Source organism: Pseudoduganella violaceinigra DSM 15887 (assembly GCF_000425385.1).
Classification (GTDB): Bacteria; Pseudomonadota; Gammaproteobacteria; order Burkholderiales; family Burkholderiaceae_D; genus Rugamonas; species Rugamonas violaceinigra.
Genome location: NZ_KE384357.1, coordinates 134,797 through 189,324, shown reverse-complemented (window position 1 = coordinate 189,324; position 54,528 = coordinate 134,797). Strand labels below are relative to the sequence as shown.

Below are 54,528 nucleotides of genomic sequence, written 5' to 3'. Positions count from 1 at the left end.
AATCGCCGGTGGCAGGTGTCGGTGTCGCACTGCAGGAAGAGGCGATTACGGCGCGCTTGGCGCAATCTCTGGCAATGGGCGCTGGCCGCCCAGTGCACTGGCGTGCTTATGGCCGTAATGGCGCAACGGTGCGTGATGCCTTGGCTGAGTTGCTGCCTCAGGTCCCGGCGGAGCCAGTCGACATCCTGCTGGTCGCTTTTGGCGTCAACGATTCGGTTGCTTTCCGCCGGGTTAGCGAGTGGCAGCGGGATATGCTGGCCCTGCTCGATCAGTTGCGCGAACGCTGCTCGCCCGCAGTGGTGCTGCTGTCGGGTGTACCGCCGATGCAGGCATTTCCGGCGCTGCCGCATCCTTTGCGCTGGGTGCTTGGAATGAAGGCGGCGGCGCTCGATCGCGGCTTGCAGGCACTGGCGCGCGAAGACGCGTTGTTGCGGCACGTCCCCCTTGTATTGGATACCCAGTCCGACAGTACGCTGGCTGCGGAAGACGGTTACCATCCCTCGGCCAAAGGCTGCAATGTATGGGCGCGCATGTTGGCCGAAGCCTATCTGGAACAAAGAACATGAAGCTAATACTGGTCGGGGCAACAGGCTTGGTCGGAAGTGAAGTGTTGAAACTTGCGCTGGCCGCGCCGGAAGTTGCGCAAGTAGTTGCGCCGGTACGCCGCCGCATACAGCCTCATCCTAAACTGGTGGCGCCGATTGTCGACTATGACCGTCTGCCGGCCCAGGAACCTTGGTGGCAAGCCGATGCCGTGATTTGTGCGCTGGGCACGACCATCAAGACGGCAGGTTCACAGGAAGCATTCCGTAAAGTGGATTTCAGCTATCCGATGGAGGTGGGACGCCTTGCGCGACAGCACGGCACACCAAGCTTTGTGCTGAATTCAGCGCTTGGCGCCGATGCCGGTTCAGGCATTTTCTATAACCGCGTCAAAGGGGAGGTCGAGCACGGCCTGCGTTCGCTGGGTTTTCCGACGCTGGTGATCGCGCGCCCAGGATTGATTGGTGGCGCGCGTGAAGAGTTCAGACTTGGCGAGAAAATCATGGTGCCGATCCTGTCCCTGCTCGGCCCGGTATTGCCGCGCGCATGGCGCATCAATCCGGCTGCGAACATTGCGCGCGCCATGCTCGGCGCGGCAATGCACCCGCTGCCGGGCGAACACATCATTACTTCGGACAGGATGGCCTGAGGCTTATTCTTCCAGCAGGCTGCGCAGCATCCACGCGGTCTTTTCGTGGACGTCCAGGCGCTGGGTCAGCAGGTCGATGGTCGGCTGGTCGTTGGCCTCGTCGACCACCGGCAGCAGCGAACGCGCGGTGCGGGCGGTGGCTTCCTGGGCGGTGACCAGGTGGCGCACCATCTCCATGGCTTTCGGCACGCCTGCCACTTCCTTGATTGAACTCAGCTTGCTGAATTCGGCGTAGGTGCCCGGCGCCGGATAGCCCAGTGCGCGGATGCGTTCGGCGATCAAGTCGAGTGCGGTCCATTGTTCGCTGTACTGCGTCATGAACATCTGGTGCAGGGAGTTGAACATCGGGCCCTTCACGTTCCAGTGGAAGTTGTGGGTCATCAGGTAGAGCGTGTAGCTGTCGGCCAGCAATCGCGACAGGCCATCGGCAATGCGTGCACGGCTGTCGTCGGAGAGGCCGATATCAATCTTTACTGCATCCATCTTGAGTTTCCTTTCGGTTGGTTACTAGTCCGATGATTATTTCATGATTCCCAATAAGCTGCTGTAATCGTCTGTCCATGGCCGCACGTCCGGCGCCGGCGGCAGTTCGTGGAGGGCGGCATAGGGCAATAATCGGTCGCGCTGGCCGACCAGCACCCAGGTCGCGGCGGTTACCCCGCGCGCGTAGTCCGACTTGCTCTCCGAAAGAAATGCTGCACGGTGGAAGTTGTCGGCCGCGCGTTTCACGACTGGTGCCATGTTCAGGTAGCGGTTGGAGATATGGATTGCCAGCACCCCATCCGGCTTTAGGTGGCGGAAGTAGATGTTGAAGGCTTCCGTGGTCAGCAAATGCACCGGTACCGAGTCGCCGGAGAAGGCGTCGACCGCCAGCAGGTCGAACTGCTGCGATGTTTCTTCATCCAGCACCAGGCGTGCATCGCCGAGCGCCACTGTTTTGTTGGCGGGGCAGTCGCGCAGGAAGCTGAATTGCCGGTCCGCGAATTCGCTGACCAGCGGGTTGATTTCGTAAAAGCGGTAGACGTCGCCGGGCCGGCAGTAGGCTGCCATGGTGCCGGCGCCGAGTCCAATCACGCCGACGCGCTGTGCTTCCCCGTGACGGCTGGCGGCGATGGCGATTCCTGCGCCGCCGTCGCTGCCGTAGTAAGTAGTTGGCCAGCGCCGCTTCTGTGGATCAAGGAACTGGCGGCCGTGCACGATGACGCCATGGGTCAGCTGTCGTGCCTGGCCGGCTCCTGGTTCGGTATCCTTCACCTTGACTGTGCCGTAGAAATTGCGGGCCTTGACTATCGGCGTGAAAGGCCAGAGCGCATTGGCGCCCCACAGTACGCCGACCAGGGTGGTAAAGAACACGGCGGCCTTGATACGAGCGCCGCGCTGTATCGGTTCCGCCGGGCGATGGTGGCAGGCGGCTCCGGCGATGCAGACGGCGGCAATGCAGGATAAGGTCAGTTCGTAATCGTCATTGAAGATGCGCGGCGCCAGCAGTCCGGTGAACATGCCTCCGATCGCGCCGCCGATGGCAATCACCAGGTAATAGGCTGTCAGTTGCGCAGGCGGAGGCTTAAGCCGGGCGAGCTCGCCATGGCAAGCCATGCAGTAAGTGAAGATACAGACGGAGAACAGCAAGGTTGGCCACACGATCCCACGCGGCATCAGGCTGGGGAAACTGGTGCAGGCAATAAGCAGCGGCGTCAGAATAGCCATCAGGGGAAGGAACAGCCAGCGCTTGTACCAGCGCGAGCTTTCGAAGCAGAGAATGAACGTCAGCAGGTAGATCACCAGCGGCAAGACCCAAAGCAGGGGAACGGGCGCAATGTTCGCGGTCAGGTGGCTGGTGGCCGCCATCAGGACGACGGTTGGCACGGCAGCCAGGGCACCCCACAACAGGCTTTCGTGCAAGCCGGGTTTGCCGGCCATCGCATCTTCGCGCAAGGTGTGGTGAGTTTGGCGGCGACCGCGTCCGCTCAGTGCCAGGGCGGCGCAAAACAGGGCGAAAAGTCCAAAACCCAGGGACCAGAAAGCGGACATTTCCTTCACCGTGAAGCGCGGCTCGAACAGCAAGGGGTAGCTCAACAAGCCCAACAGGGAGGCAAAATTGGAGAGCGCAAACAGGCGATAAGGCACGCTTCCCGGGCGTTCCTGTGCAAACCAGTGCTGGACCAGCGGCCCCGTAGTCGACAGCAGGAAGTAGGGTAGCCCTATGGTTGCCGCAAGCAAGCCTAATAGCTGGAGGGCTGGGTCGTCGCCCGCCGTGGGCTTCCAGCCGTTTCCCGGAATGATGGGAAGCGTCAATGCAGCGAGCAGCAACAGGCCGGCATGCAGCCAGGCTTGCCGGCGCGGCGGCAAATAGCGGGATGTCAGGTGGGAGTACAGGTAGCCCAGTAATAGGGTTAGCTGGAAAAACAGCATGCAGACAGTCCATGCCGCCGCCGATCCTCCGAACCAGGGCAGCACCATTTTGCCGATGATGGGCTGTACCTGGAATAGCAGGAAGGCGCTGAGGACGATCGTTCCGGCGTAAAGGATGAGCATGCAAAATCTTACCCCGCAATCTTGCCGGGGATTTGTTGCCGTCTCTGAAATCCAACAGCGATCAGCTGAAAAGGAGCCCCGCGGCCAGGGCCAGCATGACGGCGCCGGTTAGTCCTTCGATGCATTTCCAGGCCATGGGTTGCCCAAAGAAGCCTGCCAGCCGCGTGGCGCCGAAGCCCAGCGCGGTGAACCATAAAAGGGAGGCTGTCATGGCGCCTGCCGAAAAGCCCAGGCGCTGGCCATCCGGGTAGCTGCCGCCAACCGATCCAAGCAGCACAACGGTATCAAGGTAGACGTGCGGGTTGAGCAGGGACAGGGCGACTACGCTGGCCAGCGCCTGGCGTGCGTCCGGCGCCGCGGCTGCAGTGCCGGCGGCCAGGGACTTGGGCGTCAACATCGAACGCCAGCTGCGCAAGCCATACCACAGTAGGAAAGCTGCGCCGCCCCAGCGCGCCGCCGCCAGCAGCAAGGGTGAATCCTGGATCATCGCTCCGGCGCCCGCCACGCCCAGGGCGATCAGCACCACGTCGATTGCAATGCAGGCTGTCACCGTCAGCACCACATGCTGGCGCTTGATGCCCATCCGCAAAACGTGTGCATTTTGCGCGCCAATTGCCATGATCAGGCTGGCGCCAAGTCCTAAGCCATTTACGTAACTCTGCATTTTTTACTCCTGTTGTGGAGTCCAGATTCTGCCGCCGCTGGCCTTCCAAATGAAGCTTAATTAAGATGTTTCAGTATTCATTAATTTTGCTAAAGGAGTGGCGCGGATGATTCCAGATGCGCGACAGGGAGAGGCCCTGCTGGCGGTGATCGATTCCGGTAGTTTCGAACAGGCTGCAGCCATGCTGCATCTGACCCCGTCGGCGGTCTCGCAGCGGGTTAGCGGCCTGGAGTCGGCGGTGGGCGCGCCGCTGTTGATTCGCAGCCGGCCAGCCCGTTTGACCAGCGCCGGCCAGCGCCTGGTGCAATATCTACGCCGTAGCCGATTAATGGAGCAGGAATTCCTGGCCGATTTAAAGGCGGAGGAGGCGATGCCCCCGCGCATTCCGGTGGCCGTCAATAACGACACGCTTGGCACCTGGTTTTTGCCCGAGCTGAGCCAATTCCTGAACCGTGAAAACATCCTGCTGGAGATAATCCTCGACGACCAGGATCATACATATTCGCTGTTCGAAAAGGGTTTGGTGCTGGCGGGCGTTTCCAGTGAGCCGGAACCGATGCGCGGCTGCCGTTCACAGCATTTGGGCTTTATGCGCTACCGTTTATTGGCCCAGCCGGATTTTGTAAAACGCTGGTTCCCCGATGGATTCACGCGCGAAGCAGCCCGCAAGGCGCCGGTGATGTTTTTCGACCGTAAAGACTCGCTGCAAACGATATTCATCGAGCGCGAACTGGGGCTGCCGCTTGGCTCCTATCCGGTCCATTACGTTCCTTCCAGCGATCCATTTGTCGAATCGATCCGGCTCGGCATGGGATACGGAATGCTACCGCGCCAGCAATATAAATCCTTGCTCGATGCGGGGAAATTGGGGGATTTAGTACCGGGTAAATACCTGGATATTCAGCTGTATTGGCATTCATGGCGTATCCAGTCGCCAAAGCTGGAAATGCTCACTGAACAGGTGCTTGCCGCTGCAGGGCGGGCGCTGGATCGCTAAGCCGAAAGCTGGCGTAATCGCGCCAATTGTTGGCGCGAAGGGCGAAAAAAAGGCCCGCACTTGGCGGGCCCATGCATTAATACATGTAGAACATGCGCTGCAGTTCTTTGGTATTCGTGGTCTTGGTCATACCCAGCATCAGCAGGATGCGGGCTTTTTGCGGATTCAGCGTATCGGCCACCACAAAGTCCAATTCATCGTCATTCGCTTCACCATTGCGGGCCAGGATGCCGTTACCAACGCGGCTGGCGCGCACGATAACCGTGCCATTCTTGCGGGCGGCAATCAGATCCGGTTTTACTTTTGCGGCCAGGCTGCCATCGCCGGTGCCGGCGTGCACAATACCTTTGGCGCCGGCGGCGATAAAGGCATTCAGCGCCACAGGATTCATATTCGCATAGCCATAAACAATGTCGACTTGCGGCAGCACGCTCAGGTTCGAAATATCGAATTCGGTGTCGACGGTGTGTTTGCGGGTAGAGGTGTGATAGAAGTGGGCTTTGGGACCCTGGATATAACCCAGCATGCCCAATTCCGGAGTTTTAAAGGAATCCGGCGTCGAGGTATTGGTCTTGGTGACATCGCGCGCGCCATGGATTTGATCGCCCAAGGCCACCAGCACGCCTTTGCCAATTGCTTCCTGGCTGCCGGCAATTAATACCGCGTTATACAGGTTGATCGGGCCGTCTGCCGACAAAGCGGTGCCCGGACGCATGGCGCCGACCAGCACAACCGGCTTGCGCGACTTGACCACCAGGTTCAGGAAGTAGGCGGTCTCTTCCAGGGTGTCGGTGCCGTGGGTGATCACGATGCCATCCACGTTTGGCTGGGCCAGCAGGGTGTTGACGCGCTTGCCCAGGGTCAGCCAATGGTCGTTGGTCATGCTTTCGGAGGCGATCTGGAACACTTGCTCGCCAGTAACGGTAGCGATCTTGGACAGTTCCGGTACGGCATTGATCAATTGCTGCACGCCAACGGTAGCGGCGGTGTAGCCGACCGTGGTGGTGGAGCTGGCGCCAGTGCCCGCAATGGTGCCGCCTGTGGCCAGAATAGTTACGTTAGGAAGTTTCTGCGCATGCACGCTGAACGCCATCAGGAAGGCGAACAGGGTGAAAATGAACTGCGCGGGCTTGAAACGTTGCATGCGATCTCCTTTGGCTGATTTCGGGAATGTTGCGCATCTTACTAAATCTAAGGCAGTATTGTTATATCTTCTTGATAGCCGGGGGGATGGTGGAAACAGATGCACTCAGTATCGCTGTGCTCATGCAGCGCAAGCCTTTGAAGAGCAACTGGCAGCCATTCCAGTGGCTGCCGGCGGAGGTTGTGCTGTCTCCGTTGCCGGGCGGGCCGCCGCGCTGCCTGCGCGATGATCCCTCCGAGACCTTGTGGCTCTATCCGGGCCTTTCGACGCGCTTGTATTCCGATGAGGCGGAAGGCTATTTCCTGAACCTCGATTCCGGGGCCCCGTGCTGGTTCATCATGTGGCGGCTGGAGGACGACGTGGCGGTGCCCCAATGCGTGACTTTGTCCTACAACGAAGCCGCACGGCTGATGGATGGCGGCGAGCAGGTGGATACCTTGCTTTTGCCTTCTGAAATCGTGGAGCGGCTCGGCGCCTTCGTGGCGGAGTATTACCGCCCCGAACCGAAGGGCAAGCGCCGCCGGCCATCCTTTGAAGGCGGGGCCGCCGTGCAGCAGATGGCGCGCGAAGAGGGGACGGGGCGCCATGGCCGCTGAGACATTCTTCGCCCGCTGGTCGCGCGTCAAGGCCGAATCCCCGCCGGAGCCCGCGCAAGCGCTCCCTGTCGCGGCGTCGGCTGAAACAGAATCCGTGCCCGCTCCCACGCTGGAACAGGTCGAACAATTGACCAGCGATTCGGACTTCAAACCCTTCGTGGCGCGCGGCGTCGACGAGGCGATCCGCCGCGCGGCCTTGAAGAAGTTGTTTGCCGATCCGCATTTCAATGTGATGGACGGTCTCGATACCTACATCGACGACTACAACAAATTCGAACCCCTGACTCCCCTGATGGTGGCAGCCCTCAATCATGCCAAGAACCTGATCGCGCGCGAATTCGCAGCGGAAGAAGACGATGAGCCAAAAGACGAGGATCTGTAACTGCAATAACACCATGCCATTGGACGGCGCCGCCATTGGCAAGGCCTTGGGAGAGGGGCCGTTGCCGGTGGCGAGCCAGCTTTGCAGGCGCGAGGTCAACGAATACCTGCAAACGCTGGACGGGGCGGAGCGGATCGTCATCGGCTGTACGCAGGAAGAACCGCTCTTCCGCGAACTCGCGGAAATGAAAGCCGTCGTCGCGCCGTTGCGTTTTGTGAACCTGCGCGAAACCTCCGGCTGGAGCACAGAGGCCAGCCAAACCACGCCCAAGATGGCAGCCCTGCTGGCGGCCGCGCGCCTGCCCGATGCTGAACCGGTGCCGGAGGTTGAATACCAGTCTGAAGGCCGTGTTCTCCTGTTGGGACCTGCCCGGCGCGTACTGCCATGGGCGCGCAAGCTTGAACGGCAATTGCAAGTAAATGTCCTGCTCACAGATGGGAGCGATGCGGCGCTGGCGGGCCATTCCTGGCCCACGTTCAGTGGCGGGCAGCCGCATGTCCAGGGTTGGCTGGGCGCCTTTCAAGTCAGCTGGCAGCAGAAAAATCCCATCGACCTCGAACTGTGCACGCGCTGCAATGCTTGCGTGAAGGCTTGCCCGGAAGGGGCGATCAGCCTGGCATACCAGATAGACCTGGAGGCATGCCGCTCGCACCGCGATTGCGTCGCCGCTTGCGGTGCGGTGGCGGCAATCGATTTCGACCGCGTTGAAACTGAGCGCAGCGGTGAGTTTGACCTGGTGTTTGACTTGAGCGAGACACCTTTGCTTCGCATGCACCAGCTGCCGCAAGGGTACTTCGCCCCAAGCGGGGATGACGGGGCGGCGGCATGGGCTGCGCTGCAGATGCTGGAGCTGGTCGGCACGTTCAGCAAGCCGCGCTTTTTCCAGTACAAGGAAAGCATTTGCGCCCACAGCCGCAGCATGCAGCCGGGCTGCAATGCATGTATCGATATCTGCTCGGCCGAAGCTATTTCCTCTGCGGGCGACCATATCAAGGTGGCGCCCCAGCTTTGCGCCGGATGCGGCGCTTGCACCACCGTCTGCCCATCGGGTGCGCTGACCTATGCCTGGCCGCGCGCGCCGGATCTGGGCGAGCAAATCCGCGCAATGCTGGCGGCATATGCCCGTGCCGGCGGCGCGCGCGCGGCGATCCTGATCCATAGCGGGGAGGAAGGCGGGGCGCTGGTCCGCGAACTTGGGCAACTCGCCGCCGCCGGCGCCGCGCAAGGCGTGCCGGCGCGGATGCTGCCTCTGGCGGTCCATCACGTGGCGTCGGTCGGGATGGATCTGTGGCTGGCCGCAGTGGCCTATGGCGCCGCCGATGTGGCGCTGCTGGCCTCAGGCGGCGAGGCGCCTCAATATGTGGATGCACTTCAGGAGCAAATGACGATTGCGCAGGCGATTATCGATGGCATGGGCTACACAGGCATCAGGCTTCATCTGTTGCGCGCCCGCGATGCCGCGGAGTTCGACCGCGAGTTGCAGCGGTTTGTCCCGAATCCCGGCGTTGATATGCTTCCCGCAGCGGCTTTCCACGCCGCGGCGGCCAAGCGGGAAACGCTGGACTTTGCCTTCGCGCACCTGGCCCGGCACGCGCCGGCGGCGCCCGACCTGATCGCGCTTCCGGAAGGGGCGCCTTTCGGCGCCGTCGCCATCGACACGGGCAAGTGCACGCTGTGCATGGCCTGCGTGGGGGCCTGTCCCGAGTCCGCATTGACCGACAATCCGCAACTACCGCAGCTGCGCTTCACCGAATCGAATTGCGTGCAGTGCGGCCTGTGCGTGCACACCTGCCCCGAGCAGGCGCTGTCGCTGCGGCCCCGCCTGGCGTTGGGCAGCGCAGCAAAACAGGCGCGCGTGCTCAACGAAGCCCAGCCGTATCACTGCATCAAGTGTCAAAAAGCTTTCGGTACCTTGCAAATGGTGGAGAATATGGTGAGCAAGCTTGCTAGTCACGGAGCCTTCGCCGGCAATCCTGACCGGTTGCGCATGTGTCCCGACTGCCGCGTTATCGACATGATGCAGCCTGACAAAGAAGTATCCATTCTTGAGGTGAAACGCCAATGACCGAAGACGAAGAATATGCGCGTTCCGAACTGTATGGCGTGCTGTCGATGCTGTTCTATGGGCCGCCGTCGCAGGCCGTGCTCGAATTGATCGAAGATGCGGCCATCGAAGGCGATGGCGTGCTGGCCGATGCCTGGCGCGGCCTGCAGGCCGCCAGCAGCCAGACCACCGCCGAACGCGCAAAGGAAGAATACGAATCGCTGTTTATTGGGGTGGGCAAGTCGGAAGTCATGTTGTACGGCTCTTACTACCTGTCTGGTTTCCTGATGGAGAAGCCGCTGTTGGCCCTGCGCAGCGACTTGGCACGGCTAGGTCTGGAGCGCTCTGAAAATCTGTCCGAAAGCGAGGACCATTTCGCCGCGCTGTGCGATGCAATGCGCCTGCTGCATGGCAACATCGCAACACAAAAAGAATTCTTCACTGCCCATATCCAACCCTGGGCACACCAGCTTTTTGATGCCATCGATGCGCATCCCGGGGCTGCGTACTACCGCGCCGTGGCCGGACTGGCGCGCGGCTTCGTCGACGTCGAGGGACAGGCATTCGATATGGCTTAGTGGTTAATGCATAGTTAGATCATTTGTGCTAGTGTTAAAAGACTAACTGTTGTTGGCTAAGGGAGTCTACGATGTCAACGCAATCCCGCTCTGGAAGACGGTCTTTTTTCACTAGCATGGGAGCACTGGCCGCAGCCGGCGTCGCTGCGAAAATGGCCAGCAGCCCACCCGTCGCGGCGCCGCCCGCGGAAGCCGAGCCGCCGCCCGGCACCGGATACCGCCTCACCGACCATATCAAGAAGTACTACCGCACCACCAAGATCTGAGCGGAGGGCAAGATGATGCTCCTTACACGTAAAGGTCCGTCCGGCCCCCGTGCGCCTGGACGTTTTGCGGCAAGCCTGGAGGGCAGCCTGGCGCGCGCCTTGCCGACGATGGACCGGCGCGCTTTCCTGAAGCGTTCCGGCATCGGTGTCGGTATCGGGCTGGCGGCCACGCAGCTTTCGCTGATGCGCAAGGCGCAAGCCAAGGAACCTGCCTCTGCCGGCGGAGAAAGCAAGCAGCTCGTGCGGCGTACGGTCTGCAGCCACTGTTCGGTGGGCTGCGCGGTCGATGCGGTGGTGGAGAACGGCATCTGGATCAGGCAGGAGCCCGTGTTCGATTCGCCGATCAACCTCGGTTCGCATTGCGCCAAGGGCGCGGCCCTGCGCGAGCATGGCCACGGCGAATACCGCCTGAAGTATCCGATGAAACTGGTGAACGGCAAATACCAGCGCATCAGCTGGGACCAGGCCTTGCAGGAAATCGCGGCCAAGCTGCTGGACATGAAAAAGAAGGATGGCCCGGATTCCGTGTTCTTCGTCGGCTCGTCGAAGCACAACAACGAGCAAGCGGCGCTGCTGCGTAAATTCGTTTCCTTCTTCGGCACCAATAACTGCGATCACCAGGCGCGCATCTGCCACTCCACCACGGTGGCGGGCGTGGCTAACACCTGGGGCTACGGCGCCATGACCAACAGCTATAACGATATGCAGAACGCCAAGGCGGCCATGTATATCGGTTCCAATGCGGCGGAAGCCCACCCGGTCTCCATGCTGCACATGCTGCATTCCAAGGAAAACGGCTGCAAAATGATTGTGGTCGACCCGCGCTATACGCGTACGGCTGCGAAATCCGACCAGTACATCCGCATCCGTTCGGGATCCGACATTCCCTTCCTGTACGGGATGCTGTGGCATATCTTCAAGAACGGCTGGGAAGACAAGGAATACATCGCGGCGCGCGTCTACGGCATGGACAAGGTGCGCGAAGAGGTGGCCAAGTGGACGCCGGATAAAGTGGAGGAAGCCTGCGGCGTACCGGAGGCCCAGGTACTGCAGGCCGCCGAAACAATGGCCAAAAACCGTCCGTCCACCGTGGTCTGGTGCATGGGCCAGACCCAGCACACCATCGGCAATGCCATCGTGCGCGCATCCTGCATCCTGCAGCTGGCGCTGGGCAACGTGGGCAAGAGTGGCGGCGGTACCAATATCTTCCGTGGCCACGACAATGTGCAGGGGGCGACGGACGTCGGCCCGAACCCCGACTCGCTGCCGGCGTATTACGGCCTGGCCGCCGGCGCCTGGAAGCACTGGTGCGCGGTATGGGGCGTCGATTACGAATGGGTCAAGAGCCAGTTCGCATCGCAGGCCATGATGGAGAAATCCGGCACCACCGTGTCGCGCTGGGTCGATGCGGTGCTGGAGAAAAATGAGCTGATCGACCAGGACAGCAACGTCAAGGCAGTCTTCTTCTGGGGCCATGCGCCAAATTCGCAGACGCGCGGGCTGGAAATGAAGAAGGCCATGGACAAGCTGGAAATGCTGGTGGTGATCGACCCCTATCCCTCCGCCACGGCCGCCATGGCCGCAATGAAAGCGGAAGGCCAGGATCTCAACCCGAACCGCGCCGTCTACCTGCTGCCGGCCGCCACGCAGTTCGAAACTTCCGGCTCGGTGACGGCCTCCAACCGCTCGGTGCAATGGCGCGAGAAAGTGATCGAGCCGCTGTTCGAGTCGCGCACCGACCACATGATCATGTACCAGCTGGCGGAAAAGCTGGGCTTCGGCAAGCAGCTGGCGGCGAAGCTGAAACTGGTGCCGGGCAAGGGCAATATGATGGAGCCCGAACCCGAATCGATGCTGCGCGAGATCAACCGCGGCAGCTGGACCATCGGCTACACCGGCCAGTCGCCGGAACGGCTGAAGGCGCACATGCGCAATATGCACATGTTCGACGTCAAGACCCTGCGCTGCAAAGGCGGCAAGGACGCGGAAACCGGCTATGACCTGACGGGCGACTATTTCGGCCTGCCGTGGCCTTGCTACGGCACCCCGGAACTCAAGCATCCCGGCTCGCCCAACCTGTACGACAACAGCCAGCACGTGATGGACGGCGGCGGCAATTTCCGCGCCAACTTCGGTGTGGAGCGCGATGGCGTCAACCTGCTGGCCGAAGACGGTTCCTGCTCCAAGGGCGCCGATATCACGACGGGTTATCCTGAATTCGACCATGTGCTGCTGAAAAAACTGGGCTGGTGGGACGACCTCACCGACACCGAGAAGCTGGCTGCCGAGGGCAAGAACTGGAAGACCGACCTGTCCGGCGGCATCCAGCGCGTGTGCCTGAAGGTGCACGGCGTGCATCCGTTCGGGAACGCCAAGGCGCGCGCCGTGGTGTGGAATTTCCCCGACCCGGTGCCGCTGCATCGCGAACCGCTGTTCGGCACGCGGCCCGATCTGGTGGCCAAGTACCCGACCCACGACGACAAGAAGGCCTTCTGGCGCATGCCGACCCTGTACAAGACCGTGCAACAGAAGGCTGTCGACGATGGTCTGGCGAAGAAGTTCCCGATCATCCTGACATCGGGCCGCCTGGTGGAGTACGAAGGCGGCGGCGAGGAAACCCGTTCCAACCCCTGGCTGGCCGAACTGCAGCAGGAGAATTTCGTCGAGATCAATCCGACGGCCGCTTCCGAGCGCGGCATCCGCAACGGCGATTACGTGATCGTATCGACGCCGACCGGTGCGCGCATCAAGGTGAGGGCGCTGGTGACGCCGCGCGTGGGCGTGGACACGGCTTTCATTCCGTTCCACTTCTCCGGCTGGTGGCAGGGCAGGGACCTGCTGGAGTTCTACCCCGAAGGCGCGGCGCCGCTCGTGCGCGGCGAGGCGGTCAACACGGCCACAACCTATGGCTACGACGCGGTCACCATGATGCAGGAGACCAAGACGACCATCTGCAATATAGAACGCTTCGCCGGCTGAGGAGATTGCCATGGCACGGATGAAATTCATATGCGACACGGAGCGCTGCATCGAGTGCAACGCCTGTGCGACGGCGTGCAAGAACGAGCACGAGGTACCGTGGGGCGTGAACCGGCGGCGCGTGGTCACCATTAACGACGGTGTGATCGGGCAGGAGAAATCGGTCTCGGTGGCCTGCATGCATTGCTCGGACGCGCCCTGTATGGCAGTATGCCCGGTCGACTGCTTCTACCGCACAGAGGAGGGCGTGGTCCTGCATAACAAGGACGCCTGCATCGGCTGCGGCTACTGTTCCTATGCCTGTCCCTTCGGCGCGCCGCAGTTCCCTTCCAACGGCGCGTTCGGGTTGCGCGGCAAGATGGACAAGTGCACCTTTTGCGCCGGCGGCCCGGAAGAAAATGGTTCGCAGGCGGAGTTCGAGAAATACGGCCGCAACCGGCTGGCCGAAGGCAAGCTGCCGGCCTGTGCGGAAATGTGTTCGACCAAGGCGCTGCTGGGCGGCGATGGGGACGTGGTGGCGGAAATCTTCCGCACCCGCGTGGTCACGCGCGGCAAGGGCAGCGAAGTCTGGGGCTGGGGCACCGCTTACGGCAAACCGGAGGCCAAGACATGAAGATCTATGTTGTATTGCTGCTGGCGCTGGCCGGCTGCGGCGAAGTGTCGCAATCGAAGCAGGGCAGCGCGGTCAATCGCGGCGACCAGCCTTCGTACACGGGCGCCGGCAATGCGCAGGTGGCGAAAGGCTGGACTCCCGGTAACAAGGCGAGCTGGGACCGCCAGGTGCGGGAACGCGGGCAACTGCAGAACGAATATGTGAAGACCAACCGCTAGGGAGGTTCGTCATGAAACGATGGTTGGCAATGCTGGCCTTGGCAATCGCGGCGGGCGCTTCGAATGCTGCCGAACCGGCAGCTGTCACGGCATCGCCGACGGCAACTGCGGGCGCTGCTCAGGGCAGTGGCGCCGCACCCCGCGTCGAGTCAGTGGACATCCTCAAGCAAAACCAGGCCGAGCGCTCGCGCGACCAGCCCGGCAACAATGCGCCGGTGTGGCGCAAGGTGGTGGCCGGGGAAACGCATTACAGCAGCCTGCCTTACCCTGAATCCGGTGTGCTGATCCAGCCCAAGGCTCAGTACCCAGGCCAGGCGGTTCCGACCACGGCCGGCGAAGCGTGGCGCCGTTTCCGCAATGGCCCGATGATCGGCATCGGCGGCTGGCTGATACTCGGCGTGATCGCCATCCTGGCCGCGATGTACTTCGGCAAGGGGCCGGTCAAGGTGCACGCGCCGCCAACCGGACGCAAGATCCAGCGATTCACGCCGCTGGAGCGCTTCGCCCACTGGACCACGGCCATTACCTTTGTCCTGCTGGCGGTATCCGGCCTGTGCATGATGTTCGGCAAATTCGTCCTGATGCCCGTCATCGGCCATGCCTTGTTCGGCTACCTGACCTACGCCCTGAAGACCATCCATAACTTTGTCGGGCCGCTGTTCACGGTGTCGATCATCGTCACCTTCATCATCTTCGTGAAGGACAATTTCCCCATCGCGGCCGATATCAAATGGCTGGCGAAACTGGGCGGCATGTTAGGCAAGGGCCACGCGCCGGCCGGCCGCTTCAATGCCGGCGAAAAGCTGTGGTTCTGGGGCGGCGTGACCCTGCTGGGCCTGGCGGCCAGCGCTTCCGGCTTTGTGCTCGACAAGCTGATCCCCAATCTTGAGTACACACGCTTCCTGATGCAGGGCGCAAACCTGCTGCACGTGAGCGCCACCGTGCTGATGATGGCCTTTGCTCTCGGTCACATCTATCTCGGCACCATCGGCATGCAAGGCGCATATAAGGCGATGAGGGAAGGGTATGTGGATGATGCCTGGGCGCGCGAACACCACGATATCTGGTACCAGCAGGTCGCCGAGGGCAAGATTCCCCGGGTGCGCGCCCCCGAACATGACGGCGAGCCCCTTCCGCCGCCAACGCCCAAGACCGTTTGAGGAGTAAGCCATGAACAAGCCTGCATTTGCGCTGATCCTGGCAATGGCCGCGATGGCGGCGCAAGCCAAATTGCCCGCGCCAACGGAAGAACAGAAAGCCGCGGCCGCAGCGGCCAAGGACAAGCAAGCCTGGACCGACAAGGTTTCGGCTTACAAACTATGCCTGGCCCAGGACCGGGTGGCGGCCTATTACATCAAGTCCAAAGGAGGCGGCGGCAAGCCTTCTGCAGCCTTGCCTGCCTGCAGCGACCCGGGACCGTATGTGGCCCAGGTGGTGGCGGCCAAGGACGTGGGCGTCGCCGATGCCAAGCCTGTGCCGGCAGCGGGCGCCAAGAAATAGGGAAAAAAAACCCGCCGCAGCGGGTTTCCACGGGGGGAATGTGGTTTGCGGCTTAGCCCAGCTTGTCGTTGGACTTGCGACGCGAAGCCAGGCCCAGCAGGCCAACGCCCACCAGCAGCATCGCATAGGTAGCTGGTTCCGGAATAGGAGCAGCCAGGTTCAGGTTACCGGCGTAGGAGCCGCCCAGGCCTGAAATGGCAGTGCTGCCGGTGACTGTGAAGCCATAGTTACCAGACATCAGCGCGTCGACCGGGAAGAATTCGATACCGGACGACGTATCAAACGTTGTGTTGAGGCTGGTCTGGCTGCTGTCGGCTTCGACCTTGAAGAACTGGATGGCCGTGATGCCGTAGTTTGCCAGGCGGGAGCCATCGATCCAGGTTTTGCCCACCACGACGGAACCGCTGGCATAGCTGGCATTGGTATCCACGGAGAACAGATATGTGTCCATATAGTCACCAGCCGCGGCGTGCAGTGCACCGAAGATGGCATTGCCTGCTGCATCGAAGGTCAATGTGGTCTGCGCCATCGCGCCGGAGCTGGCGAACAGCCCGGCGGATAGCATCAGTGTTCCGGCTACCTTGCTAAGTAACGCTTTCTTCATGTTAATACCCCTTGAGATAGTGTTGTTGTGAAGGTGAAGCGGTTGTTAGCTCGCAAGAGATTGCCCGGTCATATCATCAGTGGCCTGCTGAAAATATAACCTTTCCTGCTTGCCAACGTTGACCAATATAGCCGACCCCATTTGGTCGATAATTCATTAGTGAAGTGTGTATGTTTTCAGGCGTACAAAGGATGAACGGCATTGCGGGGCACCGTCCAAATGCCGACAAACGTCAAGGATTAAATTTTTATGTACACGAGCCTGCATGGGTTTTAAACCACAATCCGTAGGCCGATTCCCACAGTAACGTGAGCTGAACTGACGGGGGAATTGTTCGCAAACGCACCGTTTGCCGAGGTGCCTGGAAATAAGATGGAACCGTGATTGCAGCGCCCAGCGCTCATCATCCAGAATCCCGAGCCGGCATCTGCCGTAGCGAGGCACCCGGCCTAAAAACAGAACACGGAGGCCTATCATGACCGAGTCAAACCATCCATCCAAGTATGTGGTGCGGGAATACCTTGAGCGCCGTTCGCAGGAAGCCAAACCCCCTCCATCGCCAGAGGAGATTCGCCGTCAGCTGGGCTGGGGGTTGATGCTGTTCGAGCCGAAGATGGAGCAAGGGCGCTAGGCCCCCGTACCTTCTCTCCTGGGCCCGCTGCCGCAATGCAGCGGGTTTTTTTTCGCCGTTCGCTGAAATTTTCGCCATTCACCGACCCGCCACCGCCGTTCGCCGAAAAGCCGTTTCGCCGCCCCCTGCACCCCGGTATCGTTCATCCATCCAATCAACGGGGAGCAAGAAATGAGCAAAGATATGCAAGGCCGCAGCCAACTGCTCTGGGGCCTGGTCGTGATCGCGGTGGGCGTGCTGTTCCTGACCGACATTCCTCTGCCGCCGATCGGCCAACTCTGGCGCTACTGGCCTTTCCTGGCCATGGCCTTCGGCGCAGTCAAGCTGATCCCGCCGACGACGCCGGCGCATGTGGTCGACGGCCTGTGCCATATCGGCTTTGCCGGCTGGTTCTATGTGTCGTTCGAACACCTGTGGGGACTGAGTTTCCATAACAGCTGGCCGATCCTGGTCATCATCGCCGGCATCAACCTGCTGCTGCAGCCAGTTGTGATTAAATACACCGCTAAAAATGAGGAGAAGCAATAATGCGTAACCGCAATCGTGAACGTAATCCCGCCGCGCAGATGCTCGTTGGCGCAGCGGTGATCCTGGCCGGCTTCCTGTTCCTGATCGATAACCTGGGCTGGATCGACCTCGACATGCACGTGCATTTCTGGCCCTTCATCCTGATGATTGTGGGCGCATCGATCCTGTCGAAGGCGCCGCAGCGCGGCAGCGGGGCGGCTTTTACCGGCATCTTCCTGATCGGATTCGGCGCCGTGTCGCTGCTGAAAGGGCTGGGCCTGATCTACATCAGCTGGAAAGTCATCTTCCCGTTCGGGATTATCGGCCTGGGCCTGATGATGGTGTTCCGCGCCAGCAAGCGCAGCAAGCAAGCGGCGGCAGGTAGCGATGCGTCGGGCAGCGATGCCGACTCCTTCCTCAATGTGGACGAGGGCGAGACTGGCGAGCGCGTGCTGGACCTGACGGCCATCCTCGGCGGCGTCAACCGCAAGGTGACGACCCAGGACTTCCGCGGCGGCGACCTGACCAGCCTGATGGGCGGCATTGAACTGGACATGCGCACCGCCTCGATGAATGGCACCGCCGTGCTGAACGTGTTTGCCATGATGGGCGGCGTTTCGATCAAGGTCCCGACGGACTGGACGGTGGAGCTGGAAGGCACGCCAATCCTGGGCGGCTTCGACGAAAAGACGATGGAGCCGAAGGACGCCAGCAAGCGCCTGGTGGTGCGCGGCACCGCCATCATGGGCGGCGTGGATATCCGTAACTGATGCAACGGGTACTGGCCAGCCGCAGCGGCATCCTCCTGTACCTGACGGTATGGCTGCTGCTGGGCGTAGGACTGGGCGGTGCGGTGGCGCAGCTGGGGGACGAGCCTTGGCTGCGCGCCATGCTGTTTGCGGTGCCGGTGACGTTGCTGTTTTCGATCGGCGCGGGGTTTTCCGCCTTCTATATCTGCAAGGCCAACCCGCTGCGCGAACGCAGCCCTGCTGTGATCCTGATGTCGACGTTGACGGCCGCAGTATGGGCCGGCTTCCTGTGGGTGATGCTGATGCAGCTGTGGAATTTCACGGTCGAAGCACTCGGCGCCCAAGGCATTGCGCTGCGGCCGCAGCTGACGGCCTTGCTGTTCTCGCTTGGCATCCTGATGTACGGTCTTCTTGCAACGCTGAATTACCTGATCGGGGAATTTGTCCGCGCCCGGCAAGCGGAGCAGCGCGAACTGGAGTCCAAGCTGCTGGCGCGCGACGCCGAGCTGCGCATGCTGCGGACCCAGATTGACCCGCACTTCCTGTTCAACAGCCTGAACTCGATCAGCGCTCTGACCACGATCGACGCCAAGCGTGCACGGGACATGACGCAGCGCCTGTCGGACTTCTTCCGCCAGAGCCTGGGCATCGAAGCACAAGGCAAGATCACGTTGGAAGAGGAAGTGCGCCTGATCGGCCATTTCCTGGCGATTGAAAAGGTGCGCTTCGGCGCGCGGCTTGGGGTGGAGCAGGAAGTGGATGAAGCGGCGCTGGCATGCCTGCTGCCTCCGATGATCCTGCAGCCGCTGGTGGAAAACGCTGTCAAGCACGGCATCGGCGGCATGCCGGATGGCGGCACGGTGCGCATCGACGCCCGCCGCGAAGGATCGCTGCTGAAGGTCGACGTGGAAAACGATACCGACCCGGACACGCCGCCCCGCAAGGGCAACGGCATTGGCCTGGTCAATGTGCGGGAGCGGCTGGCTGCGGCCTACGGGCACCAGGCCAGCGTGCACTGCACGCACGAAAACAATAAATACCGGGTGGCGCTGACGCTGCCCGCTGAGAAAAAGGAGTCCTGAACCATGCGCGTCATCATTGTCGATGATGAAGAACTGGCCCGCGGCGTCATGCGGGAATACCTGCGGGCACACGCCGATGTGGAGGTGGTGGCCGAATGTGGCAACGGCTTTGAAGCGGTGAAAGCGATTGCCGAACTGGAGCCGGATGTGGTCTTCCTCGATATCCAGATGCCCAAGCTTGACGGCTTTGAAGTAGTGGAGCTGGCAGGCAGCAAGCCGCATTATGTATTCGCCACCGCTTACGACCAGTATGCGTTGAAGGCGTTCGAAGTGCATGCGATCGACTACCTGCTCAAGCCTTATCCGCAAGAGCGCATGGACCAGGCGATTGCCCATGTCCGCACCCGCCTCGGTGCCGACCGTCCGGCGGTGGCGCAGATGGCGGCGGAAGCGGCTACCCGCAACGGCCCGCTCGAGCGTGTGCTGATTCGCGATGGCTCGCGCGTCCATGTGATCGCGGCGGAGCGTATCGATTCCATCGAAGCGCAGGACGATTACGTCGAGATCCTGGCAGAAGGAAAGCAGTACCTGAAGAACCAGCGCCTGTCGGAACTTGGAGAACAGCTCGATCAGACCCGCTTTGTACGCCTGCATCGCTCCTGGATCGTTAATGTGGAGCGCATCGAGCGTATCGAGCAGGCGACCAAGGACAGTCACTGCGCGGTGCTGAAGGATGGCCGGAAAATTCCGGTCAGCCGCAGCGGATACCAAAAGGTGAAGGGGCTTTAGTTGGGGGCCAACTGCATCAAGCTGCAAGTTTGAAACTACGTTCTTCCTTCAACTTATTCAGGAGACCAATCATGTCAGCAGTCATTCGTTCAGTTGGTGTAGCACTGCTCGGCACCTTCGCTATCCCGATTGCCGGCATCACCGGCATCGCGGCCATCATTTCGCTTCTTGTGCTGATCTTCTCTTCGCAGATGCGAAGTTTCAACCTCTTCTTGTTCCTCCTTGCCGCCGCAGGCATTTGCTATCTGGCCATCAAGACCCTGTTGGGGATTGCGCGGCGTGGTCGTCTCCTGGTCGAGAGTATCAATGCCAAAGAGTCCTTGAACCTGAATGCCGAAAACATGCTCGGATATCCGAGCCCGGTGTTCTTCGCTTTCGATAAAACGAACCGAAAGCTCGTTGCCTGCAACAGTGTCAATGGCGAATACAAGATCCACGATTTCTCTTACGTGCTTCAGTGGTACTACGAATGGGGGACCGGAACCCGCATGGACGTAGGTATCACGGGCGGTGCGTATATTCCTGGAACGAATATGCGGGAGCCGACCGTCACGCATACCGAGTACAAGAAGAACTACAAGCTGGTGCTTGAGGTTGCCGACGAAAACAGCCCGTTCCTGAAGTTTCCCATGCAGGGTGAGGTACCGGCGAAGCGCTGGTGCGCGAAACTCAATGCGATCTTCAATGGGTAGGTCGGCCAAGGCTGGGTAGCGCACGGACCCATCCAGGAATGGGATCCCGCGCGAAAGTGATAGACTTCGCGCCTGAATAAAAAACAATGCTTTTCTATGCGAGTTATTAAATTTCTCGTCCTGTGTTTGTGATCCCTTTTGACGACGGCTTTGCACGCGGAATCTCCGGCAAAAATCGACTGGAACGACAAGGAATTACATTGGGTGAGTTATGAGCAGGGAATGCCCATGCTCAAAGATGGTGGCCAGCGCGGCATTCTGATTGTCTATGCCGATTGGTGTGGGACTTGCAAGGCGTACTCCAAGTTTTTCAAAGACCCTGAAGTCGTCAAAGCACTGCGTGGACTGGTGCTGATGCGGGCGGATCAAGATACGGAGCCCGCGTTAAGCAAGAAATTCGGCAGCGACGGGGACTACGTTCCTCGTACGCTGGCCCTGGATGCCAATGGTGCCATTCTTACTGGCGCTTACGAAAACCAAGGTAAGTTCGCGTATTTCATTCCTGCCGATGAACCGGATGATCTCCTCCGGTTTCTCAGGCGCGTCAAAGCGGGAAAGCGATGATGCGCCGCAGCCTGAGTTTTTCGTTGCTACTCTCATTTCTGCAAACGGTATCGGCGGGCGAGAGCCTGTGCGCGGCTAATGAGAAGGTCATCTTCGCATGTGGTATTGGGAAAGGCGGGAAGATCGTTTCGATGTGTTCGACTCCGGAAATCACGGCGAGCACAGGTAGGCTCTACTATCGGTTCGGGTCTCCATCCAACGTTGAACTGGAGTTTCCCAAGAGGCCGAATGGTTCGACCAGAGAATTCCTGTTTTCGCACTACACACGGGCCGAAACAAGTAGATTCGAGGTTCGCTTCGCGATCGGCAAGTATTCCTATGCCGTCTTTGAATACTCCGATGAGAGTGAGCAGTACCACCGTGGGGTTCGAGTAACTGCCGACGGCAGCGAAAACGAAACCATCATGCTGTGCAAAGGTGTGGTCTCCTCAGATCTTTCGCTGCTTGAAGGGAAAGTGCCATGCGATGCCGAAAGTGCGCTTGCTCAGTGCAATTAGATTTACTAGCTCAGATTGCCCAGGCACTGCTTGTCAGATGAGATAGATTTTTGAAGCCGAAGCCAGAAGCGGACTTTTAGCCACGGCTAAGTCATACGATAGTGCATTCACAATTCCCTGTCCCTCAAGATTGAATCAATCGATTTCGGCTTTGCTTTTACTCACGTAAATGCCCTTCAAGCTGTGTTTGTGCGTCATGGTAAAATTTTAAAATACGTCAATATGACGTCTACTTTACGTTGGGCCCTGAAATGAACGAAGCGTGGGAATCGCTACTTGGTGGAATAATCATCGTCGCGGTTTGTACTTCTTTTGCGTTGAAGCGACGGATCGAATGGGAGGGTGGTGGATTCACCAATGCGAAAGAGCATCCTTTCTTGTTTTGGGCCTTCGTTATCGGTTTTGGGTGCGCGGGCGCCGTTGCAGTATCGATAGGCATTGCCACGTTACTTGGTTGGCGTCATGGCTAGCTATCGCCCAACCATTCATTCAACTCGGACGCGCTGAAGCGCGCCGGTTAATTCAAGTACGTTCGGCTTTAACCACTTCAAGAAGAACATGGGCTACACGATTCCAATAGGACAGATTGTCAACTATCCACCCGAAGCAATGAGGGATTTCCACGCTTACGGCTACGAATACATCGACAACCGCCAGTTCGCATTGAAACCCGAACTTGTGCTTGGATCGGCAGCCAACGCGGCACCCTACATTGACCAAGCCAAGATATCCTTTCTTGAAATAGGCTGGGCCGGCGACGGTGACATCGAATTGCTCTGGGTTCCGCCGTTCGCGTTTCCGTTAGCATTAAGCGTCCCTTCAGTTGGAGTCGCTGTCTGGCACGTTAAGCAATCCGAAGATGGTATTTCCTATTTACTTTCTCCAATCGAATTACCATTTGAGGAATTTGAATATGCTAACGGCCGAACCTAGTGTTCCAGCCGACGCCTTCGGCGCGGCTGAACAGAGGCGTTAGCGGCCCTATGCTATTTGAGTCTCAACAATTCGATTCGAATTCGACAGATCACCTTTCGCGTTTGAGAGACATCTATCAGTACTGCGACTTTTCTAACATCACAACGGAAGGCGGTGATGTTGACGGCGTTTTTGTCGGGTGTTCCCTGACAAACTGCGAATGGTACTGGGGTCTATTCAACTGCGCCGTTTTCGTGAACGTTAAGTTCACAAACTGCACTTTCTTTGGCACGTCGTTTTCGGGATCAAAATTTGTGGAGTGCGAGTTCGTGAATTGCAAATTTTTGAAAGATAATTTGGGCGGGTCCTGCGAGTTCAAAGACGTTGCGTGGTATGCCTGCAGTCAGGTCGAATGTATTGGGCTAGAACATGAATTTTAGAATCCGCGCTAACCATTCCGTCAACCGGACCTTCGCATCGCTGCGCGCAGCTGCAGCCGGTTACGTTCAACTTTGGGAATGCAATGCCATCTAACCGCACCAAAGCGAGTCTCGCTGGAAAGCTTGGGCGCTTCGTTCAGGAATATGGTCGAAAGGCACAAAAGGGCTGGGAACCGAATGACCGGAACTATGATCGGAAACTTGAGGCGAAAATGAAAAAGCTTTCCCCGGAAGACTTGTCAGAACTCCTCTCCGGCGAAGACGTTCCGGTTCTCGAAAAGCCCGAAAAGTCAAAACCATGAACTCCGCTATTTGTCCCAACCATTCCGTCAACCGGACCACTGCATCGCTGCGCGCTGCAGCGTCCGGTTACGTCCAACGTTGGGGAGCAAAGCTGTAATGCCTGAAGTGCAATTGACTTCCGAAGAAATCGCCGTGCTTCGGTCCACGCTTTCTAAGTTTGCCATTCGTGGCCGCACCGGAGAACTTGGCGTGCTTCATGGCCTTGACCGCTTTGTTTCGACCCAGTTAATCTTGAAAAAATCGGATCGCGATGCGCTCAATGCTATCGCTGCAAAGGTAGGTGTCCGGGCTATCAACGAGGTCAAATGATACGATTTGACGCTAGCCCCAACAAACCAATCCAGCGAACGCTTGACGGCGCCGCTGATCGTAAACGTTGGGCTTCCTGACAATGGATACACCGATCACTGTCGCTATAATTTCTGCCGCCGCCAGTATTGTGGTTGCTGCAGGTACGTTCTTCCTGACTAAGAGAAAAGAACGTGAGGCCGAATGGCGCAAACAAAAATTGGAACATTATCGTGAGTTCTTGGATGCTCTGAGCCGCACAGTGGGCTCCGATTCAACTCCTGAAGCGCAACGTCGCTGGGCTCGCGCCACAAACACTATTGGATTGGTTGCCGCGCAGAGGGTACTTTCGGCGCTCCGCCAGTTTCAAGACGCGATCGCGAGGTCAAACCCGAATCCTTCGGTAGAGACGCATGACCATGCGCTAAATCAGTTGATGTTGGCAATCAGGGCTGATCTCAATGTATCCCCAACAGACGATCCGGACACTTTCTCGTTTCGCCTTTGGTGTTCTGGTACAAATGATTAAAGGGCCCAACCTTGCGGTCAACTGGACTGCCTCCACGCTGCGCGCTCCGGCAGCCAGTTACGTTGGACGTTAGATGGCATCCTGGGAAGAATCGGAATGAATACGAGAAGGGTCGGCGACACGCTTCTGATTTTCGGGTGTTTTTCTCTTGCTGCCGGTCTGTGGCTCTTGACCGGATGGTTAGTGCTGGTTGCAATCTTGGCCGGAGTTTTGTTTATCGCTGCTTCACATGCCTTTTCTCCATTTACTAGCCGCCTTGGTCAGATGGGCGCGACTCCAATGATTGTTTCAAGCCACATCACAACTGTCGAGTCAAAACCAACGGAATAATAGATGTCTAACTGCATGCTCAACTTCGCCCACTCCGTTCCCTGTACACGCCAAAGCTGCGCTTTTCCGGACCAATTCTTTCCTGGAAAACCAGCGGCGGACAGCTGTTGATCTCTGAAGTGCAGGGCGGACCGAATATTGAGTATCTGGGCAGCCCAGAAACTGTGGGTGACGTTATCCTTACAAAACGCAAGGACGGCTCGATTGCCCGTTATCGCATTTCAGAGTAAGTTTTTTAGCCTCTCATTCTGATGACCACGACACAAATGAACACTAATCGACGCCGCTGCCTGCGTATTGGCCGCGCTTTGATAAAGGGCCCAACGGCGATCTTTCCACCGAAGTTCATCGACTCTTTTGGCTGGCTGGAAGCGGACTTTCGGTTGACCATCAAGTGGCCTGGCCCGGGTTTGCACGAGTCGCTGCAAGTGTTTTCGGACGACACGATGAATCGCGATAAGGACTTTCTTCCGCCGATGATTCGTCGCTGCATATGGAAACGCGCAGCGGATATGGCTAACCCCAATGCATGGCCCAGCGCTACTGTGGAAATCGGTTACATCCAGGATCACAAACGCCGCGATGCATTGCTGCGCGATGTGCATCGAAAGCTCCCCGGGCTTCCGTTCGTCGAACTCGGGCTGTCGACGCAGCGAGATGTTGCCGATCTGGAGCTGGATGAATCGGAGCCGGAGTTTCGTATCTGGGCCCGAAACGGCGTGCAATCGCTTGAATACTGGTCTTCGCCAGTGGCGCCGGCCCATCTGGGGCTGTCGTTTACCCAGGTGCATAAGGATTTGCTGGCCGAATTTCTTCCTATTTCGCAGCCGGGATGGCGTGAGCGGTATGATCATGATCTTAATGAGGAACCCCGGCAGGGCTGGGAGTTAGACCTCACTTAGGACGGCCATGCAAACCGCAGATTTCCCCATAATCGAGACCGAGCGCCTTCTATTGCGCGAGATCGTACTCGATGATGTTCCCGCTCTATTTGCTATCCATGGGGATCGGGAGTCCATGAAGTGGTTCGGCTCGGACCCGCTGCCGGACGAGGCGGCGGCGGCCAAACTGGTAGAGCTATTCGCTGGTTGGCGTGCGCTGGCTAATCCTGGCACCCGTTGGGGGCTGCAGCTGAAGGGTCAGGAAAAGTTGATCGGCACGTGCGGATTGTTTGCCTGGAACCGCAACTGGCGGCGCTGCACGGTCGGCTATGAACTGTATCCTGAGGCACGCGGTAGGGGCTACATGCAAGAGGCTCTGCGCGCCGTCATAGCCTGGGGCTGGGGGCATATGCAGCTTAATCGAATCGAGGCGCAGGTCCATCCCGAGAACGCGGATTCGTTACGCTCTCTTGCTAAACTTGGCTTCAAGCGCGAAGGCCTGCTGCGTCAGGCCGGATATTGGTCCGAACGGTATCACGACCTGTATCAATACAGCCTGCTGCGCGATGAGTGGAAGTCTTCCACTTTAAATCCTTAGTTAGCTTTGATGATTAGTACCTTACTCAAGAAATTCAATAGAACCCGTATTCGCCGCGAGCGGAATCTTGTTGCGGAACAGCGTGCCGCCGATTTCATTGTGCTTTCAGAGCAGTACACAATCGTCCCGATGGCCGTTGAAGCGGGGCAGGAATTGAAATGGCGACAGGGTGACGAGCTTCACGCGCTGGCACTCTATAACGACGAGACCACGCCGATGGAGTATGTCGTCGGCGTCATCGAAAAATACTCGCAGAGAGACCGACAGGCGGCAATTGAACTGACGTTGAAGGTACATGCGAAAGGTTGCGCCCAGCTGATGGTCGGTAGCAGGGAAACGCTTGAGAAGATTGCCAAGGGCATCGAACAAGATGCGCGAAGCAGGAGCTTCCCATTGAAGTGTGGAGTCGACGCGGTTTAGGTTCTGGTGCCGCGCGGGTGTCGGCGATTCTCCATCTTCCATCGCGGGACATTAATCGGTGTGCGGCACTCCGCACTTCTTGACCTTCGCCTGCGGCCTTCCGGTGTTTTATTGATTTGACACCAAACATTGACTGTATGGTAATGTTATTCTTGTAATCCTGCGCCTTCTTAAGCTGTTCAATAAGGCTCTTTCCGTTAGAAAGTCTGCCCACATGCCGGGCTATTTGTTATGGGAAAGTAATCATGATAAGAGCAAAGCACCTACTGCGTTTACTCGCTTTCTTTGTGGCCATTGAGGTAATGGGGCTGGGCTTGGCGCAAGCAAATCCGCTAAGCGTGAATGCGCTGCTCCCCCAGCAAAGCGCTTTGCAACATTCTTTGCAGGTCGACGTTACCGGCATTCCAGATAATGATGAAAGAGGTTCGGCAAGTAACTTCATTCTCGACTTTTATGTCGGGTCCCTGGCATCGATTACGAGTCTCAAGTGGGACATTAATCTGACGAGCTATGCAGGTAGTTACTTGTCGGAGATGAAAATCACGTTCAGCGACACGGTGGGCAACGGAATCACCTTTACCCCAGGCGGCGGAGACGATTTTGACGGCACGATGGATTACTCCGGATTCCAGAATTTAGGCGACCTGGGCCAGATTTTTCAAGTAGGTATTGACGGTATCCTGCGCCTTGAATTCCACGATGGCTACAAAGACCTTGCATTTGACGAACCTGAAGGTATGTGGAACTTCGGCACGCTGGTCTTTGGTGTTGCTGAAGTGCCCGAGCCGCCGACCTACGCGTTAATCCTGGGCGGTTTGTTGTTGCTGTCGAACTCTGCCAAGCGGCGTCGCGCCAAAAATTGATCTTGCGGCTTATTCCCGGCAATGAGCCGATTCTGGAAAATAAACGGAGGTAAAAAATGTCGACACGCTTGTTCCACTACTTGCTTGTGCTTGCGTCATTTTTGTTCGCCGGCTTGGCTCATGCAGAACCTATCTTTGAGCCTGCCAAACCAATTCCGCTCTACTCGTATTACCCAACAGGCGACGTCAATGCCCTGGTAACGGCACCAACCTCCCGACCCACGCCTTCATTCGTGCTGATGGGCGGCGGTCCTGACGTAGATCCTGCCTTTCGTTGGATGATTCAGCGAGCCGGAATTAAACCGGGTACCGGAGGGCGATTTGTCGTCATTCGGGCGACCGGGGAAGATGGCTACAATCCGTATATTTTTTATAGCGATGCCGCATCGTCGACATCCGAAAACGTCGCAGAGATGTGGGTGGGAGGCGCCTCCTTGGGCCTGACATCAGTGGAGACGCTGGTCATTCCGAGCGTGAAGGCAGCCAATAACGAGGCCGTCAACGCCATCCTGTCCAAGGCTAACGTCGTCTTTATCGCAGGCGGGGATCAGAGTCACTACATCCGTTTCTGGAAAGGGACTTTGCTTGAAAAGACGTTGGCAGCTTTAATGAAAAAGAACGTCCCGATCGGCGGTACGAGCGCCGGTCTGGCGGTGCTTGGCCAGTTCGATTATTCCGCGCTATATAAGTCTGCCACTTCGGAGTTGTCGATGCTTGATCCGTACTACAAGGACATCACCTTCGACCCGTCGCCCCTGAGTTTGCAGGGCGGTTTTATTGCACCGCCGGCGTTGGAGAGTCTGATTTTTGATTCCCACTTCGACAGCCGTGATCGCATGGGGCGCTTCATTGCCTTTATTTCGCGGATCGTGGCACCAACGGTCACGCCAGGCGGAACCTTTGGATGCAGTGGCGGTGTCCTCCCCGCGTCCTCCAGCGGAAACAAGACCGCACGCGGTATCGGTATGAGCGTCGAGACCGCGTTGCTGGTTCAGGGGAATGGTGAAGGGAACCCTGTCACTGCAAGACGGGTCAGCAACCCTTCGACAACGACGGAAAGCGCGGTCTACTTTGTTCGCCCCTCAGTTCCGCCAAGCGTGTGCTTGCCCAAAACTCCCCTGACAATTTCCAGCGTGGAGGTCAGAAAGCTGGCTGACTCGCAGACCGTCTTCAATCTCACCGATTGGACTGGCGTGCCGTTGTACAAACAACTGGACGTCACCACTGGCCAGCTATTCCCTGCGGACTGGCACTAGAAAAAGCGGAATAGCCTGCTCGGCCCTTGGTTGATGTGGATTCGGCCGGGGGCCTGGCAAACCTTATTTGTTGCTGCGCTCGCGGCGGCATTGTGTCTCCAGCGTTTCTTCGCCCACCTGCAGGCCTTTATAGACACCGCAAGGCCATACCAGTCCGCCATACTGTTCTATGTACCAGTAAGGCGGCTCCGATGCGCAGATGTCCATATGTTTGACCTGCCAGCCCTTCTTGTTTTTGTGCAGCACCACCCATAACATCCTGTCCAGGTCTTCTTTGCAGGAGAATGAGCGGTCCCAATCGATGTACTGGCCAGGAGGCCCCACAAGGTTTCCAACCAGGACAGCCCAGCCGGAATCTACATTCAGCGTATCGACCTTAATGCGAACTGGCTGATTGGCTTCCTGCGCCGCAAGCGGACGAATGGCATCGAGAATATTCTTACGTTCGCCAGGCTCAATAGCGCGGGCTGGAGCAAGTACCGCAAATGCGGCGAAGGCAATGGCCAGCGTCTTCAATAAGTTCATGATTTCCTAATGCCGCGGCGGCATTGGCCGCCATGTTAAAATTTGCAAAATCATTAATTCTACTGCCAAACCGTGATGGCACCCGTTGGAGTATCTGTTTGATCGCGTCACAAATTCGCCAAGCCATGCAATGTCTGGCTCTGTTGGCTGCATTGTTTCTCTCGTTATCGGCCAGTCAGGCCGTCGCCGAAGCCCGTGAGGACAACGATAAGCAAGCGAAACTGTTCGCGGAGAAGATTCAAGTTGCACCGAACGTCTATGTAGAGAAGCAGTCCCAGTTCGTTAAATGGGGCGACCAGCCGGTACCACAGGGCGATTATGATCCGGACGGTTTCGACAAGACGCGCATAGGGACGGTTACCTTTTCTGCCGATCTGCGTGTTCATATCGATACGATCGACAACAAGCACAGTTTTCCCTCGTATTTTCAGCTTGTGGATGCGCACTCGGGCGCGGTCCTGGGCAAATATTCTGTCCCCAATACAGACCATGCGGTCTGGTACTTCGCCGGTAATGGAAGCGCGTACCTGAATCAAGAACACTCGCAGCTTTGCGGGCCGCGCCATACACGCAAGTTCCAGCAAAAGGGGAAGACGCTGATTGAGGTGGCGCAGCCACTGGTCTATGTTGGCACCGAAACCTATGCCGAAACTACGACCCAACTATACGAGACGCCCAACGGCGGTAAGGTGGTGGCGACGCTCGCCCCGGAGACCAAGGTGACGGTGCTTGGATTGGCGCCCGGACGCACAGAGTTTTACGGAATGGCGCTCCTCGTCAAGACGCCGTTTGGCTTGACGGGCTGGCACGTGGTAAGTCCGACGGATGAAGGTCGACTGAATGTCTATCAGTGCAATTGAATGGGTATGGTTGATTACTCGATGAAAAAAATCTTGATTGGAGCATTGGCCCTTGTGGCGGGAATGACTGGAGCCGGTTCCCTCGCGCACGCCAATGCGCAAGCCGAACTCTTCGCAGGGAAGGCCGTCGTCGCACCGCATCTGCATGTTGAAAGCGCAGCGCAATTCCTGAAATGGAGCGGCAAGCCGGTATCCCAGGACGGCTACGATCCTATCGTGTATAAAAAGACCCGCTTGGGAACCGTTGCCTTTTCGGCGGAATTGCGCGTGCATGTCGACCTTATTCGCGACCTGGTTCATTTCCCTTCCTACTATGAGCTTGTCGATGCGCGTTCAGGTGCACTGCTTGGCAAGTATCCGGTCTTCGACCTCGATGACGGGGAGTGGTATTTTTCAGGAAATGGCATGGCCTACCTGAACCAGACGCACCTTGAACTTTGTGGCCCTCGCTACACCCGCAAGATCGCGCAAAAAGGGAAGGGACTGGTCGAGGTGGTGCAGCCGCTGCTTTACCTTGGGGCTGAAACCGATGTTGAATCGACGACCCAGCTTTATGAGTCGCCCAGCAGCAAACAGGTAGTGGCGACCGTGGTACCTGGAACCAAGATCACGGTGCTTGGCATATTGCCCGGAGTGTCGGAGTCCTCTGATATGGCCTACCTCGTCAAAACACCGTTTGGCCTGACTGGTTGGCATTTGCCGAAGCAGGACCGCGGTACGATCAGTATCTATCAATGCAACTGAAATCGGGAGGGCGCGCAATGGAAAAATTCCAAACGCTTGAGGAGCTGGAGGGGTTTGAACGTCGGTGGAAGATCATTTCTACCTGCTTCTGCATCGTCTTCGCTGGCGCCTTGCTTGAACATTTGCTTCGTTCGCCACGAGGCGGTGAAGCGCTGTGGTGTTATTCCGTCGGAGCGTTTGCCTTCATCGGGGCATTATGGTCGGTACGCAGGATTGGGGACGGCGAGCGCGAAGCCGGTTTGCTGGGCGGCCTGGAATTGCTGGGGGAAGACCTGTCCGTTGGCGACGTGGATGATTGAGCTGTACTGGCTCAAACTAGATTTGACGCTGACTGTTAGATGATGCAATGCCTTCCTTGGTCCGAAGGCGGCCAGAAGCAGCCGGTCGTAATAGAAGAAACTTGTATGAATTCGTGTCCGCTAGAAGTCTCCGTGGCACCTCAAACCCGTGATGAACTTGAACGGAGATATGCTGCTGGAGAGCGCCACTTTCCGAATACCGAGCTTAGTGACGCGAACCTTTCTGGAATCAATCTAGATGGTGCTGACTTCGAGAAGCATCCTTGGTTTCCTGATGCAGATTTTTCGGGGGCGAGCTTGCGCGGCACAAGCTTTAGGGGATGCAATCTCAAATGCGTTAATTTTTCGAACTCTGACCTTACTGATGCCAACTTCGAGCTTGCGGCAATCGAGTCAATAAAGGCGGGCGGCGCGGTTTTGGAAGGAGTTAAAGTCGGAGGTGCGACCTTTTACGGATGCGAACTTGCTGAGGGCGACGAGCTTCCGTCTTGGGACTGGTAGGCCTGCGTCTCAATTCGGCCAACAGCTGACGATCAATTAGATGTTTATGGGATTTATGCTCACAATTTCTGAAGAGGCAGTATGGGTGAACGGACTTCCACTTGAGTTGCAGCTTCGCTTCCTCGCGAGGCTGAGCTTTGAGTTAACTATTGTTGGCCGCAGCAGTTATGAAGCCGGTACCGATGATCTCGAACATCCTCGGCTACTTCGAAAAGTTAATGAAATTCAGCATCGCGTGACTGCCTGCCTATCGCAACTTCTTAATGGCACTTGTCCTGGCGGTTTTGTCGACTCTATTGCTGAGAGAGTCCTGACAAACCAAGATTCCGATCTGGATGGATGGCTCCAACGCGGCTGGAGCGATGCGAAAAGGCGAACACTATTGCCGGTGTCGCATTCAGGATACCGTTTTCGGCCAATAGCGGAACCAGATAGTCCGAAACAACGGAAAACTAGGCGCTAGATCATGAGATTGATTGGAAGTAAGCTAGAGCAAGACTATCGGGAGGAATTAAAAGCCTCCCGTGCTTTTCATTTTTCCGCCAATTCTCAATCTAGGTTAAAAGAAGTTCTTCAATCGGCAGGTTACAGTGTTGGAAATGCGTTGGTTTTGCATTGGACTCCTGATCAATCGGAGGACTTCTACACGGTACTTATAGAGGGCGCTTTTCTTGCGGCAGTACGAATTGATAGATCAGATGCCGGAGATACGCCGAGTATTAAGCGGTATGAGCTGCGAGATTATCTAAGGGGGTTAAGCCGGGTGTATCAAGTCCAGCTGCTCGTGGCCCAAGATCTGGTAAAAGCAATATCGTAGTCGGAGGACGGCTTAGGGGCGGAAGCGGCCCTCAGCTTAAGTTTCAGCGCCCGTTCCTAATTTTTACCGATGAGAAGCATATATAGCGCAAGCATACTTACCGCATTGCTGGTTGCCACCTCATGTCAGGCTGCGCATTGCGGCCCGCCTGGGTCTTTGAGCGTCAACAAAGCCCTCAGCGGAAAGGCCTTCATTTTCTACCCTTCGCGAAGTGACGGCGATTCCAGCTTTGTATTGCCGGGCACAGAATTTCGTAAGGATTCCGGCGGGCCGCCAGAGTCGGTGCAGTTCTTCATCGACGGCATCCACTACCAATTCCTGACAACCCCAAAATCGCAGTTCATCGTTGACGGTGAGGCTGGGGGTGACGCCGCCGTTCTGCACAGGCACACCGCCTACGAACGTGAATTCATTGCCAAGGTAGGCAACCCCCGGAGCAAATTCCAGGAGATTGGTAGCCGGAATAGGCCTGCGGTTGAGGGCACCCCTGCCTTACTGTTCAAGCTTTGGCAGATGAAAGTCCCGGGGAAGCAGGGCGACTCAATGCAGTATTATCTGACGACGGTTATTGGCGATGACGTGGTAATGCTGTCGGCGATCATCCTCGATGCAAAATATGAGGCCCGGGTGATGAGCGCGTTGGACAGCTTTACCCAGACCTTCCAATTCATCGTGTCCGAAAAATCCTGTCCATAAGTGTGAAAATCCATGGCGATTGACTATTTTGCATCTTTTCCTTGCCAAGTGCGCGAAGCAGTTTCCGATGCCGACCTCCTTCGAATGATCAAGGCGCGCAATCGCGCGTCCATGGTGGCGGAAGTGATGCGCAAGGATCCAAAGGTCGACAAGAGCAAGCCTGAATCCGACTGGACTTTCCAGACGATCATGCAGCGTCCCGAGGGACCTGAGGAGACTCAGATGCGTATCGGAGACCTGATCGAGGAATCGGCTCCGCTGAATGCGCTTAAGCAGCACTGCGTCGCCTGTCCTGCCAACGTGCGAAACGACGATTTCGGATGCGGAGGTGCGGTGCACTATCCGCTGTCGGCAAGCACGGAGCGCTGGCTGGTGTCCCGCTTGCCGGACGATCTGGATTCCCCACGCGGCCTCCTGCTGACCCGCGCGATCAACGATTTCCAATTTGATGGCGCCGCTATCGATGCCGCGCGCGGCCGTAAGGAACTTTACGAGGCCAACCTTCCGGCGGAACGGAAATGGGGCGGTTTCTTCTCCAAAAAGACGCGCATTACCTCGAGCCAGATACTGCATATGGCATTCAATGTTGGCGACCTGGCGCCCGCCCATGCGAAGTTGGTTGCTTATTTCCTGGGCTTCCTGAATGACGACTTCAGTCCTAAAGATAATTTGGACGACTCGCCGCAGCCCGGGGACGAACAGGGCGTCGCCGAATTGAAGTATTTCTTCATTGCGGCGGCCCTTGCCGGCCTTAATGAGGTCCAAATGTTGGTAGATGCTTGAATAAAGTGAGAATGTGAGAGAAACGGAGGGCTTGGTTTTTCATATACTCCCGGCATGAAGACCGTATTAGCTTTAATGATCGCGCTGGCCTCCGTGCCGGCACATGCGCAACTGTATAAGTGGACCGACGCCAGCGGTAAAGTCCATTACTCTGACCGGCCCCAGGAAGGCGTCAACAGCAAGGAATTGGCTGTTGAACAGGCGCCGCAGCGGGCAGCACCCGCAAGCGACGATTGGCGCCAGCGCGAACGCGAATCGCGTGAACGCCGCCTGGTGCGTGAGAACGCGAACCGGGAAGCGGACGATGTCGCGGCGCGAAATGCCAGTAAATCCCCGTACAACCCCAGCATGCATCGCTCGAACAAGGCGATGACGGACGAGGAAATGTGCACCCGCGACGCGCAGCAGATCGTTTTTGCTGAAAAGACCAAGTCGATCAGTTTCAGGAACGGCGTCGCCGCCACCGAGGAAGAACGCCAGGCCGTCATCCAGCAGCGCAAGGAAAACCACGCCTTGCTGTGCGGTTCCGGACAACGCACGCGCTAAACCAGGTTTCGCGAGTCGAGCTGCCACCAGGCGGGAAGCAGGGCCTGGACTTCCGGCCGGCCGAAGCGGTCGTCGATAAGGTGGACCGTTCCGCGGTCGCTGGTCGTGCGGATCACGCGCCCGGCTGCCTGGACGACTTTTTGCAGGCCGGGATAGAGGTAGGTGTAGTCATAGCCCGCGCCGAAAGTGGCCTCCATGCGGGCCTTGATTTGCTCGTTGACGGGGTTGATCTGGGGTAGGCCAAGCGTGGCGATGAAGGCGCCGATCAGGCGGTCGCCCGGCAGGTCGATGCCTTCGCCGAACGAGCCTCCCAGCACGGCAAAGCCGACGCCTTGGCCGCCTTCGCGGAAGCGGGCCAGGAAGGCGTCGCGTGCGCTTTCATCCATGCGTCGTTCCTGGCGCCATTGCGGCACGTCCGGGTGCTGCGCTGCGAACAGGTCGGCGACCTTTTCCATGTAATCGAAGCTGCTGAAAAAGGCTAGGTAATTGCCCGGCTGGCGTTGGTATTGCTCGCCCATCAGGGTGGCAATGGGGCCCAGCGAACGGCCGCGGTGCTGGTAGCGGGTAGAGATATGGCTGGCGATGTGCACTTGCAGCTGCTGCGCGTCAAATGGCGAGGCGACATCGACCCAGGCGGTATCGGCCGGCATACCGAGCGTGTCCGCATAATAGTTCCAGGGACTTAAGGTGGCGGAAAACAGCGCGACCGCATGCGCGGCTTCGAAGCGCTGCTTCAGGAAAGGCGCGGGCAGGATGTTGCGGATGCAGAGCACGGAATTGATCCTGCTGGCGCCAGCGCCTCGCCCGCCGTCGGTTTTCTCGATGTCGAACATCGAATGTTCGCCGAAGCTTTCCGCCAGGCGGCCGAACAGCAGGGCGTTGAAATAGAAGTCCAGCACGTCGGCATCGAACCAGGCCGGATGTTCAGCCATGTAGTCGCCGATCTCGGTGCATGCCGTTTGCAGCGCGGCCATGAATTTTTCGGGCAGTTCGGCGTGGCTGGAATATTCGGCTTCCTGCTCCTTTTCCAGCGCGCTCCATTGCCGGTGCACGCGGTCGAGCGGCTTGCGCAGCGCTTCGGGCGCCGTCTTGCGCAGCACCCGCAGGCGCACATGGTCCATTTCGGCGGAGTACATTTTGCGGGCGCGCGAGACCATATTGTGCGCTTCGTCCGCCAGTACGCCGACCTTCCAGCCGTTCATCTGCGTCAGGCTGTAGAGCATGGCGCTGATGTCGAAGTAGTAGTTGTAGTCGCCCACCACTACGTCGGCCCAGCGCACCAGTTCCGACTGCAGGTAGTAGGGGCAGACCTGGTGCTCCAGAGCGGCTTCCCGCACCGAGGCGCGGTCCAGCATCGGCTTTTGCAGGGCGGCGGCGCGGGCGGCCGGCAGACGGTCGTAGAAGCCTTGCGCCAGCGGGCATGATTCGCCGTGGCAGGCCTTGTCCGGGTTTTCGCAGGCGGTGGTCTTGGCTGCCAGTTCGAGCGCGCGCAGCGGCAATAAGGGGGCGCTGCGCTTGATTGTTTCCACGGCGCCGAGCGCCATGCTGCGGCCGCTGGTCTTGGCGGCCAGGAAGAACACCTTGTCCAGGCCATGCTCGGCGCTGGCCTTCAGCATCGGGAAAATGCTGCCGATGCTCTTGCCGATGCCAGTCGGCGCCTGTGCCAGCAGCGAGCAGCCGCGTGCGCTGGCTTTGTACATTGCTTCGGCAAGCTGGCGCTGGCCGGGGCGAAAGTCTGCATGCGGGAAGCGCAAGGCACGCAATTGCTCGTCGCGCGCGCTGCGGTGCGCCAGTTCCTGTTCGGCCCATGCGATAAAGCGGCCGCACTGGTCTTCGAAGAAGGCGCGCAGCGAGGCGGCGTCGGCTTCCTCGGTCAAGACGGTTTCTTTCTGCGTGCCGATGTCGAAATAGACCAGTGCCAGGCGCAGTGCGCTCAACCCGCGGGCTTCGCACAGCAGGTGGCCGTAGACCTTGAGCTGGGCCCAGTGCAGGATGCGGTGGTTGGCGGGCTGGCGCGACAAATCGCCGCGGTAAGTCTTGATTTCCTCAAGCTGGTTCTTGCGCGGATTGTAGCCGTCGGCGCGGCCGCGCACGTGCAGCGGGCCGAAGTCGCCGGACAGGCTGAGCTCGCGCTCATAGTCGTCGTCGCGGCGGCTGGTGACGATGGCGTGGCCCTCGATGCCTTCCTGGGCGGTCGGCGTGGGCGTGAAGCGCAGGTCCAGGTCGCCTTGCTTGGCGGTGAACTCGCACAGGGCGCGGACGGCAATCGTATAGCTCATTCTTGCCACGCCAGGTAACAGACGGAGACCGGCATGCCGTGCTCGGCGCAGTAGTCGATCCAGCGCAGCTGGTTGTCCTGCAGGCGGTCGCCGGGGCCTTTGACTTCCACCATCTGGTAGCGCCGTTCTTCGGGCCAGAAGCGGATCAGGTCCGGGAAGCCGCTGCGGTTGGCCTTGATATCCAGCAGGATGCGCTCGAACCACCGCTTCAGGTGGGCGGCGGGAATGCAGTCCAGCGCCAATTCAAGCAGTTCCCCGTCGATCGCGTCCCAGTAGACGAAGGGCGACTGCAGGCCGGCCTTGGCGACGAAGTTGGTGCGGATGGCGTCGCGGTAGCTGTCGTCTTCCAGCTTGGCGAAACAAGCGTCGAACAGGGCGGCGCGGCGGTGCTGGAAGTCGGCGCTGTGCAAGTCGGCAGGACCATGGTGGAAGGGATGGAAGAAGGCGCCGGGAATGGCGGCAAATACCGCGTCCCAGCACAGCAGGCCAAACAGGGAGTTGGCCAGGGCATTTTCCACATAAAAGCAGGGCGCCTCGTCCTGCCACAAGTGGTCGCGCACGACGCCTTCCACCCACCAATCTTCGGCCGGCATCGGCAGCACCAGGTCGATGCGCTCGACCGGCGTCAGCGCGTGCGACGGTTCGCGCATATGGCCAAGCTTGCGGCGCAGGCGCGGCGCCATGCGCAGCAATTGCTGGCGTTCGGCCTCGCTTTCAGGCGCGGCCTGCGCGCGCTGCAGCCATTCGTAGGCCAGGCCGAGGCGTTCGTCCTTCTCCAGTACGCGGATGGCGCGGGCGCGGGCGCCGGGGTAGGCGCATTGTTCGTACAGTTCAAAGGCGCCGGCCCAGTTGCCCAGCTTTTCCGTCTGCTGGCCGAACTGGAACAGCATCTTCTGGCGGCGGCTGTGCAGCCATTCGTTGTCGCCCACCAGGGCCGGTAGTTCGCGCGCCAACTGCAGCGGGTCTTCGCCTGCGCCGAATCGTTCGCGGCAGGCGTGCAGGGCCAGGTAGTCGTCGATGTCGCGGCGCGAGCGGAAGCCGCGCGCGGCGGGCGAGAATTCGACTTTTTCGTAACGGTAGATGCCCAGGTTGGACAGCACGAACTCCGACCAGTCCTGGTGGAAGTTACCGAAGAAGATCAGCCGCAGGCGGTCGCACAGGGGCTTGGAAAGAATGTGGTAGACCTGGTCGCCGGCATCGGCAAACCAGGCCGTGAAGCGGTGGCGGCCCGCGTGGCGCTCGCGCAGGGCTTCCAGCTGCTCGGCTTTGCGGGCGCTGCGCTCGGCGCCGCTCAAGGCGAAGACGCGCGTGATTTCGGGCTTTTGCAGCAGCTCGAACAGCTCGTCCAGCGTCAGCTCCGGGTCCTGTACCACCCAGCCTTGCCCGACCAGCGGCGCGGCGGCGGCAATCGTGCAGCCGATCTCGGGATAGCTCAACTTGGAGGCACGGAACAGCTCCCCCTTGCGCATCACCATGCGCACGAACAGGGCGCGCGATGGCTGGGGCAAGGTGGGGAAACAGGCGAGGAATCCGGCCTCTTCTTCCGTCAGCAGGTCGCTATAGCGCTCGCCAATCCAGTGCAGGACCTGGTGGAAGTTGTCCAGGTAGTAGAACGGATTTTCAAGGATTTGGTTCATGCAGGCGAGGCGACGCGAAAACTGTATTTATATACAGTATAACGCGTCACCCGCCACGCTGTCACTTTTTGCCGGAGGAGTTGACTTTTTCTAATTGCTGTTCGAAGGCGGTGACGGCGTCGCGCGTGGCCTGGGTCACCTGTTCATAGCCTTTGAAGGCGTTATCAATGGCTGTTTTGACAATCTGCACCGCGTTGTCCGAACCGGGGCGCACATTCTGGGTTACGTCGTAAATCAGGGCGCTGAGGTTGGATTTGGCCTCGGCCAGGTGGGCGTCGGCGGCTTTGTGGAAGTCGTTCGACATTTCGCTCAGCAGGGCGCCCAGCTGCTGGTTGTAGGCGTTGGTGGCGGCCATGCCGGGCTGCAGGCGGGCAGTGATGACACCCATGGCTTCCTGCGGCGAGACGGAGGCGCTGACCTTGCGGCTGGCGTCGATCTGCTCGTCCAGCGCCTTGCGCGCCGTGGCGATATTCAGGGTCACCGCTTGCTCCACCCCTTGCATGGCGCGGTTGGTCAAGGTGTTGAAGGTCTCCAGCTGGAATTCAAACAGCGTCTTGGTGGCGTTGGCGAACTGCTCGGGGTTCTGAAACATACGGTCTCCTTTGTTCTAGGTGGGATGGCGCTGCTTCTTGCTCTGCCTTCATTATTTAGTACGCACCAACTTTTCGCAATGGGGATCTTCAAACGGCCCGGCCATTTGCAGCCAGCCCTTGCCAAGCGGCGTTTGCGAACAGGCGCGCTGGCCGTCGATGCGGCTCTGGTACAGATACCACCAGGCCGGGCGGGCGAGGGTGGAGCCGGCGGCGGTAATGGCCAGCAGCAGGACGGCGAGGCGGCGTTTCATAGCGGGGCGGCGGCAGGAAGCCGGATGGTGAAGGTGCTGCCGCAGCCCGGGGTGCTGGCGGCGGTGATATGCCCGGCCAGCACGCCGGTCACGATATTGTGGGTGATGTACAGGCCAAGGCCGGACTGGCCGGCGCCCAGGCGCGTGGTGAAGAAGGGGTCGAATACCCGGCGCAGGTGTTCCGCGGCGATGCCGGCGCCATTGTCGGCCACCGAGAGCAGGACGTCGCTGCCTTGGGCGCTGGCGGTAATGGTGACCGTCGGCTCGCCGCCGGGCGCCGTGCTGAAGGCGTGCACGATGCAGTTGTCGACCAGGTGGGCCAGCGCCTGGCTGAGGGATCCGGGGTAGCTGTCCAGTTGCAGGCCGGGCACCACGTCCAGCACCAAGTTGGGGCGCGGCTGCGGCAGGCTGGCCCAGAGCGGCGCCAGCATGTCCTGCAGCAGCTCGTCGAGGAAGAAGCGGCGGCGCTGGGCGTCGGTGGTGTCGACGGCAATCTCCTTGAAGCTTGCCACCAGCTTTGCGGCCCGTTGCAGGTTGCGCTGGATGATGTCGCCCGCCTCGCGCGCCCGCTCCAGGTAGGCGTCCAGCTCCGAGCGGCGGATGCCGGCGTCGATCTGGCCGCTCAGCGACGCCGTCTGGTCGGCCAGGGTGGAGGCGGTAACCAGGCTGTTGCCGATCGGCGTATTCAGTTCGTGGGCCACGCCCGCCACCAGCGAGCCGAGGGCGGCCAGCTTGTCGCGCCGGACCAGTTCTTCCTGCGTCAGGCTGAGATTCTCCAGCGCCGCTTGCAGCTCCTCATTGGTCAGCTCCGCATGCTGCTTGGCGCGTGTCAGCTCGGCGGTGCGGGCTTCGACCAGTTCTTCCAGGTGGCTGCGGTGGCGCTCCAACTCCACCTCGCGCCGCGCACGTTCGATGGCGATGCTGGCCAAGTGGCTGGCGACGCCGATCAAGCGCTGTTCGTCCGCGTCCGGGTGGCGCACGGTGCGGTAGTACATGGCGAAGGAGCCCAGCACGGTGTGCTCGTCCTGCATGATGGGCATGGACCAGCAGGCACGCAGGCCGTATTCGCGCACCTGTTCCGCGTATGGTGCCCACAGCGGGTCGTTTTCGATGTCCGACACCACCACGGCTTCGCGCCGGTGCATGGCGGTGCCGCAGGAGCCCACGCCCGGGCCGATCGCCAAGCCCTCCAGCAGGGCGGCGTAGGCGGCCGGCAGGCTGGGGCAGCAGGCGCAATGCATATGCTGGCCGTCCGCCGCCAGCAGCATGACGGAGCACAGCACGCCCGGCGACTGGGATTCGACCAGGCGCACCAGTTTGTGCAGCGTATCGTCCAGCGGTACGCCGCGCGCCATCATTTCCAGCAGCTGTTCCTGGCCGACGCGCAAGGCCTCGGCACGCTGGGTGCCGGTGACGTCGACCATGCGGATATGGAACAGGCGCCGGCCCGGCTTGGCGATGCGCACGCCGCGCACATTGCAGTCGACCGGGCGCCCGCTGCTGTGGCGGAAGGCGATACGGTGCACCTTCAACTCGCCCGCCAGGACGCTCTGCATCATGACATTGAGTTCGGCCTGGTCGCACAGGGCCGACAAGGGAGCGGTCAGCAGTTCCAGGGCGTTTCGCCCGAGCAGCTGCTCGGCGCGGTGGTTCAGGTCGACCGGGTGGCCGCTGTCCATATCGATCAGCATCACCGCATCCGGCGAGGAGGCCGCCATCATGTGGTAGTTCACCTCCAGGTCGAAGCCGCCGATGCGCTGGCCCTGCAGGGCGAACAGGACGTGGTCGACCACGCTGGTGGTGGCCAGCGGCAGGCTGAAATAGCCGTCGGCGCCGGCGCGGGCGGCGCGCTGCTGTTCCTCCTGGGAGGGACGGTGCGACATCAGCAGCACCGGGATGCGGCGGTTGGCGTCGGCCTGGGTCAATTGGCCCGTCAGTTCGAGCGCGGCGCTGCCTGCCAGGGCGGTGTCCAGCAATACCAGGGCGACGCCGCCGCCAGCCGCCACCTGCAGCGCGTGATCGCCGCTGGTGACCGATTCGACGCGGTACTGGTGCGTGGCAAGCGCCAGCTCCAGCGCCGCCACATCGAGGCTGGTACCGGTAGCGACGAGGATAGTGTTATTCGGTTCCACTCTGCCAGTGTATTACAAGCTTGCCTCGGCTTCTTCCTGAGGTGCGAGGATGCGTGGCAGGTTGTCCTCAATCCAGTCGACCAGCACCTCCAGGCGCTCGGCGACTTCGCGCCCCAGCGGCGTCAGGCTGTATTCCACATGGGGCGGAATCTCGGGCAGGGCGGTGCGCAGCACGAAACCGTCGCCCTCCAGCGCAACCAGGGTTTGCGCCAGCATTTTTTCGCTGACGCCGCCCACTTCCTTGCGCAACTGGCTGAAGCGGTGCATGCCGCCCAATAGCACCACCAGCACCAGGACGCCCCAGCGGCTGGTTACATGGCTTAAGACCGCCCGCGATGGGCATTCCGGCGCCAGGACATTGCCCGGCTGCCGGGCTTGGCGGGAGAGGGCGGCCCGCAGGGATTTTGAAGTTTTTTCCATACTTACCAAAAAGTACGTACTTACGAAAAGTTAGTGTTGATCCTATTATAGCCCTACATCGTTTTCAACCAAGGAGAAAAACATGATCGTCGTAACTGGCGCCACGGGCGCATTGGGTCAATTGGTGGTGGAAGGCCTGCTGGCGAAAGTGCCGGCGTCGCACATCGTGGCGGCGGTGCGCGACCCGTCCAAGGCGGCGCACCTGGCGGCGCGCGGTGTGCAAGTGCGCCGCGCGGACTATGAGGATGCCGCCAGCCTGGACGCCGCACTGGCGGGCGCCGAGCGCGTGCTGCTGGTCTCGGCCAATGTGGTGGACAAGCGCACCGCGCAGCACCGTGCCGTGGTCGACGCGGCAAAACGCGCCGGGGTGAAGCTGCTGGCCTACACCAGCATCCTGCGCGCCGACAGCTCGCCGCTGCGTCTGGCGGAGGAGCATGTCGCCACCGAGGCGGCCATCCGCGCCAGCGGCCTGGCGTATTCCTTACTGCGCAACGGCTGGTATTTCGAGAACTTCAACGGCCGCATCGCCGGCGCCGCGCAGCGCGGCGAGATGGTTGGCAGCGCCGGCGAGGGGCGTGTTTCGGCCGCCGCCCGCGCCGATTATGCCGCTGCCGCTGTCGCCGTGCTGACGGCCGAAGCGCCGCAGCAGGTCTATGAGCTGGCGGGCAGCACCTCGTTCACGCTGGCGGAACTGACCGCGGAAGCAGCGCGCCAGTCCGGCAAGGCGGCCGTGTACCGCGAATTGCCGCAGGCGGAGTTTGCCGGCGTGCTGGCTGGCGTGGGCGTGCCGGCCCCATGGCCTGAGTTGCTGGCCGATTCGGATGCCGGCACAGCGCGCGGCGGCTTGTTCGATGATGGGAAGGCGCTGGAGAAGCTGATCGGCCGCCCGACCCGCAGTGTTTCGCAGGCAGTGGAAGCGGCATTGTCGGTGTAAGCGCCGCGGAAATGAAAAAAGCTCCCCGAAGGGAGCTTTTTTGCGGAATTCTTGGTGCCCACGGAGGGACTCGAACCCCCACACCTTGCGGCACATGGACCTGAACCATGCGCGTCTACCAATTCCGCCACGTGGGCACTGGTACTGCATTTGTCTCAGAAGGTAGCGCTTGGTGCCCACGGAGGGACTCGAACCCCCACACCTTGCGGCACATGGACCTGAACCATGCGCGTCTACCAATTCCGCCACGTGGGCGCTAACTTCTTCAACTCTCCGTTGCGGTGTTGTCTGCAACAGAGGCACGCATATTAATGGCCGGGTCCGGATTGGTCAAGCCTTAATTGGTTTTTTCCTGCAACTTTCTGCGTTTTCTTCGTTTTCCGTTTGCGGCTCCGGAAAACAAAAAAGCCGCTGAATGATCAGCGGCTTTTTTGCGGAATTTTTGGTGCCCACGGAGGGACTCGAACCCCCACACCTCGCGGCACATGGACCTGAACCATGCGCGTCTACCAATTCCGCCACGTGGGCATTGTTGCGTTGTTCTGCAACGAGGCACGCATAGTAATGGCTGCAGGCGCGTTGGTCAAGCCATTTATGAAAGTTTGCCGGAACGACCACGCTGGCGCGCCACCAGTAACAGCAAACCGGCGCCCAGCATGGCCCAGCCCGAAGGTTCGGGAATGGCGGCAACGTTCCAGCCGATGGCGTCCATGGCCAGCACGTCGTTGCCGCTGATGTGCAGAGTTTCGCCCATGCCGGCGGTTGGATCCATCAGGCCGATGAAGAGGTCGTCCTTCCAGTGACTGGCCTGGCGGCCGTCGCCGAAATTCTCGCCGGTGGAAAATTGCGGTCCGACCGTGGCGCCATCGAGTGAAAAGTATTTGCTGCGGGCGTCGGCGGTCCAGTCGATCACGCCCTGGGCGGCGCTGGCGGCGGAGTAGCGGAACAGGTCGAGCGTCGACGCATAGGTGAATTCATTGTCCTCGAACGGTCCGTTGACCGGGGGCGAGTTGTAGTCGAGGATATCGACGCCGCTGATGAAGCCCAGCACGTGGCCGATTTCATGCGAGGCCACGCCGACAAAGTCGAAGGCATTGGCGTCGGTGCCGTTGTTGGGATTGAAGTCGAAATTGAAATCGCTGTTGAATTGGATGAAGCCGTCGCAATTGCCGATGCATCCCTGCAGCGTTTGCGGCGTGACCGCCAGGCCGAGGGCCTTGGCTTCAGCGTTGGCAATGTAGAGCAGTTGGTTGTTGGCGTCGCCGTTGTGGTCGATGTAGGGGATGGGGCTGCCGGCGCCATAGGGGTTATTGGCGGTGCGGTTGATCAGCATGCCGAACGATGAGCCGCCTGGCAGATGGGCCACGGCGGTTGCATCGGCGGCGGAGGTGGCGTCGGCCGCGAGGGCGTTGCGGACGGAGGCGTAAGTATGGAAGTCTTCCGCTGAGGCCGCCTGGCCGAGGATGCCGCCGCCAAGGGAGTTGAACCCGACCGTCAAATTTATCGTCACATTGTCGTTCAATAAGCTCGACCAGCGCGCGGCGGCGGCCTGGAAGCCTTGTTGCGCCTGAATCGAGGTGCCGGCGAGGTAATTGAAGTGGAATACCGGCGCAGCCGATGCCGTGCCGGCAGCCAGCAACAAGCCGGCGAGAAGGGTTTTCATGGCGGTCTCCTTCAAATTGATGGGTAAGGAGGCTGCCGCAAGAACCATGCGCGGCGACTGCTGGCCGGGGCTGGAAACGGGGAGGAGGGGCGGCGCGTCAAGAAATCCGACGCCGGAAAACAAAAAAGCCGCTGAAAGATCAGCGGCTTCTCTGCGGAATTTTTGGTGCCCACGGAGGGACTCGAACCCCCACACCTCGCGGCACATGGACCTGAACCATGCGCGTCTACCAATTCCGCCACGTGGGCATTAGCAACAACATCTGCTATCATACTGCTTTGGTGAGTTTTGCGCCAGATGAACTTTCATTCCACGCTGCACATCGACTCGCCGTTCCCGCATCGCTGCGAGAGCCAGAATTATAGAGGAAACTCAGCCGAAGTCAAAGGGCTTGTGAAAGATTTTTGTACGCGGCCCTTCCTGTTACACTACCTACTAATAAAAAGATTACTGAAGACCTTTTGAACTCCACTCATATCATTCCTAGCCGCGAAGAGATTCTCGGCATCTTCCGTAGCGCCAAGGCGCCGCTCGACCTGCGCACGCTGGCGCTGTCGCTCAAAGTCAAATCCGAATCCCACGCCGTGCTGACGCGGCGCCTGAACGCCATGGAGCGCGACGGCCAGATCCGCTCGGACACCGGCGGCTTCTACGTACTCGCGGATCACTCCGAATTCGTCGCTGGGCGCGTGTCCAGCCACCGCGATGGCTATGGTTTCCTGATTCCCGACGAACCGGGCGAAGACCTGTTCCTGGCCGAGCGCGAGATGCAGAAGGTACTGCACGGGGATAAGGTGCTGGGACGCGTCATCGGCGTCGACCGCCGTGGCCGCCCGGAAGGCACCATTGTCGAAGTGGTGCAACGCGGCACCACCCACATCATCGGCCGCCTGCTGAAGGAGAACGGCGCGTGGGTCGTGGCGCCGGAAGACAAGCGTATCAGCCAGGATATCCTGGTGCAGGGCGCGGTCGGCAAAGCCAAGTCGGGCCAGATCGTCAGCGTTGAACTGACCGAGCAGCCGGGCCGCTTCAAGCAGCCGTCCGGCCGGATCGTCGAAGTGCTGGGCGATATGGACGACCCGGGCATGGAAATTGAAATCGCCGTGCGCAAGTTCGGCGTGCCGCATATCTTCTCGGACGCCGCGCTGAAGCAGGCTTCCAAGCTGCCGGACGTGGTGCATGAAGCCGATTGGGGCGAGCGCGTCGACCTGCGCGACATCCCGCTGGTGACCATCGACGGCGAAGATGCGCGCGACTTTGACGATGCCGTGTATTGCGAGCCGGTGAAAATCGGCCGCAGCAAGGCCTTCCGCCTGATCGTGGCAATCGCCGACGTATCGCATTACGTCAAACCGAACGACGGCCTGGATGGCGACGCCATCGAGCGCAGCACCTCGGTCTACTTCCCGCGCCGCGTGATCCCGATGCTGCCGGAGAAGCTCTCCAACGGCCTGTGTTCGCTGAACCCGCGCGTCGACCGCCTGACCCTGGTGTGCGACGCCGTGATCACCGCCGACGGCGAGTTGAAGGCTTACCAGTTCTATCCAGCCGTGATCCACTCGGCTGCGCGCCTGACCTATACCGAAGTGGCGTCCATCCTGGGCAACACCAAGGGCCCGGAAGCGGCGCGCCGCGCGGAAATCGTGCCGCATCTGCAGAACCTGTACGACGTCTACCATGCGCTGCAGAAATCGCGCCAGGAACGCGGTGCCATCGATTTCGAGACCACCGAAACCTATATCGTCTGCAACCCTGCCGGCAAGATCGAAAAGATCATCCCGCGCACCCGCAACGATGCGCACAAACTGATCGAAGAATGCATGCTGGCGGCGAACGTGTGCGCGGCGGACCTCCTGCTGCGCCACAAGCACCCGGGCACCTACCGTATCCACGCCGGCCCGACCAAGGAAAAGCTGACGCAAGTCCGCGACTTCCTGAAGCAGCTCGGCCTGTCCCTGGGCGGCGGCGATACGCCGGTGGCCCGCGATTACGCCGACTTGATGAAGAAGATCAAGGAGCGCCCGGATGCGCAGCTGCTGCAGACCATGCTGCTGCGCTCCATGCAGCAGGCGGTCTACAGCCCGGACAATATCGGCCACTTCGGCCTGGCGTATGAGGCCTATGCCCACTTCACCAGCCCGATCCGCCGCTATCCCGACTTGCTGACCCACCGCGCCATCAAGGCGATCCTGGCCGGCAAGAAGTACGAGCCGAAGATCGGCGACAAATCGGTACTGAACACCACCGTGTCCAACGCCGCGCGGCGCCAGGCATTGAAGGACAAGCAGGACGGCAAGGAAGCGAAATCCAAGGGCGACCTGACCATCTGGGACGCGCTGGGCGTGCACTGCTCGGCCAACGAGCGCCGCGCCGACGAAGCGTCGCGCGACGTGGAAGCCTGGTTGAAGTGCTACTTCATGCAGGACAAGCTGGGCGAAGAGTTCAGCGGCATCATCACGGGCGTGACCAACTTCGGCATCTTCGTGCAGCTGGACCAGCTGTTCGTGGAAGGCCTGGTGCACATCACGGACCTGGGCGCCGACTTCTTCGAGTATGACGACGCCCGCCACGAACTGCGCGGCGGACGCACCGGCAAGCGTTACCAGCTGACCGGCCGCGTCAATGTGCAGGTCGTCCGTGTCGACCTGGAATCGCGCAAGATCGACCTGCGCCTGGCTGACAGCGAGGTGTCGACCTTGCCGCCGCAAGGCAAGAAGGGCTCCCGCAAAGGCGGCGGCCCGGTTGGCTCGCTCGGCGATTTCGACGGCTTCGACGACGGCGAACAACCGGCGGCGCGCAAGCACAAGCCGGCACGCGGCGCTGCTGCGCCATCGATCTCGGCGCGCGAAGAAGCGCCGACCCGAGCGCCGACCCGGTCGCCGGCACGCGCCCCGGCCAAGCGCGGCAAGGCCGCTCCCGCCTATGCACCGGCGGCGCCAACGGCCGGCAAAGCCGCCAAGCCCAAAGCCAAGCCGAAGGCCAGCGCCAATCGCGTGACCAAGGCTGCCAAGCCTAAGAAAAAACGATAAGCACCCGTCCGGCGCTTCGGCGCCGGACTTATTTTGAGAACTACGATGTCCAAGAACAAAATGATTTTCGGCTTCCACGCCGTTACCTCTCGCCTGCGCCACGAAGCTTCCAGCGTTGAAGAGATCTTCTTCGACCAGGCCCGCGACGACCGCCGCATGAAAGACCTGATCGCCAACGCGAAATCGGCCGGCGTGCGCGTGATGCCGGTGGAATCCGAGCGCCTCGACAAGATCGTCGGCACCCGCCGCCACCAGGGCGTGATCGCATTCGCGTCCCAGCTGGCGCTGGCGCGCAACCTGGATGAACTGCTGGACGCGGTGGAAGGCCCGCCGCTGCTGCTGGTCCTGGACGGCATTACCGACCCGCACAACCTGGGCGCTTGCCTGCGCGTGGCCGACGGCGCCGGCGCGCATGCGGTGATCGCACCGAAGGACCGTTCGGTGGGCCTGAACGCGACTGCCGCGAAAGTGGCGTCGGGCGCGGCGGAGACCGTACCGTTCATCACCGTGACCAATCTGGCGCGCACCCTGCGCGAGCTGAAAGAGCGCGATATCTGGCTGATCGGCACGTCGGACGACGGCGAAAAAGGCCTGTACGAAGGCGATTACTCCGGCCCGACCGCGATCGTCATGGGTTCGGAAGGCGAGGGCATGCGCCGCCTGACGCGCGAGACCTGCGATATTCTGGTATCGATCCCGATGTTCGGCTCGGTTGAATCGCTGAACGTGTCGGTAGCGTCGGGCGTGTGCCTGTACGAAGCGCGCCGCCAGCGTATTGCTCGCGAAGGCTAAAAACCGGTAAGACTGTGGTAGACCCACAGGGTCTGACACGGGGCCGCGGCCGCCGCGTAAAGGTGTCTGACCCTGCGGGTCAGACACCGATTTACCGGTTTTGCAGCAGACAAATAACCCAACAAACGGAGCCCCCATGGCAGCGTCCCTGAAAGATCTAGGCAACCTGGTAGAACAGGTTTTCGACGATGAAGCAGATTACGACGAAGTGCGTGCGCGGCTCGACACCTACCTCGCCGCCCATCCCGGCGAAGCCGAGGCATACCGCCTCAGAGCGCGCCTTCTGGAAGGCGGCTACGAAGTCATAAGCGCCTGCGTCGACTGGCTGGCAGCAGCGCGCCTCGACCCATCCGACCGCGACAGCGCCCTCAAAGGCCTGCGCATTCAATACCGCTGGGCGCACGCACTGGCCGAAGAGCAGCTCGGCCTCAACGAAGAGGACGGCGAAGAAGTCGACGAAGACGAGGAAGAAGAAGAGGACTACGAGCCCGATCCCCGCCTGGAAGCCCTGACCCTTCAGATCAAGAACGAAACAATCGCATCCCTGCGCACCCTGGCCGCCGCGCATGCCGCCGACGCCCCGTTCACCCTGCAGCTGCTGTCGACCATGGAAAACATGGCCCTGGAATCGGCCTGGCTTCCCTACGAATTCATCCTGTCCGCCCTGGCCGCCAATCCCACGCATGCCGGCCTGTTGAAGGCGGAAGCCAAATTCATCGCCCACTCGGCCAGCGGCTGGCTGGAAAGCGAACAGATTCCTGCCGGTTTCTTCGAAGATGCCAACGGCACCCGGTATCACGCAGCCACAGTCATGCAAGCGCTGGACGCAATCGCCGCCGTGCCCGGCCTGGCCGACGAAGGCGAGCTGCTTGACCTGCAGGCCGGCCTGCTGCGCAGCTTGTCCCGTTACGAAGCGGCGGCCGCCGCCTACGCCCAGGCCGCAGTGGCCTGGGACCGTGCCGCCGCCGCTGCGACCGACGAGGAAGAGCGCGAATCCCTTACCGATTCGGCGGAGGAAAGCCGGCGCGAGGCAGAACAATGCGCCGGCGGCCGCCGCGCCGTGCAGGAAGGCCAGTTGGCGGCCATGCGCGAAGCCGCCGCCAAGTTGAAGGAGATGCGCGGACGCTTCCCTGAAATGGGCAATGCCGGTGATGACGCCGAGCTTGAGGCCCTGTGCGGGCAATGGGAGCAGCAGCAGGAAGACCAGGACGCGGGGCCGGATGCGGAGCAGTTGGCCGAGCTTTCCGGCATGGCGGAAAAAATTGCCGACCAGGTCGTCGGCCTGCTCAGTTTCGACCCCGTCGAGCTGGTGCCGCAGGACGCCGCGAAACTGCCGGGCGGCGTCAACCCCTGGTTCGCCGAGATTGCACCGGCCCTGCTCGAGTGCGGCCTGCAGTTGCAGACGGGCTTCGACAATCCGTGGAACACGCGCATGCTGAAAGCCCAATGCCAAGGGCAGTTGTGGAGCGATGCCGCCGGCAGCGTGGCGTTGACGGCGGAAACCGTCAAGACGCTGCAGCTGGTGCGCATTTTCAGCGAGCTGGAAGACGGCACGCTGCTGCTGACGGCTGCCAACCGCGGCAAGAGCATGTTCAGCAGCGGTCCGCGGGTCGACGTCCTCTCGCTCGATCCGGACATTCCTCTGGCCGACATGCTGCGCCTGCACCAGGCCCGTCTTGCGCGCACCCTGGCGGCACACCAGGGGAGCCGTGCGCAGCCGCTCAACACGCTGGAGCGCATGGCGACCGTCGAAACGCATTTGCGCAAATTCGGTGTGGCCTTCCGCCTGGAGCAGGGCATTACCGAAGTTGAGGTGCTGGGCATGCACGTGTTCCATCACAAGGCCTTCTTCGCCTTGATCCGTGACGCCGTGGACAAGCGCCTGGCGCCTCTGCGCTGAGCCAACCCTCTACTCCGCCGCTCTGCAGGGTGGCGGAGGATGCGCTATGATGTCCGCCTGAACAACAGTACGCCATAGCACCAACATGTTTGACCACCTCCGTGACGATATCCGCAGCATCATCGAGCGCGATCCTGCCGCTCGCAATGGCTGGGAGGTGCTGACCTGTTACCCTGGCCTGCAGGCGATCGTCATGCACCGCTGGGCGCACTGGTGCTGGACCCACGGCCTGAAATGGCTGGGCCGCTTTATCTCCTACCTCGCCCGCATTGTCACCGGCATTGAAATTCACCCCGGCGCCACCATCGGCCGCCGCGTCTTCATCGACCACGGCTTCGGCGTGGTGATCGGCGAGACGGCGGAAGTCGGCGACGACTGCACCATCTACCAGGGCGTCACGCTGGGCGGCACCTCGCTGCACGCGGGCGCCAAACGCCACCCCACGCTGGAGCGCGGCGTCATCGTCGGCGCCGGCGCCAAGGTGCTGGGCGGCTTCACGGTCGGCGAATACGCCAAGGTCGGCTCCAATGCCGTGGTGCTGAAGCCCGTGCCGGCCGGCGCAACCGCCGTCGGCAACCCGGCCCACCTGGTGCAGAAACAGCAGGCGCCATCGCCCGCGTCGCGCCTCTTCTCATCCTACGGCGTGACCGCCAACGGCGACGATCCGCTGTCGAAAGCCTTGCATAGCTTGATCGCCCACGCGGTGGCGCAGGAAGAACAGATCGAGCGCCTGTCGGCAGCCATGAAGGCTGCTGGCCTGGCCTGTCCAGACCTCAAGCCATGCGACAAGCTCGATACCGAAGAACTCAACAAACTGGTCGAATAAGGAAAAGACATGGACGAAATATTGGACCCGTTTGAAATCCGCGTGCTTGCGGTGCTGGCCGAAAAAGAAGGCCTGACGCCGGATAACTATCCGCTCTCGCTGAACGCCCTGACCAACGGCTGCAACCAGCTCTCCAGCCGCGAGCCGGTCATGCAGATCAGCGAGGAAACCGTGGCCGACGTGCTGGCGCGCCTGGGTGAACGCAAGCTGGTGGGCACGGTCAGCCAGTCCGGCGCCCGCGTGGTCAAGTACGAACACCGCATGCGTATGAAATGGACGCTGGAGCAGGACAAGTTAGCCATCCTCACCATCCTGATGCTGCGCGGCCCGCAAACGGCCGGCGAGATTCGCACCCGCACCGGCCGCATGCATGAATTCAAATCGGTGGCCGAAGTCGAAACAGGCCTGCAATTCCTGATCGACAAATACCCGCCACTGGTGTCCAAACTGCCGCTGGCGCCAGGCTCGCGCGAACCGCGCTACGGTCACCTGCTGGGCGGCGAAGAAGCTCTGGCGCGCGAATCGACCGCCGGAGCATTTGGCGGCGGAGCCGGCGACGGCGGTGGCAGCCGTACCGACCGCGTGGCGCAGCTGGAGCAGGAAGTCGCTTCCCTGCGCGAGCAAGTGGCCGCGCTGGCCGCGCAAGTCGCCGAACTGCGCGCTGTAATCGAGTAGCAGTCGCTGTTGTGAGAATCCGCCACATTCAACGGGATTGATTGTGGCCGCCCCCGGGCGTTGTTATGCTTCATGCAGAACAACTGTCTCGGGGGAGTTGGAATGGAATTGCTGCGCCGCTTGTCCATCCGGCACAAGCTTCTTCTCAGCATGGGCCTGTGCCTGCTGCTGTTCATCATCATCTCATCCACCCTCAGCATCATGAAAACCAGCCAGGCGGCGCGCGAGCGCTTGCTGAAGCTGGAGTTGCCGGCGCAAGTGGCGGCCATCCGCAACGACGTGCTGCGCCAAATCGCCACGCCGCTGGCGGTATCGCAAACCTTGGCCAACAACACCTTCCTGCACGCCTGGGAAGAAGCCGGCGTGCCGGACGGTGGCGTAGCTGCGTGGATCACGGAAGCAAAGAACCTCAAGACAAAAAACAATGCCGCCACCGTATTCTGGGTATCGCGCAGCACCGGCAAGTACTTTACAGACAAGGGCTACGACCGCACGCTGAACGAGAAGGCGGCCAGCGACCAGTGGTTCTACGGCTTCCTGTCTGGCAGCTCGGCCTACCAGCTCGACATTGACAAGGATGTCAGCGCCGACACGTATATGTTGTTCATCAATACACGCTCCCAGACGGCGGGTGGCAAGCAAGCCGTTGCCGGGCTTGGGCTGTCCGTCAATGCGCTGGCCGAAGCGGTGCGCAACTACAAACTGGGGCGGTCCGGTTACGTCTTCCTGGTGCGCGCCAATGGCACGATCCTGATTCACCGCGATCTCCAAATGGTGGACGGCAAGCATCAGCTGGCCGAAATGCGTGGCATGACGCCAGCGCTGGCCAAGCGCTTGCTGGGCGGGGAAGCTTTCGTGGCCGACAGCTTCCAAGGCGCCGAAGGCGAACAACTGGTGGCATCGTCCTTCATTCCCGAGCTGAATGCCTACCTTGTCGCGCAAGTGCCGGAAGCGGAAGTGCTGGAGGGGATCGCGCGCGGCGCAGCCATGACTTCCCTGATTGCCGCCGTGATCGGCGGCGGCATCGGCATGCTGGCGATCTTTGTCATCGCCCGTGCAATTGCCGCTCCCGTGGCGCATGCGGCCGAACTGCTGGAAGATATCGCCGGCGGTGGCGGCGACTTGACTCGCCGCATGCCGGTGGAGTCGCAGGACGAAATTGGCGCACTGGCGGCGGCCTTCAACAAGTTTGTCGAATCTCTCAACGCCACCATCCTACGCGTGCGCGAAAGCAGCCGCGCGATCGGCGCCGCAACCGGCGACATCGCCAGCGGCAATATGGATTTGTCGGCACGCACCGAAGCGCAAGCATCCAACCTGGAGGAAACTGCCGCCGCGATGGAAGAACTCACGTCGACCGTGCATAACAACACCGGCAACGCGGAACAAGCCAACAAGCTGGTGGCCAGCACCGCCGAATCGGCCAAGCGCGGCGGCAATGTAGTGGGGCAGGTGGTCGAGAAGATGGCCACCATCACGGCCAGCTCGAACAAGATATCCGACATCATCGGCGTAATCGACGGCATCGCTTTCCAGACCAATATCCTGGCACTGAATGCGGCGGTGGAAGCGGCACGCGCGGGCGAGCAGGGGCGCGGCTTTGCGGTCGTCGCCAGCGAAGTGCGAAACCTGGCGCAGCGCAGCGCGGCGGCAGCCAAGGAAATCAAGGAACTGATCACCGAATCCGTGCAGCAGGTGGCGGACGGAGGCAAGCTTGCTGATTCGGCCGGCGCTGCGATGCAGGACATCGTCAACTCGGTGCAGAACGTGGCGGGCCTGATGCAGGAAATCGCCAGCGCAAGCAAGGAGCAAAGCCTGGGCATCGACCAGGTCAACCAGGCCGTGACGCAGATGGACAATACCACGCAGCAGAATGCGGCCCTGGTGGAGCAGGCCGCCGCAGCGGCGCAGTCGCTCAGCGAACAGGCCGCAAGGCTGGAAGAAGTGGTGGGACTGTTCAAACTCGACGCCACCCCGAAATTACGCTAACAGGAGGATGCATGACCCGTTCCGCAATGCTGGCAGCCTTCGCGCTGTGCGCCGCCCAACCGGCCTTCGCCCTGGACTGGATGGACAACTCCATCGGCTACCGCTTCGGCACCAAATTCGCCGAGCCCTACAACACGCAGGACATCCGCAAAAGCGTGATCAACCTGACGCATGCCAGCGGTTACACGTACGGCAGCATTTACATGAACCTGGACATCCTGAAATCCGACCATAAGGATGACAGCGCGACCGAAACCTATCTGGTGTATCGCCACACTCTGGACATCGGCAAGATAAGCGGCAAGGAATTCAAAGGCCCCGGCATGCGCGGCTTAGGTCTCACGCTGGGCCTGGACTGGAACCACAAGAATGACAATAGCTATGCCTCGCGCAAGCTGATGTGGGTGGCCGGTCCGACGCTGATGGTTGATGTGCCGGGCTTCCTGAATATCAGCCTGCTGGCGCTATGGGAAAGCAATAAGCCGATTGGCGTGACCTCGCGCTACGACTACGACACGCACGCCATGCTGAACGCCGCCTGGGGTATTCCGCTGGGCAGCGGCTGGTCGTTCGAAGGGTATATGAACTATATCGGCACCAAAGGCCGCAACGAGTTTGGCGGGCCGACCGGACCGGAGACCAATATCGACATGCAGGTGATGTATGACTTCAGTGCGGCGGCGGGGCTGAAGCCGGGCAAGCTGAAGGCGGGCTTTGAGTATCAGTATTGGCGCAATAAGTTCGGCAATCCGTCCAACGTGCCGGGCAGTTTGGCGCGGACACCGATGGTCCGCGCTGAATATCATTTCTAAAACATAGGCCGTCGAGACATCGGGTAGCTATCGACTGACTTGGTCAATCTAGACTTTAACCATTTGGTTCTATTGGCGGGAAACGGCCTGCAGAGCTGTTTGCCGCTTTTTGTGAGGAATTGGCGCGATGCCATCACTCCGGCGGCTCGACACTTCCGATGTCGCGCCGCCTGGGAAACCGGAAGGTTTGATCAATTCTCCTCACGCCAGCGGCGCAGCCAAATCGCGCCACCAATCAT

The 54,528-nt window shown here is 60.2% G+C and carries 62 protein-coding genes and 4 tRNA genes (2 of these 66 cut by a window edge); 48 read left to right on the top strand and 18 right to left on the bottom strand.

Annotation, left to right across the window (positions count from 1 at the left end; translation table 11 throughout):
• Window positions 1–566: the 3' portion of an SGNH/GDSL hydrolase family protein gene (locus H597_RS0120455; protein WP_028103762.1), read on the top strand. The gene continues 172 nt to the left of window position 1, outside the view; the window shows 566 of its 738 coding nt (coding positions 173–738); the start codon falls outside the window, past its left edge; the stop codon is at window positions 564–566.
• Window positions 563–1,192, top strand: a complete 630-nt coding sequence (locus H597_RS0120450; protein WP_028103761.1) for a Rossmann-fold NAD(P)-binding domain-containing protein — start codon at window positions 563–565, stop codon at window positions 1,190–1,192. The genes H597_RS0120455 and H597_RS0120450 overlap by 4 nt, the downstream gene beginning before the upstream one ends.
• 3 nt (window positions 1,193–1,195) lie before the next feature.
• Here the strand turns inward: H597_RS0120450 and H597_RS0120445 are convergent, their stop codons facing one another.
• The 3 genes from H597_RS0120445 to H597_RS0120435 all read right to left on the bottom strand — a co-directional run bounded on the left by H597_RS0120445 (window position 1,196) and on the right by H597_RS0120435 (window position 4,391).
• A complete protein-coding gene (locus H597_RS0120445) occupies window positions 1,196–1,675 on the bottom strand; it encodes a Dps family protein (RefSeq protein WP_028103760.1) in 480 nt (159 codons plus the stop codon).
• Window positions 1,676–1,711: 36 nt separating this feature from the next.
• A complete protein-coding gene (locus H597_RS0120440; protein ID WP_035374811.1) occupies window positions 1,712–3,727 on the bottom strand; it encodes a fused MFS/spermidine synthase in 2,016 nt (671 codons plus the stop codon).
• A gap of 61 nt (window positions 3,728–3,788) precedes the next feature.
• Window positions 3,789–4,391 (bottom strand): LysE/ArgO family amino acid transporter, encoded by a 603-nt coding sequence (locus H597_RS0120435; RefSeq protein WP_028103758.1) that lies wholly within the window; start codon window positions 4,389–4,391, stop codon window positions 3,789–3,791.
• Window positions 4,392–4,497: 106 nt separating this feature from the next.
• Between H597_RS0120435 and H597_RS0120430 the strand changes: the two genes are divergently transcribed.
• Window positions 4,498–5,388, top strand: a complete 891-nt coding sequence (locus H597_RS0120430; protein ID WP_028103757.1) for a LysR family transcriptional regulator ArgP — start codon at window positions 4,498–4,500, stop codon at window positions 5,386–5,388.
• A 76-nt stretch (window positions 5,389–5,464) separates the two neighbouring features.
• On the opposite strand, the gene H597_RS0120425 is transcribed toward H597_RS0120430, so the two are convergent.
• Window positions 5,465–6,481, bottom strand: a complete 1,017-nt coding sequence (locus tag H597_RS0120425) for a type II asparaginase (RefSeq protein ID WP_229632227.1) — start codon at window positions 6,479–6,481, stop codon at window positions 5,465–5,467.
• A 137-nt stretch (window positions 6,482–6,618) separates the two neighbouring features.
• Between H597_RS0120425 and H597_RS0120420 the strand changes: the two genes are divergently transcribed.
• From H597_RS0120420 to H597_RS0120375, 10 genes are all read left to right on the top strand, one after another.
• Window positions 6,619–7,128 carry a DUF3305 domain-containing protein gene (locus H597_RS0120420; RefSeq protein ID WP_083941208.1) on the top strand — a complete coding sequence of 170 codons (510 nt, stop codon included), beginning with the start codon at window positions 6,619–6,621 and terminating at the stop codon, window positions 7,126–7,128.
• Window positions 7,118–7,510 (top strand): DUF3306 domain-containing protein, encoded by a 393-nt coding sequence (locus H597_RS31810; protein ID WP_035374911.1) that lies wholly within the window; start codon window positions 7,118–7,120, stop codon window positions 7,508–7,510. The genes H597_RS0120420 and H597_RS31810 overlap by 11 nt, the downstream gene beginning before the upstream one ends.
• On the top strand, window positions 7,485–9,575 hold the full coding sequence (locus H597_RS0120410) for a 4Fe-4S binding protein (protein ID WP_083941207.1): 2,091 nt from the start codon (window positions 7,485–7,487) through the stop codon (window positions 9,573–9,575). Before H597_RS31810 ends, H597_RS0120410 begins: the two co-directional genes overlap by 26 nt.
• Complete coding sequence (locus H597_RS0120405; RefSeq protein ID WP_028103753.1) at window positions 9,572–10,132, top strand: TorD/DmsD family molecular chaperone; 561 nt, start codon at window positions 9,572–9,574, stop codon at window positions 10,130–10,132. Before H597_RS0120410 ends, H597_RS0120405 begins: the two co-directional genes overlap by 4 nt.
• A 116-nt stretch (window positions 10,133–10,248) precedes the next feature.
• A complete protein-coding gene (locus H597_RS0120400) occupies window positions 10,249–10,398 on the top strand; it encodes a hypothetical protein (RefSeq protein ID WP_229632220.1) in 150 nt (49 codons plus the stop codon).
• 15 nt (window positions 10,399–10,413) lie between these two features.
• Window positions 10,414–13,377, top strand: a complete 2,964-nt coding sequence (locus H597_RS0120395; protein WP_028103751.1) for a formate dehydrogenase subunit alpha — start codon at window positions 10,414–10,416, stop codon at window positions 13,375–13,377.
• A 10-nt stretch (window positions 13,378–13,387) separates the two neighbouring features.
• Entirely contained in the window at window positions 13,388–13,990 is a 603-nt protein-coding gene (gene fdh3B / locus H597_RS0120390; RefSeq protein ID WP_028103750.1) for a formate dehydrogenase FDH3 subunit beta, read from the top strand.
• A complete protein-coding gene (locus H597_RS0120385) occupies window positions 13,987–14,208 on the top strand; it encodes a hypothetical protein (protein ID WP_028103749.1) in 222 nt (73 codons plus the stop codon). The genes fdh3B and H597_RS0120385 overlap by 4 nt, the downstream gene beginning before the upstream one ends.
• A gap of 11 nt (window positions 14,209–14,219) precedes the next feature.
• Window positions 14,220–15,368: a formate dehydrogenase subunit gamma gene (locus H597_RS0120380; protein WP_028103748.1), complete on the top strand. Its 1,149-nt coding sequence runs from the start codon at window positions 14,220–14,222 to the stop codon at window positions 15,366–15,368.
• A gap of 10 nt (window positions 15,369–15,378) precedes the next feature.
• A complete protein-coding gene (locus tag H597_RS0120375; protein WP_028103747.1) occupies window positions 15,379–15,708 on the top strand; it encodes a hypothetical protein in 330 nt (109 codons plus the stop codon).
• Window positions 15,709–15,760: 52 nt separating this feature from the next.
• On the opposite strand, the gene H597_RS33465 is transcribed toward H597_RS0120375, so the two are convergent.
• The gene (locus H597_RS33465) at window positions 15,761–16,312 is read right to left on the bottom strand and encodes an FxDxF family PEP-CTERM protein (RefSeq protein ID WP_154668195.1); all 552 of its coding nucleotides are present in this window, start codon (window positions 16,310–16,312) and stop codon (window positions 15,761–15,763) included.
• Between the two features lie 475 nt (window positions 16,313–16,787).
• Here H597_RS33465 and H597_RS35505 point away from each other — a divergent pair, with 475 nt between their 5' ends.
• The 19 genes from H597_RS35505 to H597_RS31785 all read left to right on the top strand — a co-directional run bounded on the left by H597_RS35505 (window position 16,788) and on the right by H597_RS31785 (window position 28,586).
• Window positions 16,788–16,943 carry a hypothetical protein gene (locus H597_RS35505; protein ID WP_169433294.1) on the top strand — a complete coding sequence of 52 codons (156 nt, stop codon included), beginning with the start codon at window positions 16,788–16,790 and terminating at the stop codon, window positions 16,941–16,943.
• Window positions 16,944–17,114: 171 nt separating this feature from the next.
• Window positions 17,115–17,471: a LiaF transmembrane domain-containing protein gene (locus H597_RS0120360; protein WP_028103745.1), complete on the top strand. Its 357-nt coding sequence runs from the start codon at window positions 17,115–17,117 to the stop codon at window positions 17,469–17,471.
• Complete coding sequence (locus tag H597_RS0120355; protein ID WP_028103744.1) at window positions 17,471–18,220, top strand: LiaF transmembrane domain-containing protein; 750 nt, start codon at window positions 17,471–17,473, stop codon at window positions 18,218–18,220. Before H597_RS0120360 ends, H597_RS0120355 begins: the two co-directional genes overlap by 1 nt.
• A complete protein-coding gene (locus tag H597_RS0120350; RefSeq protein ID WP_028103743.1) occupies window positions 18,220–19,281 on the top strand; it encodes a sensor histidine kinase in 1,062 nt (353 codons plus the stop codon). Before H597_RS0120355 ends, H597_RS0120350 begins: the two co-directional genes overlap by 1 nt.
• Window positions 19,282–19,284: 3 nt before the next feature.
• Entirely contained in the window at window positions 19,285–20,010 is a 726-nt protein-coding gene (locus H597_RS0120345) for a LytR/AlgR family response regulator transcription factor (RefSeq protein ID WP_028103742.1), read from the top strand.
• 71 nt (window positions 20,011–20,081) lie between these two features.
• Window positions 20,082–20,702 carry a hypothetical protein gene (locus H597_RS0120340; RefSeq protein ID WP_028103741.1) on the top strand — a complete coding sequence of 207 codons (621 nt, stop codon included), beginning with the start codon at window positions 20,082–20,084 and terminating at the stop codon, window positions 20,700–20,702.
• Between the two features lie 138 nt (window positions 20,703–20,840).
• Window positions 20,841–21,266, top strand: coding sequence for a thioredoxin family protein (locus H597_RS0120335; RefSeq protein ID WP_211232072.1), 426 nt, complete (start codon window positions 20,841–20,843; stop codon window positions 21,264–21,266).
• On the top strand, window positions 21,263–21,763 hold the full coding sequence (locus tag H597_RS33460) for a hypothetical protein (RefSeq protein ID WP_154668194.1): 501 nt from the start codon (window positions 21,263–21,265) through the stop codon (window positions 21,761–21,763). The genes H597_RS0120335 and H597_RS33460 overlap by 4 nt, the downstream gene beginning before the upstream one ends.
• 558 nt (window positions 21,764–22,321) lie before the next feature.
• Window positions 22,322–22,696: a hypothetical protein gene (locus H597_RS0120325; RefSeq protein WP_028103739.1), complete on the top strand. Its 375-nt coding sequence runs from the start codon at window positions 22,322–22,324 to the stop codon at window positions 22,694–22,696.
• Between the two features lie 50 nt (window positions 22,697–22,746).
• Window positions 22,747–23,118, top strand: a complete 372-nt coding sequence (locus H597_RS36280; RefSeq protein ID WP_371850741.1) for a pentapeptide repeat-containing protein — start codon at window positions 22,747–22,749, stop codon at window positions 23,116–23,118.
• A gap of 83 nt (window positions 23,119–23,201) precedes the next feature.
• Complete coding sequence (locus tag H597_RS34275) at window positions 23,202–23,420, top strand: hypothetical protein (RefSeq protein WP_083941206.1); 219 nt, start codon at window positions 23,202–23,204, stop codon at window positions 23,418–23,420.
• 97 nt (window positions 23,421–23,517) lie between these two features.
• Complete coding sequence (locus H597_RS0120320; protein WP_028103738.1) at window positions 23,518–23,730, top strand: hypothetical protein; 213 nt, start codon at window positions 23,518–23,520, stop codon at window positions 23,728–23,730.
• Window positions 23,731–23,812: 82 nt separating this feature from the next.
• Window positions 23,813–24,238: a hypothetical protein gene (locus H597_RS34980; RefSeq protein ID WP_154668192.1), complete on the top strand. Its 426-nt coding sequence runs from the start codon at window positions 23,813–23,815 to the stop codon at window positions 24,236–24,238.
• 96 nt (window positions 24,239–24,334) lie between these two features.
• Complete coding sequence (locus tag H597_RS34975) at window positions 24,335–24,568, top strand: hypothetical protein (RefSeq protein ID WP_154668191.1); 234 nt, start codon at window positions 24,335–24,337, stop codon at window positions 24,566–24,568.
• Between the two features lie 266 nt (window positions 24,569–24,834).
• The gene (locus H597_RS0120315; RefSeq protein WP_154668190.1) at window positions 24,835–25,470 is read left to right on the top strand and encodes a hypothetical protein; all 636 of its coding nucleotides are present in this window, start codon (window positions 24,835–24,837) and stop codon (window positions 25,468–25,470) included.
• A gap of 7 nt (window positions 25,471–25,477) precedes the next feature.
• A complete protein-coding gene (locus H597_RS0120310; RefSeq protein ID WP_028103736.1) occupies window positions 25,478–26,047 on the top strand; it encodes a GNAT family N-acetyltransferase in 570 nt (189 codons plus the stop codon).
• 9 nt (window positions 26,048–26,056) lie between these two features.
• Window positions 26,057–26,467 (top strand): ATP-dependent Clp protease adaptor ClpS, encoded by a 411-nt coding sequence (locus H597_RS33455; protein WP_028103735.1) that lies wholly within the window; start codon window positions 26,057–26,059, stop codon window positions 26,465–26,467.
• A gap of 245 nt (window positions 26,468–26,712) precedes the next feature.
• Window positions 26,713–27,330, top strand: a complete 618-nt coding sequence (locus H597_RS0120300) for a PEP-CTERM sorting domain-containing protein (protein ID WP_051293960.1) — start codon at window positions 26,713–26,715, stop codon at window positions 27,328–27,330.
• Between the two features lie 56 nt (window positions 27,331–27,386).
• Window positions 27,387–28,586 carry a cyanophycinase gene (locus H597_RS31785; RefSeq protein ID WP_051293959.1) on the top strand — a complete coding sequence of 400 codons (1,200 nt, stop codon included), beginning with the start codon at window positions 27,387–27,389 and terminating at the stop codon, window positions 28,584–28,586.
• A gap of 63 nt (window positions 28,587–28,649) precedes the next feature.
• On the opposite strand, the gene H597_RS0120290 is transcribed toward H597_RS31785, so the two are convergent.
• Window positions 28,650–29,111 carry a hypothetical protein gene (locus H597_RS0120290; RefSeq protein WP_028103733.1) on the bottom strand — a complete coding sequence of 154 codons (462 nt, stop codon included), beginning with the start codon at window positions 29,109–29,111 and terminating at the stop codon, window positions 28,650–28,652.
• A gap of 98 nt (window positions 29,112–29,209) precedes the next feature.
• On the opposite strand from H597_RS0120290, the gene H597_RS0120285 reads away from it, so the two are divergent.
• From H597_RS0120285 to H597_RS0120255, 8 genes are all read left to right on the top strand, one after another.
• Window positions 29,210–29,971 (top strand): hypothetical protein, encoded by a 762-nt coding sequence (locus H597_RS0120285; RefSeq protein ID WP_154668189.1) that lies wholly within the window; start codon window positions 29,210–29,212, stop codon window positions 29,969–29,971.
• Between the two features lie 21 nt (window positions 29,972–29,992).
• Complete coding sequence (locus H597_RS0120280; RefSeq protein ID WP_154668188.1) at window positions 29,993–30,715, top strand: SH3 domain-containing protein; 723 nt, start codon at window positions 29,993–29,995, stop codon at window positions 30,713–30,715.
• 17 nt (window positions 30,716–30,732) lie between these two features.
• Complete coding sequence (locus H597_RS0120275; RefSeq protein WP_028103730.1) at window positions 30,733–31,014, top strand: hypothetical protein; 282 nt, start codon at window positions 30,733–30,735, stop codon at window positions 31,012–31,014.
• 132 nt (window positions 31,015–31,146) lie between these two features.
• On the top strand, window positions 31,147–31,515 hold the full coding sequence (locus H597_RS34270; RefSeq protein ID WP_161630629.1) for a pentapeptide repeat-containing protein: 369 nt from the start codon (window positions 31,147–31,149) through the stop codon (window positions 31,513–31,515).
• A gap of 466 nt (window positions 31,516–31,981) precedes the next feature.
• On the top strand, window positions 31,982–32,332 hold the full coding sequence (locus tag H597_RS34970) for a hypothetical protein (protein ID WP_154668187.1): 351 nt from the start codon (window positions 31,982–31,984) through the stop codon (window positions 32,330–32,332).
• A gap of 156 nt (window positions 32,333–32,488) precedes the next feature.
• Window positions 32,489–33,028 carry a hypothetical protein gene (locus tag H597_RS33450; RefSeq protein ID WP_051293958.1) on the top strand — a complete coding sequence of 180 codons (540 nt, stop codon included), beginning with the start codon at window positions 32,489–32,491 and terminating at the stop codon, window positions 33,026–33,028.
• A gap of 12 nt (window positions 33,029–33,040) precedes the next feature.
• Window positions 33,041–33,811 (top strand): hypothetical protein, encoded by a 771-nt coding sequence (locus H597_RS0120260; RefSeq protein WP_028103729.1) that lies wholly within the window; start codon window positions 33,041–33,043, stop codon window positions 33,809–33,811.
• Window positions 33,812–33,865: 54 nt separating this feature from the next.
• A complete protein-coding gene (locus tag H597_RS0120255; RefSeq protein WP_083941204.1) occupies window positions 33,866–34,357 on the top strand; it encodes a DUF4124 domain-containing protein in 492 nt (163 codons plus the stop codon).
• Here H597_RS0120255 and H597_RS0120250 read toward each other — a convergent pair.
• The 6 genes from H597_RS0120250 to H597_RS0120225 all read right to left on the bottom strand — a co-directional run bounded on the left by H597_RS0120250 (window position 34,354) and on the right by H597_RS0120225 (window position 41,669).
• Window positions 34,354–36,636 (bottom strand): ATP-dependent DNA helicase, encoded by a 2,283-nt coding sequence (locus H597_RS0120250; protein ID WP_028103727.1) that lies wholly within the window; start codon window positions 36,634–36,636, stop codon window positions 34,354–34,356. The genes H597_RS0120255 and H597_RS0120250 overlap by 4 nt on opposite strands.
• Window positions 36,633–38,273 carry a VRR-NUC domain-containing protein gene (locus tag H597_RS0120245; RefSeq protein WP_028103726.1) on the bottom strand — a complete coding sequence of 547 codons (1,641 nt, stop codon included), beginning with the start codon at window positions 38,271–38,273 and terminating at the stop codon, window positions 36,633–36,635. The genes H597_RS0120250 and H597_RS0120245 overlap by 4 nt, the downstream gene beginning before the upstream one ends.
• A gap of 61 nt (window positions 38,274–38,334) precedes the next feature.
• Window positions 38,335–38,865: a phasin family protein gene (locus tag H597_RS0120240; RefSeq protein ID WP_028103725.1), complete on the bottom strand. Its 531-nt coding sequence runs from the start codon at window positions 38,863–38,865 to the stop codon at window positions 38,335–38,337.
• 51 nt (window positions 38,866–38,916) lie between these two features.
• Window positions 38,917–39,117 carry a hypothetical protein gene (locus tag H597_RS31780; RefSeq protein WP_035374810.1) on the bottom strand — a complete coding sequence of 67 codons (201 nt, stop codon included), beginning with the start codon at window positions 39,115–39,117 and terminating at the stop codon, window positions 38,917–38,919.
• Complete coding sequence (locus tag H597_RS0120230) at window positions 39,114–41,249, bottom strand: ATP-binding protein (RefSeq protein ID WP_028103724.1); 2,136 nt, start codon at window positions 41,247–41,249, stop codon at window positions 39,114–39,116. The genes H597_RS31780 and H597_RS0120230 overlap by 4 nt, the downstream gene beginning before the upstream one ends.
• A gap of 12 nt (window positions 41,250–41,261) precedes the next feature.
• Window positions 41,262–41,669, bottom strand: coding sequence for a winged helix-turn-helix transcriptional regulator (locus H597_RS0120225; RefSeq protein WP_051293956.1), 408 nt, complete (start codon window positions 41,667–41,669; stop codon window positions 41,262–41,264).
• 82 nt (window positions 41,670–41,751) lie between these two features.
• Between H597_RS0120225 and H597_RS0120220 the strand changes: the two genes are divergently transcribed.
• Complete coding sequence (locus H597_RS0120220) at window positions 41,752–42,603, top strand: NmrA family NAD(P)-binding protein (RefSeq protein WP_028103722.1); 852 nt, start codon at window positions 41,752–41,754, stop codon at window positions 42,601–42,603.
• A 52-nt stretch (window positions 42,604–42,655) separates the two neighbouring features.
• Here H597_RS0120220 and H597_RS0120215 read toward each other — a convergent pair.
• The 5 genes from H597_RS0120215 to H597_RS0120195 all read right to left on the bottom strand — a co-directional run bounded on the left by H597_RS0120215 (window position 42,656) and on the right by H597_RS0120195 (window position 44,514).
• Window positions 42,656–42,740, bottom strand: a tRNA-Leu gene (locus H597_RS0120215).
• Between the two features lie 33 nt (window positions 42,741–42,773).
• A tRNA-Leu gene (locus tag H597_RS0120210) sits at window positions 42,774–42,858 on the bottom strand.
• Between the two features lie 188 nt (window positions 42,859–43,046).
• Window positions 43,047–43,131: transfer RNA gene (locus H597_RS0120205), tRNA-Leu, on the bottom strand.
• A 64-nt stretch (window positions 43,132–43,195) separates the two neighbouring features.
• A complete protein-coding gene (locus tag H597_RS31775; RefSeq protein ID WP_051293955.1) occupies window positions 43,196–44,266 on the bottom strand; it encodes an NF038122 family metalloprotease in 1,071 nt (356 codons plus the stop codon).
• A gap of 163 nt (window positions 44,267–44,429) precedes the next feature.
• A tRNA-Leu gene (locus H597_RS0120195) sits at window positions 44,430–44,514 on the bottom strand.
• A gap of 213 nt (window positions 44,515–44,727) precedes the next feature.
• Here H597_RS0120195 and rnr point away from each other — a divergent pair.
• From rnr to H597_RS0120160, 7 genes are all read left to right on the top strand, one after another.
• Window positions 44,728–47,295 carry a ribonuclease R gene (rnr, locus tag H597_RS31770; protein ID WP_083941203.1) on the top strand — a complete coding sequence of 856 codons (2,568 nt, stop codon included), beginning with the start codon at window positions 44,728–44,730 and terminating at the stop codon, window positions 47,293–47,295.
• Window positions 47,296–47,340: 45 nt separating this feature from the next.
• Complete coding sequence (gene rlmB / locus H597_RS0120185; protein ID WP_035374809.1) at window positions 47,341–48,087, top strand: 23S rRNA (guanosine(2251)-2'-O)-methyltransferase RlmB; 747 nt, start codon at window positions 47,341–47,343, stop codon at window positions 48,085–48,087.
• Between the two features lie 136 nt (window positions 48,088–48,223).
• On the top strand, window positions 48,224–49,987 hold the full coding sequence (locus tag H597_RS0120180; RefSeq protein ID WP_028103720.1) for a hypothetical protein: 1,764 nt from the start codon (window positions 48,224–48,226) through the stop codon (window positions 49,985–49,987).
• 85 nt (window positions 49,988–50,072) lie between these two features.
• Window positions 50,073–50,813: a serine O-acetyltransferase gene (cysE, locus tag H597_RS0120175; protein ID WP_028103719.1), complete on the top strand. Its 741-nt coding sequence runs from the start codon at window positions 50,073–50,075 to the stop codon at window positions 50,811–50,813.
• A 9-nt stretch (window positions 50,814–50,822) separates the two neighbouring features.
• Window positions 50,823–51,488 carry a YceH family protein gene (locus H597_RS0120170; protein WP_028103718.1) on the top strand — a complete coding sequence of 222 codons (666 nt, stop codon included), beginning with the start codon at window positions 50,823–50,825 and terminating at the stop codon, window positions 51,486–51,488.
• A gap of 102 nt (window positions 51,489–51,590) precedes the next feature.
• Window positions 51,591–53,477: a methyl-accepting chemotaxis protein gene (locus tag H597_RS0120165; protein WP_028103717.1), complete on the top strand. Its 1,887-nt coding sequence runs from the start codon at window positions 51,591–51,593 to the stop codon at window positions 53,475–53,477.
• An 11-nt stretch (window positions 53,478–53,488) separates the two neighbouring features.
• Window positions 53,489–54,289: an outer envelope protein gene (locus H597_RS0120160; RefSeq protein ID WP_028103716.1), complete on the top strand. Its 801-nt coding sequence runs from the start codon at window positions 53,489–53,491 to the stop codon at window positions 54,287–54,289.
• Window positions 54,290–54,480: 191 nt separating this feature from the next.
• Here the strand turns inward: H597_RS0120160 and H597_RS0120155 are convergent, their stop codons facing one another.
• Window positions 54,481–54,528: the 3' end of a hypothetical protein gene (locus tag H597_RS0120155; protein ID WP_028103715.1), read on the bottom strand. 918 nt of this gene lie beyond the right edge of the window; the window shows 48 of its 966 coding nt (coding positions 919–966); its start codon lies off the right edge, out of view — the gene reads right to left on this strand; its stop codon occupies window positions 54,481–54,483.

Coding starts and splice junctions, on each gene's coding strand:
- H597_RS0120450 (WP_028103761.1), top strand. CDS start 563: ATGAAGCTAATACTGGTCGGGGCAACAGGCTTGGTCGGAAGTGAAGTG.
- H597_RS0120445 (WP_028103760.1), bottom strand. CDS start 1,675: ATGGATGCAGTAAAGATTGATATCGGCCTCTCCGACGACAGCCGTGCA.
- H597_RS0120440 (WP_035374811.1), bottom strand. CDS start 3,727: ATGCTCATCCTTTACGCCGGAACGATCGTCCTCAGCGCCTTCCTGCTA.
- H597_RS0120435 (WP_028103758.1), bottom strand. CDS start 4,391: ATGCAGAGTTACGTAAATGGCTTAGGACTTGGCGCCAGCCTGATCATG.
- H597_RS0120430 (WP_028103757.1), top strand. CDS start 4,498: ATGATTCCAGATGCGCGACAGGGAGAGGCCCTGCTGGCGGTGATCGAT.
- H597_RS0120425 (WP_229632227.1), bottom strand. CDS start 6,481: ATGGCGTTCAGCGTGCATGCGCAGAAACTTCCTAACGTAACTATTCTG.
- H597_RS0120420 (WP_083941208.1), top strand. CDS start 6,619: ATGGTGGAAACAGATGCACTCAGTATCGCTGTGCTCATGCAGCGCAAG.
- H597_RS31810 (WP_035374911.1), top strand. CDS start 7,118: ATGGCCGCTGAGACATTCTTCGCCCGCTGGTCGCGCGTCAAGGCCGAA.
- H597_RS0120410 (WP_083941207.1), top strand. CDS start 7,485: ATGAGCCAAAAGACGAGGATCTGTAACTGCAATAACACCATGCCATTG.
- H597_RS0120405 (WP_028103753.1), top strand. CDS start 9,572: ATGACCGAAGACGAAGAATATGCGCGTTCCGAACTGTATGGCGTGCTG.
- H597_RS0120400 (WP_229632220.1), top strand. CDS start 10,249: ATGGGAGCACTGGCCGCAGCCGGCGTCGCTGCGAAAATGGCCAGCAGC.
- H597_RS0120395 (WP_028103751.1), top strand. CDS start 10,414: ATGCTCCTTACACGTAAAGGTCCGTCCGGCCCCCGTGCGCCTGGACGT.
- fdh3B (WP_028103750.1), top strand. CDS start 13,388: ATGGCACGGATGAAATTCATATGCGACACGGAGCGCTGCATCGAGTGC.
- H597_RS0120385 (WP_028103749.1), top strand. CDS start 13,987: ATGAAGATCTATGTTGTATTGCTGCTGGCGCTGGCCGGCTGCGGCGAA.
- H597_RS0120380 (WP_028103748.1), top strand. CDS start 14,220: ATGAAACGATGGTTGGCAATGCTGGCCTTGGCAATCGCGGCGGGCGCT.
- H597_RS0120375 (WP_028103747.1), top strand. CDS start 15,379: ATGAACAAGCCTGCATTTGCGCTGATCCTGGCAATGGCCGCGATGGCG.
- H597_RS33465 (WP_154668195.1), bottom strand. CDS start 16,312: ATGAAGAAAGCGTTACTTAGCAAGGTAGCCGGAACACTGATGCTATCC.
- H597_RS35505 (WP_169433294.1), top strand. CDS start 16,788: ATGACCGAGTCAAACCATCCATCCAAGTATGTGGTGCGGGAATACCTT.
- H597_RS0120360 (WP_028103745.1), top strand. CDS start 17,115: ATGAGCAAAGATATGCAAGGCCGCAGCCAACTGCTCTGGGGCCTGGTC.
- H597_RS0120355 (WP_028103744.1), top strand. CDS start 17,471: ATGCGTAACCGCAATCGTGAACGTAATCCCGCCGCGCAGATGCTCGTT.
- H597_RS0120350 (WP_028103743.1), top strand. CDS start 18,220: ATGCAACGGGTACTGGCCAGCCGCAGCGGCATCCTCCTGTACCTGACG.
- H597_RS0120345 (WP_028103742.1), top strand. CDS start 19,285: ATGCGCGTCATCATTGTCGATGATGAAGAACTGGCCCGCGGCGTCATG.
- H597_RS0120340 (WP_028103741.1), top strand. CDS start 20,082: ATGTCAGCAGTCATTCGTTCAGTTGGTGTAGCACTGCTCGGCACCTTC.
- H597_RS33460 (WP_154668194.1), top strand. CDS start 21,263: ATGATGCGCCGCAGCCTGAGTTTTTCGTTGCTACTCTCATTTCTGCAA.
- H597_RS0120325 (WP_028103739.1), top strand. CDS start 22,322: ATGGGCTACACGATTCCAATAGGACAGATTGTCAACTATCCACCCGAA.
- H597_RS36280 (WP_371850741.1), top strand. CDS start 22,747: ATGCTATTTGAGTCTCAACAATTCGATTCGAATTCGACAGATCACCTT.
- H597_RS34275 (WP_083941206.1), top strand. CDS start 23,202: ATGCCATCTAACCGCACCAAAGCGAGTCTCGCTGGAAAGCTTGGGCGC.
- H597_RS0120320 (WP_028103738.1), top strand. CDS start 23,518: ATGCCTGAAGTGCAATTGACTTCCGAAGAAATCGCCGTGCTTCGGTCC.
- H597_RS34980 (WP_154668192.1), top strand. CDS start 23,813: ATGGATACACCGATCACTGTCGCTATAATTTCTGCCGCCGCCAGTATT.
- H597_RS34975 (WP_154668191.1), top strand. CDS start 24,335: ATGAATACGAGAAGGGTCGGCGACACGCTTCTGATTTTCGGGTGTTTT.
- H597_RS0120315 (WP_154668190.1), top strand. CDS start 24,835: ATGAACACTAATCGACGCCGCTGCCTGCGTATTGGCCGCGCTTTGATA.
- H597_RS0120310 (WP_028103736.1), top strand. CDS start 25,478: ATGCAAACCGCAGATTTCCCCATAATCGAGACCGAGCGCCTTCTATTG.
- H597_RS33455 (WP_028103735.1), top strand. CDS start 26,057: ATGATTAGTACCTTACTCAAGAAATTCAATAGAACCCGTATTCGCCGC.
- H597_RS0120300 (WP_051293960.1), top strand. CDS start 26,713: ATGATAAGAGCAAAGCACCTACTGCGTTTACTCGCTTTCTTTGTGGCC.
- H597_RS31785 (WP_051293959.1), top strand. CDS start 27,387: ATGTCGACACGCTTGTTCCACTACTTGCTTGTGCTTGCGTCATTTTTG.
- H597_RS0120290 (WP_028103733.1), bottom strand. CDS start 29,111: ATGAACTTATTGAAGACGCTGGCCATTGCCTTCGCCGCATTTGCGGTA.
- H597_RS0120280 (WP_154668188.1), top strand. CDS start 29,993: ATGAAAAAAATCTTGATTGGAGCATTGGCCCTTGTGGCGGGAATGACT.
- H597_RS0120275 (WP_028103730.1), top strand. CDS start 30,733: ATGGAAAAATTCCAAACGCTTGAGGAGCTGGAGGGGTTTGAACGTCGG.
- H597_RS34970 (WP_154668187.1), top strand. CDS start 31,982: ATGAGATTGATTGGAAGTAAGCTAGAGCAAGACTATCGGGAGGAATTA.
- H597_RS0120260 (WP_028103729.1), top strand. CDS start 33,041: ATGGCGATTGACTATTTTGCATCTTTTCCTTGCCAAGTGCGCGAAGCA.
- H597_RS0120255 (WP_083941204.1), top strand. CDS start 33,866: ATGAAGACCGTATTAGCTTTAATGATCGCGCTGGCCTCCGTGCCGGCA.
- H597_RS0120250 (WP_028103727.1), bottom strand. CDS start 36,636: ATGAGCTATACGATTGCCGTCCGCGCCCTGTGCGAGTTCACCGCCAAG.
- H597_RS0120245 (WP_028103726.1), bottom strand. CDS start 38,273: ATGAACCAAATCCTTGAAAATCCGTTCTACTACCTGGACAACTTCCAC.
- H597_RS0120240 (WP_028103725.1), bottom strand. CDS start 38,865: ATGTTTCAGAACCCCGAGCAGTTCGCCAACGCCACCAAGACGCTGTTT.
- H597_RS31780 (WP_035374810.1), bottom strand. CDS start 39,117: ATGAAACGCCGCCTCGCCGTCCTGCTGCTGGCCATTACCGCCGCCGGC.
- H597_RS0120225 (WP_051293956.1), bottom strand. CDS start 41,669: ATGGAAAAAACTTCAAAATCCCTGCGGGCCGCCCTCTCCCGCCAAGCC.
- H597_RS0120220 (WP_028103722.1), top strand. CDS start 41,752: ATGATCGTCGTAACTGGCGCCACGGGCGCATTGGGTCAATTGGTGGTG.
- H597_RS31775 (WP_051293955.1), bottom strand. CDS start 44,266: ATGAAAACCCTTCTCGCCGGCTTGTTGCTGGCTGCCGGCACGGCATCG.
- rlmB (WP_035374809.1), top strand. CDS start 47,341: ATGTCCAAGAACAAAATGATTTTCGGCTTCCACGCCGTTACCTCTCGC.
- H597_RS0120180 (WP_028103720.1), top strand. CDS start 48,224: ATGGCAGCGTCCCTGAAAGATCTAGGCAACCTGGTAGAACAGGTTTTC.
- cysE (WP_028103719.1), top strand. CDS start 50,073: ATGTTTGACCACCTCCGTGACGATATCCGCAGCATCATCGAGCGCGAT.
- H597_RS0120170 (WP_028103718.1), top strand. CDS start 50,823: ATGGACGAAATATTGGACCCGTTTGAAATCCGCGTGCTTGCGGTGCTG.
- H597_RS0120165 (WP_028103717.1), top strand. CDS start 51,591: ATGGAATTGCTGCGCCGCTTGTCCATCCGGCACAAGCTTCTTCTCAGC.
- H597_RS0120160 (WP_028103716.1), top strand. CDS start 53,489: ATGACCCGTTCCGCAATGCTGGCAGCCTTCGCGCTGTGCGCCGCCCAA.